The 57671-nt window shown below is 40.6% G+C and carries 48 protein-coding genes (2 of these 48 cut by a window edge); 22 read left to right on the forward strand and 26 right to left on the reverse strand.

Features of this window, described 5'->3' with window-relative positions; translation table 11 throughout:
- The 6 genes from QZT26_RS00200 to QZT26_RS00225 all read right to left on the reverse strand — a co-directional run.
- Positions 1 to 2621, reverse strand: the 5' portion of a protein-coding gene (locus QZT26_RS00200) for a DEAD/DEAH box helicase family protein (RefSeq protein WP_295099929.1). The gene continues 280 nt to the left of window position 1, outside the view; 2621 of the gene's 2901 nt are visible here — the first part of the coding sequence; it begins with the start codon at positions 2619 to 2621; its stop codon lies off the left edge, out of view.
- A complete protein-coding gene (locus QZT26_RS00205) occupies positions 2608 to 4677 on the reverse strand; it encodes a hypothetical protein (RefSeq protein WP_295099931.1) in 2070 nt (689 codons plus the stop codon). Before QZT26_RS00205 ends, QZT26_RS00200 begins: the two co-directional genes overlap by 14 nt.
- Complete coding sequence (locus tag QZT26_RS00210) at positions 4674 to 5876, reverse strand: hypothetical protein (RefSeq protein ID WP_295099933.1); 1203 nt, start codon at positions 5874 to 5876, stop codon at positions 4674 to 4676. The genes QZT26_RS00205 and QZT26_RS00210 overlap by 4 nt, the downstream gene beginning before the upstream one ends.
- A gap of 396 nt (positions 5877 to 6272) precedes the next feature.
- Positions 6273 to 6425 carry a hypothetical protein gene (locus QZT26_RS00215; RefSeq protein ID WP_295099934.1) on the reverse strand — a complete coding sequence of 51 codons (153 nt, stop codon included), beginning with the start codon at positions 6423 to 6425 and terminating at the stop codon, positions 6273 to 6275.
- Positions 6426 to 6613: 188 nt separating this feature from the next.
- Positions 6614 to 7132, reverse strand: a complete 519-nt coding sequence (locus QZT26_RS00220; protein WP_295099935.1) for a HEAT repeat domain-containing protein — start codon at positions 7130 to 7132, stop codon at positions 6614 to 6616.
- Between the two features lie 203 nt (positions 7133 to 7335).
- Positions 7336 to 7776 carry a hypothetical protein gene (locus QZT26_RS00225; protein WP_295099937.1) on the reverse strand — a complete coding sequence of 147 codons (441 nt, stop codon included), beginning with the start codon at positions 7774 to 7776 and terminating at the stop codon, positions 7336 to 7338.
- Positions 7777 to 7804: 28 nt separating this feature from the next.
- Here QZT26_RS00225 and QZT26_RS00230 point away from each other — a divergent pair, with 28 nt between their 5' ends.
- From QZT26_RS00230 to QZT26_RS00295, 14 genes are all read left to right on the forward strand, one after another.
- Positions 7805 to 8677, forward strand: a complete 873-nt coding sequence (locus QZT26_RS00230; protein ID WP_295099939.1) for a cytochrome c3 family protein — start codon at positions 7805 to 7807, stop codon at positions 8675 to 8677.
- A 164-nt stretch (positions 8678 to 8841) separates the two neighbouring features.
- Entirely contained in the window at positions 8842 to 10098 is a 1257-nt protein-coding gene (locus tag QZT26_RS00235) for a cytochrome c3 family protein (protein WP_169703531.1), read from the forward strand.
- Positions 10095 to 10808: a hypothetical protein gene (locus QZT26_RS00240; protein WP_295099942.1), complete on the forward strand. Its 714-nt coding sequence runs from the start codon at positions 10095 to 10097 to the stop codon at positions 10806 to 10808. Before QZT26_RS00235 ends, QZT26_RS00240 begins: the two co-directional genes overlap by 4 nt.
- Positions 10805 to 11494 carry an alpha/beta hydrolase gene (locus QZT26_RS00245; RefSeq protein ID WP_295099944.1) on the forward strand — a complete coding sequence of 230 codons (690 nt, stop codon included), beginning with the start codon at positions 10805 to 10807 and terminating at the stop codon, positions 11492 to 11494. Before QZT26_RS00240 ends, QZT26_RS00245 begins: the two co-directional genes overlap by 4 nt.
- Positions 11495 to 11913: 419 nt before the next feature.
- On the forward strand, positions 11914 to 12156 hold the full coding sequence (locus tag QZT26_RS00250; RefSeq protein ID WP_164994285.1) for a hypothetical protein: 243 nt from the start codon (positions 11914 to 11916) through the stop codon (positions 12154 to 12156).
- 5 nt (positions 12157 to 12161) lie between these two features.
- The gene (locus tag QZT26_RS00255; protein ID WP_164994286.1) at positions 12162 to 12953 is read left to right on the forward strand and encodes a Fic family protein; all 792 of its coding nucleotides are present in this window, start codon (positions 12162 to 12164) and stop codon (positions 12951 to 12953) included.
- Between the two features lie 118 nt (positions 12954 to 13071).
- A complete protein-coding gene (locus tag QZT26_RS00260; protein WP_164994287.1) occupies positions 13072 to 16461 on the forward strand; it encodes a helicase-related protein in 3390 nt (1129 codons plus the stop codon).
- Between the two features lie 12 nt (positions 16462 to 16473).
- A complete protein-coding gene (locus QZT26_RS00265; protein WP_164994288.1) occupies positions 16474 to 20754 on the forward strand; it encodes an Eco57I restriction-modification methylase domain-containing protein in 4281 nt (1426 codons plus the stop codon).
- A gap of 101 nt (positions 20755 to 20855) precedes the next feature.
- A complete protein-coding gene (locus QZT26_RS00270; protein ID WP_295099947.1) occupies positions 20856 to 21146 on the forward strand; it encodes a hypothetical protein in 291 nt (96 codons plus the stop codon).
- 37 nt (positions 21147 to 21183) lie between these two features.
- Positions 21184 to 22239: a DNA cytosine methyltransferase gene (locus QZT26_RS00275; RefSeq protein WP_164994290.1), complete on the forward strand. Its 1056-nt coding sequence runs from the start codon at positions 21184 to 21186 to the stop codon at positions 22237 to 22239.
- 1 nt (position 22240) lies between these two features.
- Positions 22241 to 23872, forward strand: a complete 1632-nt coding sequence (locus QZT26_RS00280; RefSeq protein WP_164994291.1) for an ATP-binding protein — start codon at positions 22241 to 22243, stop codon at positions 23870 to 23872.
- A gap of 44 nt (positions 23873 to 23916) precedes the next feature.
- Positions 23917 to 25662, forward strand: a complete 1746-nt coding sequence (locus QZT26_RS00285; RefSeq protein WP_164994292.1) for an ATP-binding protein — start codon at positions 23917 to 23919, stop codon at positions 25660 to 25662.
- Entirely contained in the window at positions 25663 to 26082 is a 420-nt protein-coding gene (gene vsr / locus QZT26_RS00290; protein ID WP_164994293.1) for a DNA mismatch endonuclease Vsr, read from the forward strand.
- Between the two features lie 256 nt (positions 26083 to 26338).
- Positions 26339 to 27808, forward strand: a complete 1470-nt coding sequence (locus tag QZT26_RS00295) for an IS1182 family transposase (protein ID WP_164994294.1) — start codon at positions 26339 to 26341, stop codon at positions 27806 to 27808.
- Positions 27809 to 28041: 233 nt separating this feature from the next.
- Here QZT26_RS00295 and QZT26_RS00300 read toward each other — a convergent pair whose 3' ends face one another.
- The 3 genes from QZT26_RS00300 to QZT26_RS00310 all read right to left on the reverse strand — a co-directional run bounded on the left by QZT26_RS00300 (position 28042) and on the right by QZT26_RS00310 (position 30329).
- Complete coding sequence (locus QZT26_RS00300) at positions 28042 to 28230, reverse strand: addiction module protein (RefSeq protein ID WP_164994295.1); 189 nt, start codon at positions 28228 to 28230, stop codon at positions 28042 to 28044.
- A gap of 462 nt (positions 28231 to 28692) precedes the next feature.
- Positions 28693 to 28827: a hypothetical protein gene (locus QZT26_RS00305; RefSeq protein WP_261341062.1), complete on the reverse strand. Its 135-nt coding sequence runs from the start codon at positions 28825 to 28827 to the stop codon at positions 28693 to 28695.
- 209 nt (positions 28828 to 29036) lie between these two features.
- Positions 29037 to 30329 carry an MFS transporter gene (locus QZT26_RS00310; protein WP_099325287.1) on the reverse strand — a complete coding sequence of 431 codons (1293 nt, stop codon included), beginning with the start codon at positions 30327 to 30329 and terminating at the stop codon, positions 29037 to 29039.
- Between the two features lie 506 nt (positions 30330 to 30835).
- Here QZT26_RS00310 and QZT26_RS00315 point away from each other — a divergent pair.
- The gene (locus QZT26_RS00315) at positions 30836 to 31093 is read left to right on the forward strand and encodes a glutaredoxin domain-containing protein (RefSeq protein WP_157820523.1); all 258 of its coding nucleotides are present in this window, start codon (positions 30836 to 30838) and stop codon (positions 31091 to 31093) included.
- A 77-nt stretch (positions 31094 to 31170) separates the two neighbouring features.
- On the opposite strand, the gene ftcD is transcribed toward QZT26_RS00315, so the two are convergent.
- From ftcD to QZT26_RS00330, 3 genes are all read right to left on the reverse strand, one after another.
- Complete coding sequence (gene ftcD, locus QZT26_RS00320) at positions 31171 to 32178, reverse strand: glutamate formimidoyltransferase (RefSeq protein ID WP_295099953.1); 1008 nt, start codon at positions 32176 to 32178, stop codon at positions 31171 to 31173.
- Positions 32179 to 32261: 83 nt separating this feature from the next.
- Entirely contained in the window at positions 32262 to 34019 is a 1758-nt protein-coding gene (locus QZT26_RS00325; RefSeq protein ID WP_295099954.1) for a DUF1349 domain-containing protein, read from the reverse strand.
- Between the two features lie 1045 nt (positions 34020 to 35064).
- Positions 35065 to 36735 carry an SHOCT domain-containing protein gene (locus tag QZT26_RS00330; RefSeq protein ID WP_295099956.1) on the reverse strand — a complete coding sequence of 557 codons (1671 nt, stop codon included), beginning with the start codon at positions 36733 to 36735 and terminating at the stop codon, positions 35065 to 35067.
- Between the two features lie 232 nt (positions 36736 to 36967).
- Here QZT26_RS00330 and QZT26_RS00335 point away from each other — a divergent pair, with 232 nt between their 5' ends.
- From QZT26_RS00335 to QZT26_RS00355, 5 genes are all read left to right on the forward strand, one after another.
- Positions 36968 to 37840 carry a DUF362 domain-containing protein gene (locus tag QZT26_RS00335; protein ID WP_099325281.1) on the forward strand — a complete coding sequence of 291 codons (873 nt, stop codon included), beginning with the start codon at positions 36968 to 36970 and terminating at the stop codon, positions 37838 to 37840.
- 292 nt (positions 37841 to 38132) lie between these two features.
- The gene (gene moeB / locus QZT26_RS00340) at positions 38133 to 38942 is read left to right on the forward strand and encodes a molybdopterin-synthase adenylyltransferase MoeB (protein ID WP_099325280.1); all 810 of its coding nucleotides are present in this window, start codon (positions 38133 to 38135) and stop codon (positions 38940 to 38942) included.
- 1 nt (position 38943) lies between these two features.
- Positions 38944 to 39513, forward strand: coding sequence for a pyruvate kinase alpha/beta domain-containing protein (locus QZT26_RS00345; protein ID WP_099325279.1), 570 nt, complete (start codon positions 38944 to 38946; stop codon positions 39511 to 39513).
- A 104-nt stretch (positions 39514 to 39617) separates the two neighbouring features.
- A complete protein-coding gene (locus QZT26_RS00350; RefSeq protein ID WP_099325278.1) occupies positions 39618 to 40757 on the forward strand; it encodes an ATP-binding protein in 1140 nt (379 codons plus the stop codon).
- Between the two features lie 157 nt (positions 40758 to 40914).
- Entirely contained in the window at positions 40915 to 42246 is a 1332-nt protein-coding gene (locus QZT26_RS00355) for a sigma-54 dependent transcriptional regulator (RefSeq protein ID WP_230405713.1), read from the forward strand.
- Between the two features lie 70 nt (positions 42247 to 42316).
- On the opposite strand, the gene QZT26_RS00360 is transcribed toward QZT26_RS00355, so the two are convergent.
- The 5 genes from QZT26_RS00360 to QZT26_RS00380 form a co-directional block, all read right to left on the reverse strand.
- Complete coding sequence (locus QZT26_RS00360; RefSeq protein ID WP_099325276.1) at positions 42317 to 42910, reverse strand: penicillin-binding protein activator LpoB; 594 nt, start codon at positions 42908 to 42910, stop codon at positions 42317 to 42319.
- A gap of 18 nt (positions 42911 to 42928) precedes the next feature.
- A complete protein-coding gene (locus QZT26_RS00365) occupies positions 42929 to 43357 on the reverse strand; it encodes a YcfL family protein (RefSeq protein WP_099325275.1) in 429 nt (142 codons plus the stop codon).
- Positions 43358 to 43501: 144 nt separating this feature from the next.
- The gene (locus QZT26_RS00370) at positions 43502 to 45067 is read right to left on the reverse strand and encodes a hypothetical protein (RefSeq protein ID WP_157820522.1); all 1566 of its coding nucleotides are present in this window, start codon (positions 45065 to 45067) and stop codon (positions 43502 to 43504) included.
- Between the two features lie 170 nt (positions 45068 to 45237).
- Positions 45238 to 46140 (reverse strand): CsgG/HfaB family protein, encoded by a 903-nt coding sequence (locus QZT26_RS00375; protein WP_157820521.1) that lies wholly within the window; start codon positions 46138 to 46140, stop codon positions 45238 to 45240.
- A 175-nt stretch (positions 46141 to 46315) separates the two neighbouring features.
- Positions 46316 to 47449: a PEGA domain-containing protein gene (locus QZT26_RS00380; RefSeq protein WP_099325272.1), complete on the reverse strand. Its 1134-nt coding sequence runs from the start codon at positions 47447 to 47449 to the stop codon at positions 46316 to 46318.
- A gap of 572 nt (positions 47450 to 48021) precedes the next feature.
- Here QZT26_RS00380 and QZT26_RS00385 point away from each other — a divergent pair.
- Positions 48022 to 49104, forward strand: coding sequence for a hypothetical protein (locus QZT26_RS00385; protein ID WP_099325271.1), 1083 nt, complete (start codon positions 48022 to 48024; stop codon positions 49102 to 49104).
- A gap of 2 nt (positions 49105 to 49106) precedes the next feature.
- On the forward strand, positions 49107 to 49940 hold the full coding sequence (locus QZT26_RS00390) for a hypothetical protein (protein ID WP_295099962.1): 834 nt from the start codon (positions 49107 to 49109) through the stop codon (positions 49938 to 49940).
- Positions 49941 to 50483: 543 nt separating this feature from the next.
- Here QZT26_RS00390 and QZT26_RS00395 read toward each other — a convergent pair.
- The 9 genes from QZT26_RS00395 to QZT26_RS00435 all read right to left on the reverse strand — a co-directional run.
- Positions 50484 to 51098, reverse strand: a complete 615-nt coding sequence (locus QZT26_RS00395) for a DinB family protein (protein ID WP_099325269.1) — start codon at positions 51096 to 51098, stop codon at positions 50484 to 50486.
- Between the two features lie 196 nt (positions 51099 to 51294).
- Entirely contained in the window at positions 51295 to 51885 is a 591-nt protein-coding gene (locus QZT26_RS00400) for a TetR/AcrR family transcriptional regulator (protein WP_295099964.1), read from the reverse strand.
- A gap of 112 nt (positions 51886 to 51997) precedes the next feature.
- Positions 51998 to 52543 (reverse strand): 2-oxoacid:acceptor oxidoreductase family protein, encoded by a 546-nt coding sequence (locus QZT26_RS00405; protein ID WP_099325267.1) that lies wholly within the window; start codon positions 52541 to 52543, stop codon positions 51998 to 52000.
- Between the two features lie 9 nt (positions 52544 to 52552).
- On the reverse strand, positions 52553 to 53290 hold the full coding sequence (locus tag QZT26_RS00410) for a thiamine pyrophosphate-dependent enzyme (protein WP_099325266.1): 738 nt from the start codon (positions 53288 to 53290) through the stop codon (positions 52553 to 52555).
- Position 53291: 1 nt separating this feature from the next.
- Positions 53292 to 54383, reverse strand: coding sequence for a 3-methyl-2-oxobutanoate dehydrogenase subunit VorB (locus QZT26_RS00415; RefSeq protein WP_205713348.1), 1092 nt, complete (start codon positions 54381 to 54383; stop codon positions 53292 to 53294).
- Between the two features lie 39 nt (positions 54384 to 54422).
- The gene (locus QZT26_RS00420) at positions 54423 to 54626 is read right to left on the reverse strand and encodes a 4Fe-4S dicluster domain-containing protein (RefSeq protein ID WP_099325264.1); all 204 of its coding nucleotides are present in this window, start codon (positions 54624 to 54626) and stop codon (positions 54423 to 54425) included.
- Positions 54613 to 55452, reverse strand: a complete 840-nt coding sequence (locus QZT26_RS00425; RefSeq protein ID WP_099325263.1) for an NAD(+)/NADH kinase — start codon at positions 55450 to 55452, stop codon at positions 54613 to 54615. The genes QZT26_RS00420 and QZT26_RS00425 overlap by 14 nt, the downstream gene beginning before the upstream one ends.
- 103 nt (positions 55453 to 55555) lie before the next feature.
- Positions 55556 to 57490 carry a 1-deoxy-D-xylulose-5-phosphate synthase gene (dxs, locus tag QZT26_RS00430; protein ID WP_295099968.1) on the reverse strand — a complete coding sequence of 645 codons (1935 nt, stop codon included), beginning with the start codon at positions 57488 to 57490 and terminating at the stop codon, positions 55556 to 55558.
- Positions 57491 to 57543: 53 nt separating this feature from the next.
- Positions 57544 to 57671, reverse strand: partial view of an exodeoxyribonuclease VII small subunit gene (locus tag QZT26_RS00435; protein ID WP_295099970.1) — the 3' portion only. Its footprint extends 124 nt past the window's final position; only the last 128 of its 252 coding nucleotides appear in the window; its start codon lies beyond the right edge, outside the window — the gene reads right to left on this strand; the stop codon is at positions 57544 to 57546.

Raw genomic sequence — 57671 nt, forward strand, 5'->3', positions numbered from 1 at the left:
ATCTGTTGTTCAATTATGCCAGGATTCCATTCTGAATGAAACTGGACGACTATACGACAGGCTTTATGCAAGTTCAATCCTTCGCGTCCAACTTGACTTTGAGCGATAATGACCTTAGGGAAAGAGTTTTTATCATTAAACTGTGCCTGGAGTACACGCCTGGTTTCCATTTTTACATTGCCATAAAGCATACGGGCAAACATACCGAAGCGGCCTGACAAATGATCAAGTTCATCTTTGAGAAGTTTCTTTAGCGCCTCTTCGCTAACATTATCAGCAAAATTATCTAATTGGATTAACTCTTTTATTTTTTCCTCGTCGCCAGTGAAATAATCGTGCTTGGCCCATGTCGATTTTGGCTGACCTTTACGATCCGGTTCGCGCTCGTCATCCCTTTTATCAAAAAAACTTTTTAAATACTCACACCAGATGTCCAGCGCTTTCATCTTTATATTTTTTTTTTGGTATTGTTCAAATTCCGTGTCGTTATAAATTATGTCATTGACCAGGCGTGCCCGTAGAAGTTTTACCACATCATCTTCAGCATTTTCAATATTTTTAATTGCCACATCGCCCGGCAGTGTTGCTACAAATTTTTTATCAATATGGGTCGTCAATTTGTCTCGTAGATCTTCGTAGCTCTTGCCGCCTTTCTCAATTGCAGATTTCAATTCATCTTCCGATGAATATTTTCTTGAAGGACGCGGCTCCATTCGCCGGTACTCTGCCCAAATACCCGCAAGATTATCTATACACATTGTTGCGCCTGGAATTGGAGGCTCATGCTCATCGTTAGACTTCTTGCGGTCGAGGAGGCGCAAAACAGTCCTACGATTCAGAACATCCCAAAGCGATTTTAATGGCTCAAGAAACGTGCCAAAGACCAGCACTTTTTCCTGCTTCAGTTGACCATTATCCCAGAGATATTTCTCAATTTCATCCGCAGTTTTTCTGATTCGTGGATGCCCTGCAAGGTCGGCATTGTTTGATTTCAGAATACGATTCCAATACTGAATACGTCGAAGTTTTCCTTGAATGTAACTTTGGCGGTTATATTCATTATTATCGTCTCTCTTATCAAGCCTATTGTTTTCAAAATATTTGTTAATAGCCTCATCGAGTTTTTGTTGATCGTTACTTTCATCTTTTCCATTCCCGTCCGTCTCTTTGTTCGTTGAATCTGCGCCCGATGTGCTAATCTTTCCCGCTGCGTAACGACTGTCCGCGATTTTCAACCGGCCTAGTTGTTTATTCAGGTCTTTATCATCAGTGATGCATCCCTTTGCAGCCTTACCAATTGCTTCCAAGGCAAAAACTGAGGGTTTCCATTCGTCTTCAATCTCGCAATAATCAATATTTATCTTTTTTTCGTAATCACGGTGAGGGTGAGCTTTTTCTTTGCACAGTTCTTCCCCAATCAACTCACGCATCTCCTTCTGTTCTGTTCGCATGCGGCGGGTGACATAAGGTTTTAGTTTTTTGACAAAATCATTACTAGCTGCGATCAGCCTCTCTATTATAGCAACATTGTCGGGGTGCTTGTTTGCCTCTGTGTGTGCCTTTGCAAAATTATCAACAGAATCTTTTGGATATTTGGCGCCTATCCGTTTGAATACTTCCTCCCACTGGCAAGCATTTAATTCCATGGGTGTTGCGGTCAGGGCAATCCTTTTGGAGTTATCAGCCTCTATTATATCCCTAAGTATAGTGCCCAGCCTTTTAGGGTCATCTTCAACATCACGATTTTTGTGGGCTTCGTCAATGATAAGAAGGTCAATAGAACCAAGTAATTTCTTAATCATTTTTAGCCCGCGCTTTTCGTCGTTAAAGTATTTTTTAAAATCTTCTTTTGCTTTTGCAGATTCTAGACTACGAAATGGCAAATCATCAGTAGCAAAATCATCAAATAGAGATTTTTTATTTTCCACCAATTCCATCAAATAGTTAGCAGCCTTATTTATTTGAGGTAACTCATTACAGTCAACATTTTCAATTTTAACAGGACAGTCAGTAGCTTTGTTTTCTTTATTATTAGACGGACAATATGCGCCACCTATACATTCTTCATTGCCCTTATATAGCTTTTTGACAAGCTGCCAGTAACTATTACTCTTATGTTTTCCGTTATTTACATCTATTAGCGCCTTTACAAGAACAGGCAACATATATCGCCGAGGTCTGGCATCATTTCTAAGCAGTGGCGGTCCAAACTGATGCGAAATCAACAGCCATCGCCCGGCATTTTGAGTCAAAGGAAATTGAAGGTTGTTATCCTCGAAAAGCGAGTAATACGAACGAAGCATGATCGGTTCATTACTGCTTTTTGTATCTTGTTCTTTATTGCCTATGCTTTTAAGAAATTCTTCCCATTCTTTCTTCCACTGGTAAATCAAACCTGGCGGAACCACTACAGCTACTGAACCACCGGCCTCCAGCACTGACCGTATAGCGACCATAGCAACACGGGTTTTACCCATCCCAACCTCATCAGCAATCAAGATACCGGTTTGTTCTCCAAGTCGATTAGACATCCATCTGATAGTATCATCTTGTCCAAACTTCCACTTGCTTGCCTGTCCTGCCAATTCGTTCATTCTTTGTATTGTGTTATTCCAATCCATTACTTACTCCTTTTTCCACAAGCAACTTTGCGTTTTTAAAACCCCATTTATCAATGACTTCTTCAATAAAATTTTTATATTCTTCAGTTGGTTCAACAGGGGCAAATCCAGGCTTTTCTTTGAGCAACTCCAAAAAGTTGGTACCAAGCGACTGTAATTCATTAATAGTCTCTTTTTTCATTCCTTCAATAAGCGTTTGTCGAAGATGAGCAATCCAGTCCCTCATTTGTCCCAATCTAATTTGCTGGTTTTGCACTGCTATAGTTTCAACAAGTGCAGTAGCCGAATGAAGCGGTGAATCTTTGTATTGATTACGCAATTCACAGAAATCCTCGATGATACGATTTGGTACATTGCCCGTCTGGCTATCTTCCGTAGCGTCTTCAATAGTGCCATCTTCCTCTTCGTCTTCGTCTTCATAGACTGCGGGAAAACTACGAATCATATCAAGAATTTCCGGCATAGATTTTGGCCGCATAGGCGGTGAATAAAAATCACCTTTTTCGTTGAATACAGGAATGTCCCATTTCCATTCGTAAGGCTTACCCTCCTGTTTTGCCTTCAACCTGATATTAAAACAATTCACATCTATCTGCATTTCTTCTTGGCCATTATGAATAGCTTCGCCATTTATTGTAATTGTTTCCCATCTGGCATTTGGGTTGTTCTGATTTTGATCCCATTCCAATTTCAACAGGCATGTTTCACTATTCCACACACATGATGTTATCGGAGGGGATGGATGAATTTCTGATTTCTGTTCTGATTCTTCACCGTCAGGGTTCTCCTCAATTGAATCCGGATCAAGCCAGTAATCAGGATCAATACCGAGTTTTTTACAAAGATCTTTGTCTTTTATGGAGTCATTTACTGCAAAAAATACCCCTGCCTCAATATTGCCGTTGGTCCCAGGACCTAGCGCAAAACCCTGCTTGCTTAGGTTGCCGGACCCAATATAGAGAAGACCATTTGAGTAACTATCGTTCCGTTTATTCGCGGTAAAAATATATTTTGCATGAAAAGACGCATCCTCTTTATCTGGATGCTTTGGCGGACATAAAGACCATGTGAGATCGCTATCCGGAGTATTCTTTATCCATTCTCCCACAGCGCCTGATGTTGCAGGATTAATTACAAGCCATTTACTTATTCTGTTTCCGTCTTCATCTACATAATCGACGTTCTTTGCCAACCGGTCTTTCCCTTTTAAAACATCCACAATTCCCTTAACAACTTCTGGTTCTTCAGGTTCTTTTGGCAAGTCCTTCTTATCCGCCTGTTCAAAAAAACCTGAACCGCAGCATATAAAATTATGACGCGTTCCATTTTCAACAACAAATTTGATAAACTGCGCTCCCATTGAATTATCAACGAAAATTTCGTTTCCTTTTGCCTTGACATCAAGTAAATTAGAAACAAATCGGGGTGGATAGCCTCTTTTAGGAGGGTTGGCTTTTTCTGAAATTTCATTCAAAAATTTCGTTATGCGGTTTCTAAGATTCAGATTCTTTGCTATGCTGTAATAGCCTCCACTCCCGTCTTTTCCCAGCAGTACCCTCCAAAATTCAACAGCTTCACAGATATCAGACGCCTCTTGTTTTTGGTTTTCACTGCTTGAGGTACAGTCGTAATCACAATACCACACCAGATTGATGCTACTGTTGACAGCTTCGCTGGTCCAGTTGCCGGTAAAAACGATTAGTCGATAATAATCCGGTTGACCTTTGGCTGGTTCGCCAAAACCTAACAGCGCAACCTTTGCGTGCTGAAGCTTAGTTTTTCCCTCCCACTTACGCTCTTCAGGATATGCCTGGTAAAGGCCTGGTAAACTAGGAATTGGGCCGTTATGGGGGTCTAAAAAAAGAGCCATGTAACAATGTCCCAAATGCATGCGCTGAGTTTTTCCTTGCCACCCAGAAAACCGCTCTAAAATACCTTCCGCAAACTTTTCATCTGCTGAGAGCGCGCATAGCAGTCCAAAAACGCCTATGCGCTTTTCGTCAGGAGAACAGAACAAATCTAATAACGATTGTCTTTCATTATTTTCGGCACTCATTGACAGTTTCTCCATAGTTCAAATAGTTGACGGACTTTGTATTCAGTTGAGGATTCTTCCATTCCTGCAAATTCCTCTTGTTTTTCATTTCCCGCGCCTTCATCCATTTCTTTGCGTCTTGAAAAAAGAGGGCCTTTTTCAATTTTGTTTCCTTCGGCGGCAGATTTCAAAATAACACCGTCTCGTGTAATCACTTTTCGAAGTAATTCCTCGTCATTATCAAGATCAATTGAGAGAATCTCATTCGTAAAATTAGCCGCATCCTGGTGTTGCTTCTTCGACTTATTCGCACATTCATGGAATATGTTTGCTGCAGAGCGCAATTTTTTCAGCATTTTATCTAGTTTGTCGGCTAATTTTCCGATAATCCGGATGTTGTCTTTATCGATTATTTCAGCGCATTCATAAATCAAATCACGGCCCGTTTTAAGAAGTGCATCAAACGCTTGCGCCGTTTTAATTTCAATTACCTGATCGGGCTGAAGATGCTTTTTTACACTATCTAAATCCGGTACGTCTTCTTTTTTGTAATTACCAAATGCTTTAATCAAGCATGCCCTGCGCTCGCTCTTCGCCAAAGAATCGTTTGTATTTGTCATAAGACGATCCAACGTAATCTGTTTTTCCTCACTTGTAGCATCTCTCCATAAACCATCAACAATATTTCTTATTTCATCGCCACCAATCCAGTCTGTAATAGCCTTTCGGATGCTTTTGCCTCTTTTCTGGCTTAAAAAGGCTTCGGCCAGGCATGATCCGTTCTTAGTCAATTCCATTGAATTAAACCGACTTCCCTCAGTTAATCCAAGACTGGAAAGAGCGCGAACAGTTGAGGAACGAAACGGGATACGTACGTAAAACTTGGGTTGCGAAAGCTCCTTAAAACTCCATGCATCAGAATATCTATTAAAGGCTCTTTTACCGCGAAGACCTTCTTGATTCCGATCCTGCCGCCATGCCAGCTTACATGCCATAGCCTCAATCGCATTGGCAATTTTTACCGGTCTAAAGTTATGTATCTCTTCTGCAAGTTTAATTCCGGCAGCCGCCCACGATAGCTGGCGGACAAACCATACTCCGCCAATACCCGGCACTATCAATTCGCGGTAATAACGAATGGCTTTATTCAGGTTCAGATTTAAAAGGGCCCGCTGCGTTTCAAACTCTTCCATTTCAGGAATAAACCAGTCAGTCATCATTAAAATCCTTTCTATTGGTACAAATTAACGGGTCTACACTTATTACATAAATTCTTTTCTACGGGTAAGCTTAATAAATGTATTTCTTTTGCCATATCTCTGCTCTCCTTTTTATCGTTTACGACGTGATGTAACAAACCTCATATCAAAGCCATTATGCATTATACCAAGCACAGACAGCATGTCAAACAGCGCACGAAAGCCATCTCATTGCACGCAACACCCCCTTACTCTTGCTTCGCAGATGGAGATTGAACCAGCGAAAAGTTTTCGGATTACTAACCCGAACGCCATCATTAATGAATCGCGTAGTACCATAAAGAACATATTATTGTTGAAACGATAATGAATACTTATAGGCATTTATAATCTCTTCCGGCCCGTTTGGGTTAGGATTTAATCATTTCCGACGACCACCCTGCCCACTACCGCCCCCTCCTTGCTATACACGGTTATATGCCCATCTCTGACAACTGCGCGGTTCTTTATCTTGCCACTGCTGTCGTACACGGTTATTTTATTATTTTTGATAACGATGCGTTCCTGCAACTTGCCTTCTTTGCTGTACCACGTTCAACCGACGCCGTACCTTCCTGGTGGCAGTGGGGACACGTTACCTCCAAAATTTCAACCCTTTTTATTTCCTCCGCCCCAGGGCACTGAAAGACGTTCGGTTTTTTGAATTCTTTTGCGGAGTAACACTTTAGTCCTTTGAAAAACTAAAAACGCGTAACACTTTAGTTTTTTGAAAAATTCCAATAATAGCGCTGCTTGCCATAAGCGTAGGGGCGGAGTATATAAACGGTTGCTGCTCGTTCCTCGCTTGAAATATCTAAGTAGAGACAGGTTTGAAACCTGTCTCTACCATGTAGTGCGACGAGGTTCGTCGCACCAAAAAACAGTTGTGCGATAAGGAATAGGGTCTGCTTAAATTGTGCGACGAACCTCGTCGCACTACAAATGACAATTTCCAGTTTCAAAAGACTAAAGTGAAGGAACTCTTTTACTTTTGCAATAGTTTGAACCGCCAAAACGCGGAGAGGCATTCGCCGCTCTCCCTTTAAAAATTCCTGAAGCATCTTTATGGCCTCGCGATTCCCCCTTCCGGATCTGCCGATTTCTTCAAGGGCTTGACGCACCACTTCGCTTTCATTATGCTGCAATCTTTGCATAAGCAATTTCATGGGTGAATGATCTTCGTTCATGCGGCTACTATGGCATATTTCCCACTGATGGGGAAGTAAAAAACCTGACACAAAAGCCCACCAGGCAGGTAATTTTTACATTGCTATTTTGTAAATATTACACATAGGCGCAAAAATCTCTGTAAAAATCGTTTGCGTTATTTATTTTAACCATTGCCATGTTGTTGTTTAACTCAAAACAGGCGCATTAAAAATGCGTGGCATATATATTGCTCAGTAATTATAATTCATCAACGCAATGACTTGTGCAATGGTTATCTGCGTCTTTTCCGAAGACAAAAGGTATTAACTAAATAATGAAAGATTACACGAAAAACAAACGTCCGGATATGCTGGAACCCTTTTTCCCGAACGAAATGTTCCGGTACATTATCGTTGGTTGCTTCCTTGTGGTGCTTGACCTCCTTGCCGTTTTGTTTTTCCCGCTCCCGTTTAACCCTGTAAACAAACCGGAACATATTCCGTGGTTTTTCATGCCCGTGTATTTGCTCAAAAAATGTATCCACAGCGAGTTTGTCTTTATTCTTATGCTTGTGGCAAGCGCCTTGTTCTTTATCTTCCTTCCATTCATTTTCAGAGGAAAACGAAGGCATGATACGAAGCAATCCTGAAAATGCATCCATGGGCAGACGTCTGTTCCTCTTTTTCATGGTTATCTTTTTCTTTCCGATGGCCTTCATTATCAGCGGCTGCATTATTTACCCTGAGCTGGTGGAAACAGGCATGAAATCGCCTGAAGCGGAAAAATGCGGCGATTGCCATATTGATATTTACCATGAATGGAAAGATTCGCCCCATGCCGGCAGTTATACCAGCAATGCCTTTAGGGAACAAACATTTGATTATTCATTCACTTTTTGCCTTGGATGCCACGCACCGGAAACCATTTTTACCGATGCAAGCATCGACCCTCGGAATATAAATGTAGAAGAGGGGGTCAATTGCAATGCCTGCCATTTAAATGACTGCACACTCGCCGGGCCAACCCCTGCCCGCGCCCCGCATCCGGTTACCGGGATGAATATGTTTTACAAGGCCAGTGAACTTTGCGGAAAATGCCACGTCGGCACGTATAACGTCTGGAAAGAAATAAAAGACGCCGAAGATAAAAAGACCTGCCAGGACTGCCATATGCCGGAAATAGTCCGAAAACTTATTCAGGATGAACCCTGGCAAAAGATATATCCAAAGCGGGAAGGCAAGCAGCATCTTTTTTCTTTTCAGGAGTTAATTCCCGTTGACGAGCATATGTTGTCCCTTTGCTTTACTAAAATAGTTCAAACAGAAGATGCTATTGAAGGCGCACTTGAAATAACCAATACCGGCATCCCGCATAGTGTACCAACGGGTGACTACGGATACCGGGAAGTGCTCGTGACAATAGAGTTGTTAAATAAAACGGGGCATGTTGCAGGCTACAGAGAGACAAGCCTGTTTGTAGAATTGAAAACAGCGCTGCACTATAAGGAGAAGCGAATGATACCATTCCACTTTACGCTGAAAGATAATGTCTGTACCCTCAGGGCAAGAATGATAAGAACGTCATTAAACCGTGACATATCCATCGTTTTGGCGGAAAAAATATATTCGCATTGATTTTGATTCCAGTAGTTGCGGCTCGTTCCTCACTTGAGATATCTAAGTAGAGACAGGTTTGAAACCTGTCTCTACCATGTAGTGCGACGAACCTCGTCGCACTACAAATGACAATTTCCAGTTTCAAAAGACTAAAGTGTTACGTTGTAAGTGAAGAATAAATCATGTTTGAAGAAGTAAAAAATTTAAATAAAAGACACGCCGTCCGGCTGGCAATCTCTGCACTCATAGCCATTGCAATTGCTGTGGCAGCGCTGTTTTTTACCGTGACGAAGGTGAAGTATACACAATATTGCGGCAAGTGCCATTCGGACGTCACATTCAACAATAAATGCTACAATGTCTTGTCAGGGAACATTGCCTGTATCGACTGCCATGCACCCGAAAACAGAAGCATGAAGGTAATGGCGGTCGAAATGGCGGATGAACGTTGTACATCAGAACTGTGTCATCCTTTACAAAAACTCTCAGAAACGGCAACCCGATTCAAAAAAACAAGAGATTTCCGGCATGCAACACATACAAAGCATTTTCCAGGCAATCTTACGTTGCGCTGTGTCTCCTGCCACTCGCATGGTAATGGCAGAAGACATTTTGAGACAGAGGCCGATACCTGCAATGTATGTCATTTTGCCGGCATGCAACAGGCGCTTCTCACAAGGGAGAAACAACCCATTTCCGAATGTACCTTGTGTCATGCTCCCGTAGAAAAAAACATTCAAATTTACGGCAACACATTTAACCACATTGCTTATGAAGAAAGGAAGAACGTGGGTTGTTCCGATTGTCATTTCGCTGTTGTACAGGGAAACGGCGCCGTTGTCAGGGAGAATTGTTATGTATGCCATCAAACTATTCAGGAAAAGTATACTGCACCGGACATGCATGATATCCATATAATGAATCACAAAACATCATGTGTTGCATGCCACAGTGCCATTATACATACCGCTATGAAGAAAAATGGAGTTGTGCTTTCAAATATTCCGAACCGCACATTTGACCTCTCTCTCTACAAAACGCAATGGATGGTTATGGCGGGAACGGGCGGCGCAGGCATTGCGGACGAACCCGATCCCATGTTTATCGCAACGCTCAATTGCTCTGCATGCCACAAGGACGTATTATTATCAAAAGTAGCGCCGGAGGTATGCAACAATTGCCACGACCGTGGATTTGACAAAATAGTATCCGAGCAAATATCTTTCGTCTCGAAAAGAATGCGATTGCTAAAGCTTCTTTTGAAAAGGGCAAAAAAACTACCTCTTCAGAATGCAGGGCATGTTATTACTGAAGCGGAGTCGAATTATTATTTTATTAAGGAAGACGGGAGTAACGGCGCCCATAACATTAAATATGTAAAGGACCTTCTGGAATACAGCATCACGAAACTCAATCAGGTCTTGCAGGAAAGCACATGAAACGATTAATAATCATCGCCTGTTTTCTTATGGCTTCGTTCAATCCACCCACATCAGGGGAAGAAAACCTGTTGATGCGGCAAACCCCGTTCGTGTATCCTTCAGGCTCATGCACGGACAGGTGCCACGTAAATTATTTGCATTACCGTACAAAATATAAGGAAGGCGTTTTTTTGCACAACCGCCATTCACCCATACAGAACATTGAATGCTGTGAATGCCATAATAACGATCCGGCAAACACGAAAACACACGGCGGTTTAATAATTGAAGAAAACGACTGCAAAAAATGTCATCACAATGAAGCAACAAATGACGATTGTTTGAAATGCCATTCCGCGGTAAACGACTACCGAAACGGTTCGTTCCGCTATGCGGGCATTCATTCTCCCGTCACCGGAACCCCTGATTGGATGTATAAGGCGGTGTTGTGTACCGATTGCCACAAACAGGAAGAAAACAATTTTCTCTTCCGTGATACCCGCAGTATCTGTATAGAGTGTCATAATGATGATTACGGATTACTCTATGATAAATGGAAAGAGTTTTTGAGAGAAGAAACGCAGCCGGTTATCCGGGAAAACAATAATAGCGCGAAAATGCAAAAGTATGTAAAGCAAATACAACAATATGGCATACACAATATCCAATTATCACGAATACTTTTGAAAGGCATTCAAAAAGAAAGGGACGTCTCTGCACAACCATGAACATAACAGAAGAACACGTTCATTTCCCTTCTGATAATTTATCCCTCGAGGGAGTATTGGCATACGATGAAAACACAATGCCTTCCAGGGCAATTCTTTTATGCCCCCCCCATCCTACCCTCGGCGGCGATATGGAAAACAATATAATAACGAGCCTTGCGCGTGTTTCGGCAAAAGCCGGCTTTCTCTCGCTCCGTTTCAATTACCGCGGCGTTGGTAACAGCGAATGCGGGGTGAAAGATATTGCAGAAATATTTCACTACTGGGAAAAAACAATGAGCAGTGAAAATTATGCCGATGCCCTAACGGACGTTCATTCAGCTCTAAATTTCCTGGTAAAGCAGTCCGGCAGGGACGCTAAGATATTTATTGCGGGGTATTCATTTGGCTGTATTGTTGGCATGAGAGTAGCGACGGCAAGCGATGCCGTATCGGCATTCGCTTCAATTTCCACGCCATTTGGCAAATATAACCTCAGTTTTTTAAGGGAATGTAAAAAACCAAAATTATTCATATATAATCAAAATGATTTTGCCACAACAGTGGAAGACACACTGCAAGGTTTAGAAAAAATACCCTTGCCCGTGACAAGTGAGTTAATAGAAGACAGCGACCATTTCTACCGGGGAAAAGAAGACATTGTTTCCCGGAAGGTGTGTCATTTCTTTGATGGTATCCCGTATTGACAACGACACTCAACCGGCTCGCCATTTGTGATATATACCCAAAAAACTCACAAAATGTGAATCTTATAAGGGTGGCACGGACAAGCCCTGTTTGGAACTATTAGAGTTGCTGGTGTTTTAAGATTTCAAATGAAGGTAACAATTGAAAACTTCCAAAAATCTTCACACAAAGTAGCCATTATATACAGCTAAATTTGAAGCATCTGTACAATGCAAGTTTAACTATATCCCATGATTTTCTTGACTTTATAATTGCAAAGATATAGTTTAACCACGAGCCTTGATATCGAGAGTTACTATAGCAAAAGGAAACGGGTGCAATCCCGATTTTTTGTAACTATCTGCACAATGTAACACAAGCATCCTTCTTGTGATATTTAATACACAAGCTGCCTGCCTATACGGGTGGCACAGGCATTTTGCCTGTGCGGAATACAGGCAGGAATGCCTGTACCACCCTTGCAATAAATTTTATTATTCATCTTCCGAAAACCTTATTTTTTGACTATATTTACAAAAAATCGGGAATGCACCCACCTTGTGTGAAAATAGAAATCAATTATGATTTCAATATTCTGGCAACGCTCAAAGACAAGCAACTGCAAGTAGGCAAAAGATTGTTGCAGGTAAATATTATTCACACAGACATTTTTAATCAGTAAACAGTATGGAAAAGTTGCTTAAAAACGATTTACTGTCACCGTATGTATCCATGCTGGATATAGACCTGAATGATACCTTTTCTTCAATTAAACAAAAAGAATGGACTGCGGATAACTTTAAATTTGCCACTGCAGTATCGGTAATGTCTTCATCCCGTATAGAAGGCGAAACCTTAGAGGTTGACAGCTATGTAAAACACAAAGTGCTCAACATAGAATATCTGCCCAACCTGACCGAAAAGCCCAATGATTTGTACGCAGCCTATGAATTTGCAAGGGACAACAGGCTTAGCCTATCCAATTTTTATAAAGCCCACAGCATAGCTACCCGTCAGTTATTGCCGGAGGCACAACGAGGCGTGATAAGGACAGGTAACATGCTGATTATGGAGCAGCAGTCTCAACGCATACAATACGAAGCTGCGCCTGCATCCATTGTAAAAAAGGAATTTGAACGCTTTTGGGATGAACTGGAGACATTGCTTGCCGGTTCGCCCAGCACCGAAGAGATTTTCTATTATGCATCTTACATTCATTTAATATTTGTAAAAATTCATCCATTCAATGACGGTAATGGCAGAGCTGCCAGGCTGCTGGAAAAATGGTTTTTAAGTAGCCATTTAGGTCAAAATGCGTGGTATATAGCAATCGAGTATTACTATTATCACAACCTGCAAGCCTACTACAATAATTTAGCCCGCATAGGATTGTTCTATGAAGATTTAAAGTATGAAAAAGCATTGCCTTTTCTGCTAATGCTTCCAAAGGCATTGGAAATACAGTATAAAAGCAGTTAAGTCAAAATTATGGAATTAAAATTTTGTTAAGACACATGTGCGAAGAAAAGAATGAAGAAGAAAAACTTGCCCGTCTTGAATGCCCAACGTCCATGTTGGGCAGGGAGAAAGAAAGAGAATGATTTTAGACAACAAAAATGAAAACAAAAAGGTTTACCAGTGGCTGAAGGAATATACAGAATCTGGCAAAATTGATATTGTTACGGGCTATTTCACAGTTGGTGCGCTGTCCTATCTTTCACACCAGATAAATGAAAAAATACAAGCATTTAGAATGGTACTTGGCGATATCGTCAACATAGATATGATGCAGGATCGCACTATAGATTTACTGAGTGAAAACATCGCGATTGAAGCAGCACTTAAACTGAGTTCGGTAGCCAAGGAAGCTGTTGAGTTCCTGAAACAAGAAAAGGTTGAAGCGAAGACCCTTGAACCAAATTTCTGCCATGCCAAAGTATATCTCTTTAATCCGGAAAAAGATGATAGGCATAAATACTTCATATCAGGTAGCTCCAACCTTACAGAAGCCGGTATAGGTCTTAAGGAAACAAACAATATTGAACTGAACATTGCAGAAACTGGAAATAACAATCAGTACCTTGAATTGGTAAAGTGGTTTGATGAACTATGGAAAAGTAAAGAAGCACATAAATCTAAAACCATTGTTGATGAGAGTGGGAAGAAACATACCACACCATTTAAAGAGTATTTAATAGAAGCAATCGAAAGAATCTTTATAAAATACACCCCAAAACAACTGTATTACAAAGTCCTTTTTGAACTCTTTGGCAATCAGTTATTAACAGAACAAGACAATCCCGAATTTAACCGACAAGTCGGTAGATTGGAAAATACGGTCATATACAATACACTCTATGATTTTCAGCAAAAAGGTGTTCTAAGTATTATAAGAATGATTCAAAAATATGATGGTGCAATCCTTGCCGATGCTGTTGGATTAGGAAAGACCTGGAGTGCCCTTGCCATCATGAAATTCTTTCAAATGCAAGGCCGTGAAATTATTTTGGTTTGTCCAAAAAAACTTCAGCATAACTGGCATAGATATAGAAGACATCAAAATTCAAAATTTGAAAAAGACCAGTTAGAATATTTTATACGCTATCACACAGACATGCACACAGAAAGAATGGAACGATATACCGACATAGCAGATAAGTTTTTTGTTAGCGAGAAACCTAAGCTATTTGTAATTGATGAGAGCCATAATTTACGGAATGGCAAATCACAACGATATAATTTCCTTGTAAATGAAATCCTGAAGAAAAATGATGATGCAAAAGTTCTAATGCTTACTGCAACCCCTATTAACAACACCCTGATTGACATCAGAAATCAATTCAAACTGGTTAAACAGGGTAATACGGATGGTTTTTACGAATCTCATTCGATAAGAAATGTAGACCATCTTTTTAATCGTGCGCAGCACGCTTTTTTTAAATGGCGCGAAGGCGAAAATCTCAAGATAGCAGATTTCATTAAAATACTTCCCAGTGATTTTTTCCGGCTAACAGATTCTTTAACTGTTGCACGCACCCGGCCTATGATTGAGAAGCAAAATACAGGCTTATTCTTTCCTAAGAAACGAAAACCTGAAAATATCTTTGTTACCCCAAAGCAAATAGGCAACTTTGACAGCTTTGAAGAATTGTTCGACCATTTCCCTCCGCTCTTATCTGGTTACCAGCCGACTTTTTACATAGAACAATCTGAATATGTAGAAAAAATACACGATGAGCGACAGCGGGACAGATTCCTCGTTAAGATGCTGTATATCTTACTCGTAAAAAGACTGGAATCGTCCTGGTTCTCATTCCATTCTACAGTGGGTAAAATTCTTGCTCACCACCAAAACGCACTCGACAAAATAAATCAATATGAACAAGGCAAAAAGAATGTTGAAATTGAAGATGCTTTTGAACAGGACATTTTCGATGAGGATGAGCAGGAAGATTTAGCAGACGATTTATCCCTCGGCAAAAAACGTCCAATAAGCCTTGCCGAAATTGACAGCGCAGGGAACCTTGGCAATTTAAAAAAAGATTTGAAAAAGGATATAGACGCACTAGACCTGCTTAATAGAAATTTGCTGAGATTTAGGGATGATTTGACTGCCGAGACAAAAAAACCACGTAATTACAAAAGTAAAGATGAGAAACTGCAATCACTCATTGAAAAAATTAATGAAAAACGCGATGCAGGTAAAAACGAAAACAACCCCAAGGTTGTCATTTTCACTGTTTATAAAGACACCGCATTTTACCTATTTGATCAGTTAATAAAGCGGGGGTTTAAAGACCTTGCAGTAATTAGTGGTGATGTATCAAAAACTGATTCTTCCGCACATGAAACCAAGCTCTTTGAGCCAATTTTAGAGCGGTTTGCACCATTCACAAAACTATTCAATGAAAAAGAGTGGAGTTTTATACCAAGTTCGCCAAATCTCACAAAAGATAAGCAATATACAGAGTGGCTTGAATGGTTGTCTGAAAATGATAAAAAAACTTACGAGCAGATAAAGAACCCTATAGATATTCTTATCTCAACAGATGTTTTGAGTGAAGGCCAGAACCTGCAAGACTGTGATATGGTTATCAACTATGATATACACTGGAATCCTGTACGGGTAATTCAACGAATGGGGCGTATCGACAGGCTTGGATCACCGAATAAAGAAATTTTCGGAATAAATTATTGGCCTTCGGATAATATCAATACTTATTTGAACCTTAAAGGACGAATAGAAGAACGAATGGCAATGATGAAGTTGGCTGGTTCGGAAGTTAATCTTGAATTCTCTGATTCATTTAAGGAGATGGCTACCGACGCAGATTTTGAACATAAAATGAATGAAAAAATGCTCAAGCAGATGCAGACATCATGGGATGATATTGAAGGGCACGAATCAGGCCTGGGATTTGACAATCTCTCTCTTGAAGATTTTCGACAGGATTTGCTCGCAGAGCTTCAGAAAGATGAAAACTTCTATAAAAGAATGCCCAAAGGGGTATATACCGGCTTTAAAGCAGACAAATCTATTTGCCCCGAAAATGGGATTATTGCATTACTCGGCTTTCCGGCAAAGCCACCAAAAGCACTCAGCTATGAATACCAAACTTATGATTTGATATACATCGACAAAGAGGGAAAGCAGGTGCTGTTAAATCAAAAAGAAGTTTTAGATGCTCTTTCCCTACATAAAGAAGAATCCCGTTTCGTTCCGGAGGCAATAGAAAAAGGTGAAGAGGAGGCCATAGGTGGACTTGTAAACACCTTAAAAAAATGGCTTGAAGCACAATCAACAGAAGAAGAAATACTTGAGGACGGGACTGTTAAGAAACGAGCTGGATCAGAAACAAAAGATATCTTGTCAAAACTAAAGACCGGCGATAGCCTTACACTTACACGCGTAAAGCAGAATATAAGTGTGAGCGAAAAATACCAACTCCAAAATTTTGACTTAATCACATGGTTCCTTGTGAACTAAGAGGTAGAAAATATGAACTTGAATGCACTGGAAAAGAAGGCTGATTTCTTTAACGGCCTAAAAACATTGTTTGCATCGCTGAATGTGCCGGTGAACTACATAGACGAAAAATCAATCGCTCCCAAAGAAATACTATCTAAAACTTTTAAAGAAAATATTGAAGCATACCAGCTTATGGATGATGTTTTCATCCTGGGTATGGTTGATAATGCAGCTTTTGAAGGGAAAAAAAGCGAAACAATAGTTGGTATCGAAAAGGGAAAGAAAGACTATGATGGTATTCTTCTTTTCGGTGTTACTCTAAAAAACCGGGATAAAGGATTACTACCGACCCGGAGTCAGCTATCTGAAATAACACGAGCCTTTAATCGGGAATTTCACTATACGCCTGTTGTTGTGGTGTTCAAATATGAGCATTACATCTCAATTGCTAATGCTGAGCGAATTACCTACAAACAGGAATGGCGGGAAGGCGAAAAAACAGGTAAGGTCTCAATCTTAAGAGATATTAATGTAAATAAACCACATACCGGCCACTTAAAAATATTACAGGAACTAACCATCAGCCGAACCGGTAAGGGGGCTGTGAATACATTCGCAGCTCTTTATACCTACTGGCAGTCTGTTTTTAATGTTTCTATTCTAAACAAACAGTTTTACAAGGAGCTTTCTGACTGGTACTTCTGGGCGCTGCAGGAAGTCGCTTTCCCGGCGACAAACTATGCCTCGGATAAGAACAGCCCGCTCAAAGAAGAGGAGCGGGTTAAAGAGCACAACGCGAAAAATCTTATCCGGATGCTTACCCGGCTTTTATTCGTCTGGTTTGTGAAGGAAAAAAACCTTATCCCCGAAGAGCTTTTTGATGAAACTTATATCAGGGATAATCTGATAAATGGCTTTGAACCGCGCAAGAAAAAGGGCTTTGACCATAAGGCTCAGGGTGGTAAATATTATCGGGCTATTCTGCAAAACCTGTTCTTTGCCACACTCAACCAAACTGTCGGCAAGAGGGAATTCCGCAAAGACGGACAGCAGATGAATGTTACGAACCTGATGCGGTATGAAAGCTATTTTAAAACACCCAAGGCGTTTATCAAACTGGTAGAAGATGTGGTGCCGTTTATGAACGGAGGCCTTTTTGAATGCCTGGACAGCCCGGACCCCCTGCTGAAAGGCAAAAGGGGCGGCGATGTCATTATTTATGAAGACGGATTTTCCGACCGGAAAGATAACTCACTTTGCGTTCCCGATTATATCTTCTTCGGCACGGATGAACACGCCGACCTGTCCGGTGAGCTGGGCGATAAAAAACAAAAAGATGTTACCGTCAATGGGCTTATCAATATTCTGAAAAGCTATAAGTTTACCGTTACCGAAAATACGCCGATTGAAGAAGATATCGCGCTCGACCCTGAACTTCTCGGCAGAGTTTTTGAAAACCTGCTTGCCAGTTACAACCCGGAAACAAAAACCACCGCCCGAAAACAGACCGGAAGTTTCTATACCCCGCGAGAAATCGTCAATTATATGGTGGACGAATCGCTCAAGGCATATCTGAAACAGAAATTAGAACCTGTGGGACAGGCATTCCTGCCTGTCCATGAAACTATCTATGAAACTGTCTATGAAACAAATAATATAAAAAAAACAAAAAGACATTTACCGCATTGGCATTTGAACGGTTCCTATTATTTTATAACCTTTAGAAAAAAAGTTACCCCTCCTTGCTTAACAGAAACAGAAAGGAAAATAGTAATCGATCATATTATTAAGGGGAATGGCACATTTTATGAGCTTGTTTGCACTGTAGTAATGCCGGATCATGTTCATATTATTTTAAAACCCGAGAGAAATTATGATTTGAGCGGGATTATGAAAGGAATTAAGGGTATTTCTGCGAATTTGATAAATAAAGTGAATAAAACAACTGGCACAGTTTGGCAGGATGAATCATTTGATAGAATAATCCGCAACGAGAAGGAATTTTTTGAAAAGATTAATTACATGTATAATAATCCAATTAAAAAGGGCATGATAGAAAAAACAGAAGACTATACCGGATGGTTTTTAAAGACTTTCCTGTCCGATAATTATAAAGAAGGACAGACAGGAATGTCTGTCCTACCGTTATCTATTGAAAATCGTTTAAATGACCTTTTTTCGTATGCGGATAATCCTAATCCATTTACCGATGAAGAAACCCGTATTTTAATCAACGCCATCGATAACTGCAAAATCATCGACCCAGCCTGCGGCTCCGGCGCTTTCCCTATGGGTATCCTGCACAAGCTAGTGCATGTACTACATAAACTTGATGCAAACAACGTGCTATGGAAAGAGGTTCAAAGGAAAAAAGCAATCAAGGAAACAGAAGAAGCTTTTCAAATCGGCAATAAAGAAGAAAGAGAAAACCGCCTCAAAGAAATAAGTGACGTCTTTGAACATAATTCAGATGACTACGGACGCAAACTTTATCTGATTGAAAACTGTATTTACGGTGTGGATATTCAACCCATAGCCACGCAGATAAGTAAGCTTCGGTTTTTCATCTCTCTGATCGTTGACCAGAAAACGGATAAAACCAAGAATAATTTCGGTATTCGTCCGCTTCCGAATTTGGAGACCAAGTTTGTCGCTGCGAATACGCTTATTGGAATTGAGAAGCCGCGGGGCTTCCTAAGAAATATTGAATTAGATAAACTCGAAGAGAGCTTGAAAGCCGTGCGTCATCGCCTGTTTTCAGCAAAAACACCTGCTAAAAAGAGAAAACTAAGGGATGAAGACCAACGATTACGCGAAGAGTTGGGCAAATTTCTTGAAAATGCAGGCTGGCGCAATGAAAGTGCGAAACAAGTTGCATCATGGGATCCATACAATCAAAATGTAAGTAGCCAGTTCTTCGACCCTGAATGGATGTTTGGGGCTACAGATGGGTTTGATGTGGTGATTGGAAATCCGCCGTATATTAGTGCTTTAGATTTTTCAAAAATTTATGGTAAAAATTTAAGAGAGAAGCTTAATAGTAACTTTCAATCGGCTACTGGTACTTATGATTACTTTGTGCTTTTCATAGAACAAGGGCTAAGATTATGTAAAAAATCAGCCTTGCTTTGTTTTATAACACCCAATAAATATCTTTCCGCTAAATATGCCGAAGGATTACGTAGTTGGGTTTTAGGGAATGCAACAGTATTGAAAATTCTTGATGTATCAAAAATTTCTGTGTTTGAAGAAGCTTCGGTATATCCAATCGTTTCAATATTCAGAAAAGATAATATTCAGTTAAGAAATGTTAAAGCAATATTACCGGAAACTTTAAGATCTGATGTATTTAAAATTGAGGATTATAAAACATATTTGATTCCGTATGAGCTACTTAAAATATTACCGCAAAATATTTGGGGTTTTATTTTGTCAAAAAATGTTCTTTTATTGAATTCAGTACTTAAAAACACACAATCTTTATCAAATTTAGGTGCAGTTAATGCAACATCAACAGCAGCAGAAGCAGATGAGTACGGTAAGCATTTGAGTAATGTTAAATCTGTTGATGCAAAAAAAGTAATAAACACGGGTACTATTGAGCCATATATTGCGCTATGGGGAAATGCTGAAATGACCCATGCTGGGCAAAAATTTATGACACCTTTCTTACCTTTGAAAAAAGCTAAAGTAAACCAACGGCGGATTGAAATGTACAATTCATCTAAAGTAGTCTTTGCTAAAATGGCAAAATCGTGTGAAGCTGTAATTGATTTAAATGCTGAATTCGCTTCATTAAATACAAATTGCTTTTATAATCCCAAGAATGATATTTCTATTGAATATATTGGAGCAATCAGCAATTCAAAACTATTTATGTTCGTATATGACCTGTTTTTTGGTGCATTAAGAATGAGTGGTGGATATTACCAATTCCAAGCACCGCAGTTACGCGTTATCCCAATTGCTGATTGTGATTTTTCACAATGTGAAATATTCAATAAAGTAGTACATATTGTAATATTTAGTCTAAATGGCAATATGAAAAATATAAAAGGAGCTTTCAATAAACTCATTGACTCAATGGTCTACGAACTCTACTTCCCCAACGAAATCAAAGCTGCCGATGCCGAGGTGCTTAAGCATTTGACAGGTCTGCCAGAACTCAAAGACGACTGGAGCGATGAGAAGAAAATGAAGACCATCGAAAAAGTGTATCAGGAGCTTTCCGATCCGAAGCATCCGGTTGCTATCGCGATGGAGCGGCAGAAGACGGTGAAGGAAGTGAGGATTATCGAGGGGGTTGGATAAATGAATCAGCTTACGCCGTCAGCAGTGGTGAGCTTGTCGAACCATGGCTCCAACTGAAGAAGACGGGCAAGTTTTTTAGGAGAAGGAAGATAAAAACGCACATGTGTAAAGAAATGGTTGAATTTGAAAGCCGCCTCCCAAGCACATATACAACAATCGGCCATACAAAATGCCTGCCGCAGGTGCAACACAGGCAATTCACAGAGACGCAAAACGTTGGCAGCAACCCTAAAACAACAGGACAGCGTAACATTTTACGGACAGACACGGACAACAAAGATTTCGGCAAGGCCGTTTGGCTATCGCTTCGCAAAATGCAAAAGAGCCACACGTTTTTTATTTTTAAATTAAGGTGTGTGGCACATTTGCCATTTGCCCGACCGCACAACTAATTCGTTTGACGGGAAAGTATTATTTTAGCTGAGTAATATGGAAAAGAAAAAAAACAAATTCAAAGCGATTGATTTCTTCTGCGGTGCGGGCGGAATGACTACTGGATTTCGCAAAGCCGGAATTAATGTTATTGCTGGAATTGACATTGATAAAGAATGCAAAGAAACTTATGAAAGAAATAATAAGGGTTCAAAATTTATTTGCACTGATATCAAAAATATTTCCTTTAAAGAATTTGAAAAACAAACTGGAGTAACAAAAAATGATAATGAATTAATTTTTATCGGCTGCAGTCCGTGTCAATATTTCAGCAAAGTAAAAACCGATAAAAAGAAATCGGAAAAATCAAAAAATCTTTTGACTGATTTCAAAAAGTTTGTTGATGAATATAATCCCGGTTTTATTGTTATTGAGAATGTTCCGGGAATACTCACAAAGGAGGTAAGTCCTTTGAATGATTTTTTAGTTTTTTTAAAAAGCAAAAACTATCATCACGATAAAGCAATTATCAATGCTTATAAATACGGTGTTCCGCAGATAAGGAGGCGATTTTTACTTATTGCTTCAAGGGTAACTGATAAAGTTGCTTTACCGATTGCCAATACAAAAACAAAATTACTTACTGTAAGAAAGTTTATCGGGGATAAGAACACGTTTAAACCTATTCCGGCAAGACATAAGGACACTACACATTTTTTACATACAACTGCGGGACTTTCCGACAGCAATCTCAAGCGAATATTGATAACTCCTCATAACGGAGGAACTAGAGCAGCATGGAAAGATACCGATTTACAAATACCTGCATACATCGGTAAAGACAATTCCTTTCAAGATATTTACGGCAGAATGCACTGGGACAAACCTGCACCAACCATTACAACAAAATTTTTAAGCATATCAAACGGACGCTTTGCTCATCCGGAACAAGACCGTGCAATTTCTTTGAGAGAAGGAGCAACGCTGCAAACTTTCAATAAAGGATATAAATTTTATGGCAACAGCATTGGTTCTATTGCGAGACAAATAGGCAATGCCGTTCCGCCGGTGCTGTCAAAAAAAATTGCATTGTCAATAATAAATACGAAATAAGATGAGCGAAGAAAAATTAATAATGACATTTGAAGCAAACACCATAAAGCATTTGGGTGTTAAAATGTACGCTAATATGCCACCTGCATTGGCGGAGTTAATTGCTAATGCCTATGATGCATGTGCAACAGAAGTTCATGTTCGTTTGTATGATGCTGATGAAAAGAAAGTAATTGTTGAAGACAATGGTGTAGGAATGTCGTTTGATGAAGTTAACGGATACTTTTTAAGAATTGGAAGAAACAGAAGAGAAGAAAACCAAGAACCACCTTGTAAAAGAGTTCCAACCGGAAAAAAAGGTTTAGGGAAATTAGCTTTATTCGGTATAGGGGACACAATCAATATAACTACTTATAAAGAAGACAAAGAAGGTGTAAGTTTTAATCTTGACTGGAAAGAAATTCAAAAGTGGAAGGGAGCGGATTACGAACCTAAATATGAAATTTTACCAAAAGAGAAAAAACTTATAGGAACAAAAATTACATTAACCAATTTAAAGAGGAAAACCGGTTTTCCTGTTGAGGAATACGCAGAGAGCATTGCGATGCTGTTTAACTTTCAAGATAAGTTTGTTGTGTATTTAACTCTGAATGACAGCAAGCCGATAAAGATTGATAGCAAATTAAAGTATGAGAATATTACTCCCGAATTTGAATGGGACATTCAAAAAATTGTTGATGTAAACGAGAAGGACTACGCTGATAAAAAAGAAATTCAGGGAACAATTATTACAACCGAGAAACCTTTAAAAGCTGACTCAACAGGTATTGCATTGTTTGCGAATGGCAGAATGGTCAACCGCCCTGAATTTTTCGGATTGTCTGAATCAAGCAACTTTTATTCATATGCTACTGGTTGGCTCAATATTAATTTCATTGACAATTGGAAAGAGGATGTAATTTCCACAAACCGTCAATCTATTGATTGGGAAAATGTAAAAACTGCTGAATTGAAAAAATATCTTATGTCTTGCGTTTCAATCATTCAAAGACAATGGAGGGAATTAAGGAAGGAAAAGAAGCAGGAAAATATTTCTAAAAAGGCAAAAATCAATGTAAAGGACTGGTTGAATAAACTGCCTGAAAAAGTTCAAGAGCAGGTTGAAACCATAGTAAATCTCTTGGATGATACCGCAGAATTATCAGAGCATACACAACAAAAGGCAATTAAACTTCTTCATGAAATCGCACCTGAATATGCCAATCTTCATTGGCGGAATTTGGAAAACGAAATTAAAGATGTCTCGGAAAAATATTATCAGAATGGAGATTATTACACAGCTTTTATTGAGGGGCTGAAGAGGTATGCTAATGAAGTAAGACAAAAATCAGGAATGAATATTTCAAAAGAAAGAGTATTAATGCAAACAGTTTGGGGGGGAAAAAAATTAAGCGTTACTAAAATATTTAAAAGAACAGATGGAAGTGATTTTCTACCGGATACAATTAATAATATAGAAGTTGGACAACATTTATTATCGGATGGAATTGTTGCGGGTGGCAGACACCCATTACAACATGAAGAACATCTTGAACTGAGTAAGACGGGTTTATTTTCGGAGAAGGATTGTTTGGATTTTCTTAGCTTACTATCTCATTTATTCAAACGCCTTAACGATTCCGAAAAACCATGACCAGCATAGTGAACTTACCAACTCTTATACGTGAAATTTCAAGAATGAAAGCAAGAAATGCTTTCAGAAATTACATTGAGTATATTCAATTCCCTTATTTCAGAAACCTTGATAAAAACACACGAATTACTTTTAATTTTCCATTAACCGTTTTCGTTGGACAAAACGGTTCGGGAAAAAGCTCAACGCTTCATGCTCTTTACGGAGCACCGAAAAAGAATACTCCTTATGAATATTGGTTTTCAACGGCAGTTGACCCCATACAAGAAGTGTCGGCAGGTGGTGACAGACACAGTTTCTTTTATGTTTATAAAGATAATCGTGGAAGACCTTTGGAAGTTCTTAAGCAAAGAATATTCAAACGAAATAATCCCGACTATTGGGAAACTGCAAGACCAAATTTGAGCTATGGTATGGCAAGGATTACAGCAGGGAAAAGAAATCAGCCCATTGAAAAAGATGTAGTGTATATTGACTTTCGTTCCGAACTAAGTGCTTTTGACAAATACTTCTATTTCAAAAAACCGAGAAAAAGCAAAACCATAAATAACAAACAGGACTTTCTAAGAAAACATTCTGTTTTCTTGAGACGAATTGTTGATGGACATAATGTTGTTATAAACCGATACGGAGAAAACAAAAACGAACTTCTTAAAACATTTTCAGCAGCGGAACTTCAACATATTTCATTCATACTCGGAAAGAAATATGTTTCGGGAAAATTTGTCGAGCATAAATTGTTTGAAGAGTGGGGATACTCTGTAATATTTGAAACGAGCAGTTATTCTTATTCAGAAGCATTTGCCGGAAGCGGTGAAATAGCTGTTGTCAGATTGGTTCTTGAAGTTTTAGGAGCAAAACAATATTCGCTTGTCCTTTTAGACGAACCGGAAGTATCTCTTCACCCTGGAGCACAAAAACGACTAAAACATTTTCTTCTTGAAGAAACAAGAAAGAAACAACTGCAAGTAGTTATCTCTACGCATTCTCCAAGTATCATTGAAGATTTGCCATCAAACGCAATTAAGGTTTTCTCGCAACTTCCTTCCGGAAAATTTAATGTTAGAAACGGAATAACGCCTGGTGAAGCATTTTACCATTTAGAACAAACCAATCTTGCAAGGAAAACACTAATCGTAGAGGATTTACTTTCAAAAGAAATTATCAATGGGGTGTTGAAAGAAATGGGAGATGCGACGGCATCATTATTTCAAATTAATTTCTATACCGGAGGTGCTTCAGTTATTAAAAATCATTTTATTAATGTTTATAGTCATGCCAATGAAACAAATAAGTTCATAGTTTTTGATGGCGACCAGAAATTAGTCCCACAACATTTTAATCCTGACCTAATAATTGAAGCGGAACAGACAAACGAAAGATTCAGACAAGAAATACAGAGACAAACAGGAATCGATATCCCTTTTTATCCTGACGGCAACCAAGACCAAGGAGCAAGAGCAGACCAAGAAAAAGAATTGAGGGAAAATTATTTGAAATTTTATTTGCGTAATGTGTTCTATTTACCGTTGACAATTCCAGAAGAAATAATTTGGAATCAAGAGTACGCTGAAAAAATTTTAACTGTAAGTGGTAAAGCAGTGTTCATTGAAAAAATTAATGCAACAGGCGATTTTAAAGAAAAATTTTTGTCGGTTGCCGAAGCACTGACAGGTGACAGAAAAGATATTGCTTCTGCGGAAAGAATATTTTTAGAAAAGTGGCTGAATGATAAGAATGCAATCTATGACCAAGTAGTAACAATTATCTCATCTATCCGAGATTTATAAATGGCTGACATCTTCACTAAAAAGAAACGAAGCCAAATCATGGCTTCTGTTTCCAGAAAAGAAACAAAACCGGAAATCTTAGTCAGAAAATTTTTATTCAATCAAGGTTATCGTTATCGCAAAAATGTTAAGACACTTCCCGGCAAGCCGGACATTGTTTTACCGAAATACAAAACCGTTATTTTCGTTCACGGTTGCTTTTGGCACGGACATAAGAATTGCAAAGCAGCCAAACTACCGGAGACACGAAAAGAATTTTGGGCAAACAAAATCAAGGCAAATATTTTAAGAGACAAAAGGGTGAAAAAGAAAATTCTATCGGAGGACTATAATGTAATCACAGTTTGGCAATGTCAACTCAAAAATAAAGCAAGACAACAAAAGGCATTGACAAATATTGTGAACAAATTACAACAATAATCAAGAAAGTCAATGGGGTCAAACCTAGCCAGGCTGTCCGAGAATGCAAGTTTTCACAAATTTGCTTATAATTATTAGGGTAACAGGGTTGCAATGGCGAAAATGGACGATATAATTATAAGTAAAAATGAGAACAACAAATCCAAACTACATCAAGCAACGCAATCTATTCACTGAGTCGTCTGTATTATCTGGCAAACCTGGCGTACCACTACTTACCTTACCAGAAGATACAAAATCGGGGAGAATAAATCATATGTCCAAATTCAAGCCGTTCCATGAATTTCAGAAGCCCCTGATGGGATTTACCCCAGAGACATTTTTAGACTACATAGAGACAGTAATACCCAAAGACCATCTGTGCAGATTAGTCAAAGAGGTAGTATTCTCATTAGATACAGAAGCGATAGAGGCGAACTATTCTTTTTTAGGCCAGCGAACGTATCATCCGAAGTTGCTCTTGAGTGTGCTCTTTTATGGGTATGCAACTGGAATGCGGAGTAGCAGGAAGTTAGCAGAGAGGTGTCTGAGCGATCACTTTTATATTTATCTGATGCAGTGCTACACACCAGATCATCGAACCATCAGTGATTTTCGCAAGAATAATCTCAAAGCAATAGAGAAGTATTTTGTGGATATCGTGAGGATATTCAGTACGTTGGGGTATACCAGCGTAGGAAAGATATACCTGGATGGGACAAAGATCAAAGGCAATGCCTCAGCGAAGCGGACGAAAGACCGGGAGGGGTTTGAGAAATGGCTTGCAGAGATAGAGGCGGAGATAGCCACCGTATTAAAGGAAGCAGAAACGATCGACAAACAAGAGGACGACACCTGCAAAGGAGACCCTGAGCAAGCGGCATTACAAAAGAAGCTTTCAGACCGTACCTACCTGAAGGCGAAGATTGAAGAGGCGTTAGAGATCATGAAGGAAGAGAGCCGGGAAAAGATCAATCTCACCGACAGGGACGCCAATCACATGAAACCGGGCGGGAGTAAAGACATTCGACCTGGATACAATTGTCAGGCGGTGGTGACCGAATCAGGGATTATCGTAGCAGGGGAAGCAGTAACAGAGGCGAATGACCGGAATCAGTTGAAACCAATGATAGAGCAGACAGAGGTAAACATGCAAGAAAAAGTCAAAGAAGTAGCGGCAGATTGTGGGTACGGGAGCTATGCAAACTATGAGTATCTGGAGCAAAGAGAAATAGATGGATATGTGCCTGACAGTAATTTTCAACAATACAAGTCGGGAGAATACGAAAAAGAGGAGAACCGGTATCACTACAGTAATTTTAAATATGATTCGACAACCGATAGTTATTTATGTCCGGAAGGGAAGCGGTTAACCTACTGGAAGACCAGAACAAACAAGACTGAGAGCCGCCAGTGGAATCATAAAGTTTACAAGGGGAGGGAGTGTGGGGCGTGTCAGAAGCGATCATTATGTACGAAGGCAAAGGCAAGAGAACTACTCATAGATATTCGTGAACCTCTTTTACAAAAGATGAGGGAAAAGTTAGTATCTGATACTGGGAAACGAAAATATTTTATGCGTCAGTATATCATCGAACCCGTCTTTGGGCATCTGAAATTTAATGTAGGGTATCGAAACTTTCTCTTACGAGGTCTGGAAAAAGTACGTGCGGAGTTTAAGTTGATGTGTATTGGTTGGAATTTAAAAAAGATGCTGAAATTGGGAATTAAGCCCGTCAAGATATAAGGGGATACAAAGAAAACAAGCTCTAATTGGACAGTTTCATGTACTTTTTAATACGAAGATACAAAATTATGATTTAGATGGAAAAATTTTAACCTTTTCCTGATTTGTTTATAGATTGCTTTTAATTTACACACAATTTTCTTTGCGTTTTATTTTCATTGCTGATCACATTCTCGGACAGCCTGTAGCCTATTGACACTGTCCCCCTTTGCCTCCAAAGCATCCATTTGAAATTAAGAAAATGCCTCTAATTTGCCTGCCTTGTATGCCCGCCAGCGATTCCTTGCTTCTTCCGTCCAGATACGGTCGATTTCCGGGTCTGGCCTGTCGAGCTGCGTTAGGATTGAATCGACAGGTTTAAGCTTCCCGGTATCCGACAAAGACCGTATTTTCACCTCAAGCTCTTTGTAAATCGTTGCCATAGTCTTTCTCCTTTTATTCTTATAACGCTTCGCTTCGGCCGCAGCTATTTTTGCGGTAGGCTGTGTTTGCGGGTTATGCTTTTAATGTTGGTTTCCCGATTAAGCTTTCTAAAGGAATATGAAGATTAAAATGAAGCTTTTTAATCATATTTAAAGTAAGACTTCTTTGATGATTAAAATTTCTGACACTCGACCACGTTTTCCTATAAATGGTTCTAAATCCTTTCTGGATAACTCCATTTGTTCCATTCTGAATCTTAATGCTTCTACCGGATCAGGTGGATCAACTGGATAGTGTTTTTCTTCATATGCTTCCACCAAAACTAAAAGAATATCTAGTATAGCGTTTCATTAAAATATCTACATTGATACCGTCATTGCGAGCGACAGCGAAGCAATCTCTTGTTCCCAAAGGACTTAAGATTGCTTCGCTGTCGCTCCACTCCTCGCAATGACATTTTTTTACGTACACACTTTAACGAAACGATGTACTGGTTTATCTCCTTTTTTTGTATTTTCTTTTGAACCCCAGAGATTTTCAATTTCGGAAAGTGCTTTTTTGTAATCTACTTCTGTTTTTATTGGATAAATGTCCATTATATAACCTCCGCATTGATTTTATTATATTGTTGATAAAGGCGCAAAAGGGGTAACATATTGATCATTGATTTCAAAAATGGGTTTAATCACACATCAAGATATGATCCCATCCCCTCGTGCTCAATCCTCAATCCTCAGGCCACAATCTGCAATTTGCAATTTGTCGATTGCCGATTGTCGATTGCTGACTGCTAACTTCCGACTGCCTACTGTCCGTTTTCACGTAAAGAAAGATATTTTGTTTGCTCAGCACCTTTCTTTTCATCCACAAAAAAAAGCAGTACCCCTCCGGTTATAAAGAGAATCACGATTGACGCGATGCCCATTCGCGAACTCTCAAAAAATATCCCTGTAATGCCGATTAAAACAGGGCCTAGGATAACGGCAAACTTGCCTACCATATTGTAAAATCCGTAAAACTCAGCCAATTGATCATGGGGAATAAGGCGTGAATAAAAAGACCGACTCATTGCCTGAATGCCGCCCTGGACAAGCCCTATAAGGATAGCAAGCCCATAAAACTCATAGGTTGCCTTCATCCTCATTGCCCACATTACTGCAAAGATATAGACTCCGATAGCAATAAAAATCGCATGTTTCGCCCCTATTCTTTCACCCAGCTTTCCAAATACTATGGCGCAGGGAAAACTTACGAATTGGGTGATAAGCAATGCCAGCAGCAAGTCCCTGTATTCGAAACCTATTGACAATCCATAATCAACCCCCATTCTTACTATAGTATCCACGCCATCAATATAAAGCCAATAGGCGGTTAAAAAAAGAACTATCGTTTTCATGTGTTGCATCTTATGTAAGGTATGGGTTAATTGTTTCAATCCGCTTCGGAAAGCAAATTTAGGCGAAATGCGGGGTTCTTTCCCGGGTTCCTTTACAAAAAAAATAATGGGTAATGTAAATATTCCCCACCAGGCGGCAACGGTTAAAAAGGAAATACGTATTGCGTGGTTTGCATCTTTCAGTCCAAAAAATGCCGGGTGTAATATCATCCAAATATTGAATGCAAAGAGTATTCCTCCGCCAAGATAACCCATCGCATAGCCCAGCGCAGATACATAATCAATCCTTTTTTTATTTGTTATTAAAGGAAGGATGGAATCATAAAAGATGACACTGCCTGAAAATCCAACCGTGCCAATTGTGTAGGCAACTGCCGCAAACAGCCAATTACCCCTCTGCACCATAAAAAGCGCTGTTGTTGACAGGACTCCAAGATATGCAAAAAAAATAAGAAACCTTTTTTTATACGACCCGCTATCCGCAATCGCACCAATTATTGGGGCAATCGCTGCCACTAAAAACCCCGACAAAGAATTTGCCATTCCCAAAATCGCAGTACTTTTTGTCACTTCCATACCCTGACACCAGTAATTTTTAAAAAAAACCGGGAAGAATCCTGCCATGACGGTTGTGGCGAATGCCGAATTCGCCCAATCATAAAAACACCACCCCAATTCCTGCCTGTTTTTAAACTTCAGCATATGTTCTTATCCTCAATGTAGGGACTTCACATGAAAATGAAATAAACAACCCTGACAGAGTTCCAAACCCTGTCAGGGTTAATATACCATGCCTGCAAAGACCATGTTGTTTCACTTGGCGTTTCAAACGTGTAGGGTGGATTAAGGTGCGGCTTTTTCGCACCGAATCCACCAATAATAATGGAACGGTGGATTCGCTGTCGCTTAATCCACCCTACTGTCTAAAGGATTTTACTGCACCTTATGGGAGAAAACTTATCATATTTTTGTGCAGGACGTAAGAATAAAATGTCGCTGTAGTGCTACTTTCTTTGCCATTACCTATCTCTTTCATGGCAGTATAATTTGTTCATAAACAATTGAGGCGAATAGGGTTTTTTCGTTGACGGATAACCTTGTTTATGCTTGAATTTTAACTTGACTTGTAAAAGCATCCTGTACGAAAACGCAGACCGTTATAGGGTGTAACAAATAGAATGTCCTTTTACGAAGAAAGAGAGAAAAACATGGCTAAAAATAAATTTAAAGTATTTTGCACCCCGTTTTGCCCGAAATGTAATCAATTGCTTGCATACTTAAACAAGAGAAATGCAGATTACATTTCCTACGATATAGACAAGGATGAAGACGCAAGGAAAGATGCGATAAGAATTGTTGGCACTGATGACATAGAATCTCTCGACAAACTTCCCATTGTCGTTGTTAATGAAGATAAGATATTGTATGGTTTCAATAAAGAAGAAATCGACGCATATCTTGTCTGATAATTCCAGGCTCTTTGCCGAAAGAGGCCTGCCCATCCCTATTTTTGTGCAGGCGAAATCCATCGGTGTATCAATTATCAATTCAGTCCAAGCATATACTCAACAACTTTTTTATCCGGTACAAATTTATTGAGCTGGCTTAATCCCAGTTTTTCGACTGCAACGTTGACAAGGTTTTGTTCGTTTTCTTCCGAAGAATAAAAACGCCCTGCCGCAATGAGGGCACCTTTTGGTATAAGGCCGATAACCTCGCTGCCACGGACGTTTACGCCATAAACGTTTGCAAGTTTCTTTATCTCTTCAAAAACAACATGCGGCGGGGTTACTTTGTGATTAAGGATGTTGGTGGATACCTGAGCGATTCTGTATTCCTTTAAATCCACACCCATTGCCTGAACGAATTTCAGCATACCGGCAACACGCTCATTTCCTTTTGCATTCAATTTCATTCTCCCCGAAGACCGGATCATCCCTGAAATAGTATTGGCAACGGAAATATCGTCAGTATCCAGATTCACATTATAAGCGATTAAAAATTCCCGCGCGCCAATTACCGTGGCGCCTGTTTTTTTCACACGGTCGTTAAATGCTGAAGGGCCGTAATCAGGCCGCCATTCCGCATCGCTCATTTTTTTTGAAAGGCCTTCATATTCGCCTTTCCGTATATCCGGGAGCAAATAACGTTGAGGTACATTTGCCGCTTCCGCGTAAAGATACACGGGAATACCAATCCTTTCTCCAACATCCTTGCCTAATAAATGTGCGATTTTAACGCATTCAGCCATGGTAATATTTGCAACTGGAACAAAAGGGCAAACATCTGTTGCGCCAATACGCGGATGTTCCCCTTTTTGCAGTGTCATATCAATAACGTTCGCTGCCGTTTCTATTGCAGAAAATGCAGCGTCCCTTATCGCTTCCGGCTCTCCCGCAAAGGTAATTACCGTGCGGTTATAGTCCGGATCAGATTCAACATTCAGCAATTTTACCCCCTTAACCCTTTGAATCGCATCCGCAATTTTTGCTACTTTCCGGGGATCTTTTCCTTCGCTAAAATTAGGCACACATTCAATTATCTTATTCATATATTTTCCTTAAAAATAAAAGACCTCCTGCGTTTTATTAAACACAGGAGGTCTATGTAAATATATCTTCTCCGGCAACACTCTTAGTGGGCTTCCACTACAAATTCTTCTTCATCATTGTAAGAATCTCTTCTGTGGCCAAACAGAGAAACCACCGTCCCGCTTGCAAGCCCGGTAATAATGGCCACGACAAAGGTTATAACAACCCCCTTTATCTGCAATCCCGGCACTGCGCTGCCTGCCATAAAAATTGCTGCCAGACCACCCAATATACCAGGCATACCATGAAGGTTATGAACGCCGCAGGTATCAATGCCCTTAATCATTTTCTGAAGCCGTGGTTGTATGAGTGCAAAGCCAATGACACTCAAAATACCGGCTATGAAACCTAACATCAGCGCTGCCCTTGGCGTTGTATGAGCACAAGAAGAACCGATAGCTACACCTCCGGCAAGTGCGGCATTTGCCATATCTTCAATAACGATTTTCTTTCGAATCAACGTTGTCGCCAGATAAGTAGAAATTGTTGCGGCACATAAGGAAAGAATAGTGTTTATCGCCGCAGTAACCATTTGTGACGCCTCGGCGGCTGCCGCACAAAACGATGGCCAGAATATCCACAGTACCATACTTCCAAGCATCGAATATTGATTGCTTATTTTATCGGATTCAATACTTTTCGAGAAGTCTTCCTTTGTGGTCATCCTCATTATCACGCCTAATCCGAAATATGCCCCAAACTGATGGATAACTATCGACCCGCCCGTATCAATGAGCTTTCCCTTTGGTATCAAACCCATTCCATCGTCTAACATAATCCATTCGTTAAGTATATAGGAAGGAACAAACAACAATGCCGCGATAATATACTGAGACATTTTTAATCTTCCCAAATATGCCCCCATTGCAATAAGCATGGACGCCGCACAGAATTCCGCAAGGATTAAACGGTCTATTTGAAATTCCGCCGCCTCTCCGAATAGCCCCTTTGATTTTAAGTACATGTAGTAAGGAATAACAAAACTCACGGCAATATAGGTGGCGGTAACAGACCCCCAGCCATATCTTTTTACGTAGACCATTAAAAATCCGAAACCTACCATCAACATTGCCATAACGTGAATGGATTTGTTGTATTTATTTACTTCGAGCAATTCCTCCACTGCAGAAGCAACCCCTCCGCCTATTGCACTTATCTTAAAAAAATCAAAGTCCGCATTGGCTGTGGTTTTTTGTTGAGCGTTAAAACCTACCAAACCGACCTGCGGATGTTTAAAATGTAAGCCGGAAATGTGATCTACGGTCGTCCAGGTTTCTCCATTCGTGCTGAAAGCGCCGGAAATACTTTCTCCGGACTTTGTTAATTTTAAATACAACGTTGTCAATGATGTGGCGGCAGATTTCGCCCCTTCCGTTTTAGAAATAGACCTGCTCATTACGACGTGCTGTGCGTCATCTTTTTGGCGGGTGAGCATTACATAGTTTTCCTCATCCTCGTATAGGATTATTCCTGCCTGCTGAAACTTTTCTTTGGGATCATACGTTAACCTGGTGACTATTTCAAAATCGCCATGTGGCCCACGGCGAAGGAGTTTAATCTTGTTGTTAACATTTATTTGCCACAAGTCTTCAGCCTTGGAAATAATCCTTAAATGCCCCGGGCTTTCGGTAAGACTAATATCACTTTGATTTTCACGTAATATAATCCATGAATTTTCCAGAGATTTCCCATCAAATTCATCCTCAAACAGTGCACTTGCATGAACCTTTGTTCCCTCTATAAACAGAAAACTTATGAGGCCAATAAAAAAAATATACAATACTAATGTCAGTTTTTTCATCACTTGCTTGTCCCCCTTTCTTAAATATACAATATTGGTTTCTGCTCTTGATTACAAATTCCCCAAATACAATGATATTTCTTCACAATTATCACTGTTACTGCAAATTCCAGAAAAATCAAGTGTGCCGCGCATTCAACATTTTCCCTTGCCATTTTACCGCATAAGCTGAATAAAGAAGCATGTTATAACAAATACGCCATGCTATTCACCTTATGCTTACACCGTTACATTGTTTTAAAGATCGAATACAAATCTCTCATAAAAAAATACAAACTCTCCTTTCAAAAAATAAAATGCACATGAAGCGAACGTAAGATTTCAGCCAGTTTCCTAAATGATTTCCACCAATTATTACGCTATATGCACCAATGACGCCTTCAATGTATTGGTCTGTAACTTACCGCTTTTTCGTACGGCCAAAAACAAAGAAGAATCGCTTCACATTGATATTTTTCGGGATATATATATTTTATTCGCAATAAAATATCAAACGCAAAAGTATTGGCAGGATAGGTAACTCAATTTAAACAGACGTCAGGTGTGATAAATGAGCGAAATGTATGCCAGAAAGATGTACGCCGGAAACAGGTTTCCTAATTAGGAGTTACAACGTTTTAGCGGGAAATACTTATTGATGGGTTCTGTCGGGTTGTAACGCTTTAGTTTTTTGAAAAACCAGGGGCGAAGCATTTGCCCGTTTGGGTATGAATGTATTTATGACAATTTACAGCAAATGCTTCGCCCCTACATTATGCGGCAAACATCGCTATTATTGGAATTTTTCAAAAGACTAAATTGTTACCTTTTTTTTCGTAAGTTTTTCTTTGTGCCCTTTGCGTTCTGTATTCTTTGTGCCCTGTGTGGTTAAATCCTTTTTGGTTGCGGCTTTGCTGCGATATGTATTTAATGACAAAATCCCCCTGCCAGCAGGCAGGAACAATATAAAACGTGGGGTTCAAGTTGCAAACTTGAACCCGCCAGGAGTGGGAACACTCATTGGTGCGTTTGCGGGATAAGAGGCGCGTCGATGGGTAAAATATGGTCAATTGCTTGTCAATTGGGCTTTTTTGGCTTCATAGTCTTCTTTGGTAATGATTCCTTGTTCCATCAATTCACGAAGTTCTGATAATTTTTCATTGTTAACATCTTTATCAATAATATCAGAGGTAAAAACATCCCTACCTGTTATTTCCTTGTATTTGAACCGGTAATCTTCTTCTGTAATAAGCCTGTCATTATATAACCCTTCCAGCTCGCTTACTTTTTCATTATAGGGGTTCTCATCAAAGGCAAAAGACCCTGATTCCTCTTTCACGCTTAATTCATTATACTTATGCCGGTAATCTTCCTCCGTTATCAACCCCTCTTTATATAATTCTTTAAGGGCGCTAAGCTTTTCTTCTCTGTCAGCGCCTGGTGGAGGAGGAATCGGAAAGGTCTTTTCTTCTGTTTTAAGTACCAACTCCCTCTTTTTTATTTCAAAATCTTCTGCTGAAATCAGGCCTTCCGATAGCATTTCATGCAATAGCCTTAACTTATGATCCGTTGGCAATGTCTCAATCGCTGAAGTTCCCTCATAACCCTCCCCTCCCTGTCGTTGTTCCCCTCCCGGTTGCGTATACGGCTCTTCCTTATAATAGGTCTCTTCAATATCGGTATGCTTATCTAATGGTGCATTGGGTAAACGGTATGTATCTTCCGGTAGTTGTGCATATTCATCAACCTTTTTTAAGAGCGCAGCGTCTTTTTGGGGCAAGTCTCTTTTCGGCAAATTCTCTGGTTCTGCAAAGGTATATTTCTCTCCACCCATGATCAGTGCATCTTTCTTTTTTTCATATTCATCGGCGGAGATAATCCCTTCTTCTTTTAACTTCAAAAGGCGGGTAAGTTTTTCATGCAAACTTACGATGTCCACTTCTGGAGGCTCAACAGACTCTGCATTTTTTGCCTTTTTTTTACCCCTCTCTTTTAACGTTAGATAATCGTATGAAGCAGTACCTTCTTTTTTTGTTTGAAAATCCCGAACATCGGACAAGGGCAAAGCAGCTTTTTCTTTCATACCTTCCTCTGCTGTCGCAACTTTCTCCGTTTCTTCGATAATTTCTTTCTCTGTGCCTTCCTCTGATGAGACTTCAACTTCTTCCTTTATTTTCTTTGCAGTAACACCTGCAAGCCGTTTTTCTTCTTTTGCCCCCCGGTCTGTCTTTTTCTCTTTTTGTGTAAATTTCTGATCCCTACCATCAAAAGGCGGAGAAAAAATTGAAATAGCCATAAATGCTTCATCGCCGGTATTCACAAATTTGTGTACCGTTTTGCTGGGAATCTGCAAAATGGACCCCGATTTTACCATGTATCTCGTACCGTCAAGTATCGCAATAGCGTTGCCCTTTTTCACATAAATAACTTCATCATGGCGTTTGTGGTAATGTGAGGAATATTCGGTATTTTCACGCAATTGAAGCACATGCATGCTGGAATTTCTATTCTCACCAACATCGGTAATTTTTACATCTTCACCTTCCAGAAGAGGGTTCTTTTCCACGACATCCTCAATATTTTGCACACTAAAATCGAAAATATCCGGGAATTTAGTGGGATGCTTCAGTGATTCTACAAAGTTTGACGGATAATACTTAACGGTCGTGCAGCCAATGCCGACGAATAAGAGGACGAGAAGTGAAAGGGAAAAGGGGGTTCTTTTTATGTATGCCATTATCGCTATGTTTAGTACAATATTTAGTATAGGGGCGAAGCATTTGCTATAAATTGTCATAAGTATGAATATTACCTGAAAATTATTTAAGGGAAAGTAAAATGTCTGTAAAAAGCATTGAAAGAAGATTATTTCTTAAAAAAGCATTGCTAATGGAAGGAGGTTTTGCGCCACTTCAATCCTGGCAAAATACCTGAAACATTGTTCAGCACACTTTGCCCATGGAAATGATATGCAACCTGCAGTTCTTCCCGATGTAGTTATCGGGCGGGATGATGCCGTTGTTGCTGACAATGGAAACGTAAAAGAATCAAAAATAACAAATCTCCTGCATACAGCAGTTATGCAGCTGGCAGGCTCTGCCTCAAAAGAGCATGCATGGCAGAGGCTTTTTCGTCCATACGATATTGTAGGCATCAAACTAAACTGTCCTTTCGGCCGTATTATGTCGTCGCATGTAGCAATAGTAGATGCCATTTTCCATAGACTCAAATTTGCCGGAGTGAAGGATGTAAACATCATTGTATTTGAACGGTATAACAGGGAACTTGAAGCGGCAGGGTTTCGGGTGAGGCGTGCAACCAAAGGCGTGCAATGTTTTGGTACTGACGAATTACCGCAGGGCGGTTACGACTCCGAACCCCAGATAGCCGGAAGAGTGGGAACATGTTTCAACAAAATAGTCTCTAAAATGTGTACCGCCATCATTAACGTTCTCGTCCTGAAAGACCATGCCCTGGCAGGCATTAGCGTTGCCATGAAGAATTTTTTTGGAGCAATGCACAATCCGAACAAATACCACACCAACAATTGCAATCCCTATATTGCAGAACTGAACAGCCATCCCTATATCGTAAACAAGGTCAGGTTTATTGTTTGTGACGTCATACTGGCGCAATACAACGGAGGCCCCCGGTTACAAGCCTCAATGGACATGGAATTACAACGGCATTATTGTAGGAAGGGACCCTGTCGCTTTCGACAGGATATGCCATACTATTATCGAAGCTCAGAGAAAAAAGATGAAACTTCCCTCTTTACAGCAAGCTCGCAGGGAGCCAAAATATATCTCCACTGCTGCCATGCCCGGATTGGGAACAGATGATCTCTCAAAAATAAACGTTGTCTCTATTTAATGGCTTTCGCTTGCCAGCAGTTGGCAGTTGGCAGATTGTGGATTGTGGAAATTATTATAAAAACCTCAATTTATTGAGATGTTACGCAAAATGCACGTTCTCTAAAATGTATTGATTTGCTCAATAGCATTTGTTATCATTTTTTCTCAAAAGATATTTAAGCCTTGTAAAGCTCAGTGGATACAAAGCGGGCCATGTTATGGTACATGGCCTTTTTTCTACAGATAATTAACAACTTGGCAAATAGGTTAGGAAAAAAGCATGTCATTATCATTTACTGAAGAACAAATAGAACGATATTCCCGTCACATTATTCTCCCCGAAGTCGGAGGCAAAGGCCAGCAGAAGTTATTGAATGCCAGGGTGTTTCTGGTAGGTGCGGGCGGCCTTGGCTCTCCTGCCGCATTTTATCTTGCCGCCGCCGGCGTTGGAAAAATCGGAATTGCCGATGGTGATTGTGTTGATTATTCAAACCTGCAACGCCAGATATTACATTCTGCAAAAGACGTCGGGCGCTCCAAGGCTATTTCGGCGAAAGAGACCCTTGAGGCATTAAATCCCGATGTAGAAGTCATTCCTTATACCGAACGGTTAACTTCCGGCAATATCCTTGATATTATTAAAGATTATGACGTAATACTTGACGGCGCCGATAACTTTCCCACCAGATATCTCGTGAACGATGCCTGCGTTTTTCTCAGAAAACCGCTTTCGCACGGCTCCATTTTCCGCTTTGAAGGACAAGTAACCACCATTCTGCCATTTGACGGGCCTTGTTACCGCTGTCTTTATGAAGAGCCACCGCCTCCGGGCTTAGTGCCTTCTTGCAAAGAAGCTGGAGTATTGGGGATATTGGCAGGCGTCATTGGCACCCTCCAGGCGACAGAAGCAATCAAACTCATTCTGGGAAAAGGACAGTTATTAAAAGGCAAGCTACTAATATATGATTCCTTAAACATGGAATTCAAAAAGGTGAATGTCCGGAAAAATCCCAATTGCCCGGTATGCAGCGATAAAGCTACGATCAAGGAACTTATCGATTATGAAGAATTCTGCCAAATAAACACTTAACATGTTGAAAAAGAACATCTTCTATTTTGAAAAACCGGGAAGAGAAAATACAGAGGAATGCATAGAAATAGCCGCATCATCTGTCTCTGAAGGATATAAACACGTTGTTGTTGCCACTTCCGTCGGTGAGACTGGCGTTGCAATGGCAAAGAAACTGCACGGTAAAGAGGTAAACCTTGTAGTTGTAACTCATTCAGCCGGTTTTCAGGAACCCAATCATCAGGAATTGCTTCCTGAAAACCGGGATCAAATCGTAGCCCTGGGAGGCAAAATCTACACAGGCACCATCCTTACACACTCAATAGAAACCGCTTTTTCGCAAAAATTTAACGGACTTTATCCGGCGATGATCGTTGCACAATCGTTACGAAGACTGGGCGAAGGATTAAAGGTTTGCTGCGAAATTGTTATGGAGGCATGCGATGCGGGACTCATCCCCGAACGGGAAGAAGTGGTTGCGGTTGCCGGCACAATAAGGGGCGCAGATACCGTATGTATAATAAAATCTGCCGCCTCAAAGAGGTTCCTCGATGTAAAAGTACTTGAAATCCTGGCGAAGCCACGTTGTTAATCCACCCCGGCGCCCTTTTTCCATACCAAAATGTAGAGACGCACGACCGTGCTTCTCTACCTTAACTCCGATGCGAACCTTTCTAATGTCTGGAGGAAATAAAGTTGGAAGTATCCGGGAATTTTCTACAAGCAGCCATTGATGGTATTCGCGCATATATCAATATAATCGACAAAGAGTACAATATATTGTTTGTCAACGACGCGGTAACAAAGAAACTCCGGAAAACACGCCAATCCATTGTCGGGAAAAAATGTTATGAACAATTATGGAACAAAAATGCACTCTGTGAGAATTGCGTAACTCCAAAAGTCTTTGAAGACGGCAAACCCCACCAAAGGATAAACTGGGAGAACAACGCTGCCGGAAAAAATCGCTGCATTGAACATTTTGTATTCCCAATACCAAACAAACATGGCCAGGTTGAATTTGCGGTAGAAATCTTTATGGATATCACCGAAAAAAAAATGCTGGAAAAAGAACGGGAAGAACAGCGTTTGGAATTGGGCAAAAGAATACGCGAACTTCGTCATGCGTACGAAGAACTCAAATCTCTGCAAAACCAGCTTTTGCAGGCGGAAAAAATGGCTTCAATAGGACTCCTCGCCTCCAGCCTAGCTCATGAACTAGATACACCCCTTGCTACCATCTCCGGGTATTGTGAGTTGTTATTGGAGGAAGTTCATGATGAAAAAGCTCTCGGCAAAATCAAAACCATCTCCGACCAAATCGCCAGGTGCCAGAAGGCAACACGAAATCTATTAATTTTTTCCAGAAAGTCCGATAGTGAGAAAAAGGAATATCATATAAATACGTTAATAACTACTATCCTGGCGCTGGTGGAACATCGTTTAAAAATCCATAAAATAAACATCCGCAGGGCATTTGACAAACAGTTGCCCCCTTTATTGGTAGAAGGAAATCAAATCCAACAGGTTATTTTAAACCTTGTAAATAATTCAGTGGACGCCTTACCCAATGGCGGAGACCTGTTTATCAAAACGAGGATGAACAATGCAGAAAAATCCGTGGAAATTGTATTTGAAGATAATGGTACAGGCATCCCCGAAAAATATCATAAACGTATTTTCGAACCATTTTTCACCACAAAAGAACAGGGAAAAGGCACCGGTCTTGGTTTGTCAATTTGTAAGGACATAATTTCCGCACATAACGGCACGATACGCCTTGATAACAATACAGACAAGGGGACAAAATTTATTATCTCACTCCCCTGCAAATAGTAGCTTAAAAGTTGTTTTTTACATTTTTTGGCAAAAGATTTAATTGTCCCTTCTGCCGTCGGCAATCTACAGTCGGCAGTCGGCGGTTGACCAATGACTAATAACTAATAACTGTAGTAGGTTTTTATAAGGGAGTCATACTCTGAAAAAAATATTAGTGGTAGATGATGACCCGGCATTGGGAGAAATGTGTACGGAACTCCTGAAAAGCAAAGGATATGCAGCGGACGCCGTTACAAATGGCGCTGATGCCATAGAAAGGATTTCAAAAGATCCGGAGTATGCCATTGTCCTCACGGATTTTGTTATGCCGGAAATGGACGGCATACAACTGCTCTCAAAAATCAAACAGATCAATTCCGCTATTGATGTGATTGTAATGACCAGTTACGGCACCGTCTCAAGCGCCGTAGAAGCAATGAAGCACGGGGCGTCTGATTACATAACAAAACCTTTTAAACGCGATGAACTTGTTCTGGTGATAGAAAAAATACTGCAAATGCAACGCCTCGAAGGAGAGGTAGACCGATTACGGTCTGAACTTGGAGAAAAATACACCTTTGGCAATATCATCGGAGAAAGCCCTAAAATTAAAAAAATATACGATATTATCTCCCATGTCTCAGGCACGGAAGCAAACATACTCATCCAGGGCGAAACGGGCACCGGAAAAGAACTGGTGGCAAAGGCAATACATTATAACAGCGCCAGAAATAACCACCGCTTCGTCAAGGTAGATTGTTCCTCTTTAACGGAAACCTTGCTGGAAAGCGAACTTTTCGGACACGAAAAAGGCGCTTTTACCGGTGCGACGAAAGACCGGGTTGGGCGTTTCAGAAAAGCAGACCATGGCACTATCTTCCTTGATGAAATAGGTAATATCTCCCTTGCCGTTCAGGCAAAGCTGCTGAGAGTCCTGCAGGATAGTGAATTTGAAGCGGTAGGTAGCGATGAATCCATAAAAGTTGATGTGCGCATCATTGCCGCTACGAATGCCGATCTTGAGGGTTGCGTTGAAAAGGGACTTTTCCGCAGCGATCTGTTTTACCGGCTTAATGTAATACGGATATTTCTACCGCCATTAAGAGAACGAACAGAAGATATCCCTCTGCTTGCCGCCCATTTTCTAGCTATACACAACAAGAAAAACCGGAAAACCGTGGAAGGGTTTTCCCGCGATACACTAAATATACTCACGTCATATGCGTGGCCCGGAAACATCCGCGAACTTGAAAATGTAATTGAACGCGCGGTAATTCTCTGCAAAAAGAACAGAATCACCCCCGAAGACGTTCCCTTATATCAGGAAAAAATGGGGACGCGCCCCGGCCTGTCCGGAAAACCGCTTCAGGAATTATTGGAACAGACCGAACGCCAGATAATCATAAATACATTAGAAGCCAATGACGCCGATAAGGAAAAAACCGCAAAAATACTAAAAATCTCCCGTGCAAGTCTCTACAATAAACTCAACAAATACAAGATATAAGCATAGGGGACACATCCCATCCACATCCCACAAGGATAGTCATATTTATGCACAATTCCGGCAGGCAAAACTACCATCCAATAACGCCTTTTTTGCTTTGTTTTGAGAGTTCCTTTTCATCTTCCCATACGGCAAGGCCTGCGTTATTCGTGAGGGAAAGTTGAAAGGTATAAGTTACTTGTCTTATGTCATTTTGCCGTTCACGTTTTTCAATGATCTTGCCTGAAAGCGAGAAATCCGGCATGCGCTGCGGCTCTGTTTTGTCGCTATAAAATTCTTTCTCCTGTTGTATGCCTTGCGCCAGAGGGTCTTCGGCTATGCCACCCAATCCGATTGTAGTAGTTGTCAGCGCCTTTCCACTTATATTCAGCGCAACCCTGATCTTTTTTATTAACAGGTCAGTATCAATCTGTTGAGTAGTATTGTTTGTAATGCGGCTTATCGCAAGCATTGCCGGCTGGATTGGTGCAGTATCCAACGCACCCGACGCCAGAAGCGAATTAATCATTTCCTCCGCCGCATACGAAAAGTCCTGAATGTTTATATCAGTAGTGACGATGGTACGCGGGCCTCCGGTCTCAACATATCTTGTATGGGTAGAACAACCGGCAAAAAATAAAGATGCTACTGCAGGCAACACAACTACGGTTAACGGTAATTTCATCTTGTATCCTTTCTTCTCTTAATTATCCCTGACGTTTTCCATAAATTTCACACGAAAATCACGCGCAGTCTGTTTCGGCGCTGTCGCAGTAATAGAAAGTGTCTCTTGCCCCTCTATTTGTCTTGGAACCCATACAGATGCAGGTGTATCCACACGCATACCATTCTCATCGAACCATTCTATTTTGTAAGTAAATTCCTGCATGGAATTTTTTCTGTTAAGTATTTCTATCTGCAGTTGAAGAAATCCACCCGGCGTTACGGCTTCGTTCAATCCAACGATGCTGACCTTTTTATTAAGCGTAGCATCGGTAATAACACGTTTGTCAGTAACCACCTGCTTTGTTCCTACAGGCTCTTCACGCTCCACGGTGTTAACTGTGGTGCATGAAGAAAAAAAGGTTATGCCAATAAACATCCCTGCTAATAATAGTGTAATATTTTTCATGCTGCCTCCTTTATAAATTGTTTAATTGCTGGTCATTCAATCTTGTTCCCTTGTAGGGGCGAAGCATTTGCCGGTTTGGGTATTAACGCCTTCATGACTATTTACAACAAATACTTCGCCCCTACTTTTTCAAAATCCAAAGTGTTACGGCATTTCATGTTTTGTCTCTGTATTTTTCTCTTTTTGAACATCTTGTTCTGCGGAAAAGGCCTTAGCATCTGTAGCCGCAACTACCGGTTCTGGGCGCCTTACCGGCAGGTTTATCCCTTCCGGACTATCTTTTAGCCTGAATTGGGCAACCGTAAAAGGACTATTCCTGCTTATGGATTTAACCCATACCACATTCATTATACCATCATCTATTGTTACCGGTAATTTGAAACCCGAATACGGTTGTTCCAGTTCAATTTTCCGGTCAACCGGTGTAGGAAAGCGGCAAAAATGAAATTCCTTAGGCAGGGTCTGCCATGTCCTTATATCAGCCTGATTCATTGCCGCCTGATATACGAATGCCGCAAACATCACGACAAGCCCTGCCGTTGTATTTTTTTGGTTGCCGCCCGTTACGCCTGTGTATGCGCCATATGCTGCACCAGCCTTTATTGCAGAAGCAATAAGTGTTTTAGTAACTATGAGAGATAATTCATTTTTAAAATCCTGCGCAATAACGGCATCCATGCTTGACAACAACATTGCCGGCTCTGTCAGACCGTCATGTGAAATGTTCAGAGAGGAGATAAAATCATTATTATATACAAGTTTAGGAATCGCCGCACCAAAGTAAGGAAGGCCAGGCATTATGAAAAAAAGCGGCAAATCAATACGAATGCTATCCCTTGCCGGCGCTTGCCCTGTTTCAAAGATAACATAGGTGGTAGCCTGCAGTGGTTGCCCGATCATTCTTTGTCTCACCATTTCAATATCCTGATTGATATATGCATTTTCTCCAATCATGCTACGCACCCGTTCAAATGATTTCAGTGATCGCTCCAGGTCTGAACTGCTTGTTGCCTGCGCCATAAAATAGAGGGCATCGAGATAAACAGTAAGAGGGTTGACATAAAGCTCAAGGGCTTTAAACCGCTCAAGGTCTGAAAAATTATTTTCATATTGTTGCTTAAATTTACTGTCACTATTAATTTGGGCAAGATTAATATTGTAGTTTTGCTTTTTCCCTTCTTCCTGCGCTTTTTCAATTCGGGCTGAATTTATATAGACAGCATCTTCCTGTCGTTGATGTGCGCGGTAAAGTTCGACACGCGCCTTTTCATACTCTGCCAGTTGAAGATAATTAAGCGCTTTGTAGGTATTCATCATAATTTTGTCATACGCAAAACCTTCATAAGGCAGCATTGCAAGGTTAGTGACAGTTGCTAACGTCTCGCGGGCAACTTTTACCTTTGCCTTATCCTCATACTTATCAATAAGCTCTTCCGCCAGATCAAATGCCTTGTTGCTTTCTTCGTATTTCCCTGCAGTTCGCAGGACTGCCCCCTGCTCCAATCTCCACACAACAGCGTCCTTTGATTCACCTTTTTTTTCTGCCTGTTCTGATATTAACGCTGCCGCCTCATGGAAATTGCCGGATTTCCACTTTTGGTTTATCCTCTGTGTTTGCATATTGTAACTGGCGCATCCGGCACATAACAACATCGATACCGTCATACTCAATAAAATGTGATGCCATATAGTTTCTCTCTTGTGTCTCATACCAGCAAATTTGTCATAAAATTATGTTAAGGCAATTCACCCAATTTAATGTTTAGGCATTTTCAATATTTTTGTAGAGACGCATGCAATGCGTCTCTACCTTAACATCAACCCGCATGGAAATCTGCAATCCGCAATTTGCCGATTGCAGACTGCCTACTGCCTAAATTTTACTGCGCTTTTCTCACTATTGCCCCTTTATCAATCCCGTGATCTTCTATAATCTCAGCCGTCGATACCTTCGGGAGTATATTAACAATTTTCACCTTGCCAACCAGGATTTCTTCCCTGCCGAGGGATTCGTTTGTATCGGGATCAATCAATTCATCCCCCACTGCAAAGATGTCCCATATCTGACCTGAAGCAATATCAGTTTCATCTCCCCGGTTAATAGTAATCCGGTTATCTCTTTTACTTAGTACTTTTGGAGGGAAAATCACATCTGTCATCCTTTGAGCAATTTTATCCGCCATTTTGCGTGCAATTCCCACTAACAGCGCTTCATTGAGATCGCCATCCCTTGTCGAATAGGTTTTATTTTCAGAAATGTCCTTATTGCTTATCTGAAAATTGGCAGATTCCAGCAATTTGCCGGTAGTGGTGTCATATATTTTGCCGATACATGAAAGCCTGATAACCCGTTTCGTAGCGGTTCTTCCTGTTTTCTTAAATGTTGCAAGCTCGTTATAATCCTGAAAATCATCAATTGTTGCAACGAGTAAATACTTTATCCCTGAAATCTTAAATTGTTTCGCAGCGGTGCTGTCATCCGCGGAAACATTTCCGGAATGTGCAAACTCCTGTTCTTTAACAATATCGTCAAGATCATTACGGGCAACTATCTGAAATTTTCTGGTTGCGTTAATGCGGTCTGCCAATTGCCCGTTCATAGATTGCATCACGCGGTCTAAAGAAAGCCTACTTCCACTCCTGTTAGCGCCAGCTATTATAGCTTGTGTCGGTCTAACGGATGCAATACCCATTGTTTCTCTTTCTGCAAACGCCCTTGTTTGCATCAAAAACGCCAGCGCACATCCTAAAAAAAGTATTTTCATCATGGTCGGTTTTTTCATACACACCTGCCTTTCTTGTAAAGTAGGGCGAAGCATTTGCCCGTTCGGGTATGAACGCATTTATTGCAATTTACGGTAAACGCTTCGCCCCTACACTATGCGGCAAACACCGCTATTATTGAGATTTTTCAAAATACCAAAGTGTTACAAAAGTGTTTCTTCCTGGTTTTCCGTGCTACCAGAACAATTCGAAGATGGAGTTTATTTCCTTGGCTACATCTGCCTTTACGTCAATCTTGAATCCGCTTTGCCGTAACATCTGCGCACCTCCCTTTATTAATTCAACATTGGCATCCGTTAATTTTTCGCCGTTTTTCAAATGCTGAAGAAAAGCGGTATTATCCTTCCACCTTGCATAGCCAGCTTCATTCATCTGCAATGCCACCTTCAACCTTTGTACGTTATAAACATTAATTGTTCTTTCCCAGTCCCTGAATCCCTCACGGGTAAGCCGGATCTTGTTTAACCCGGGTGGCGCTTTAAAAACGCCAGGTGCAGCGCCAATAACAACGCCGTTGAGTTCTACGGTTACATCCAATACCTGCACTTCAAGGTTGCTGTTTTGCACTACAACCATAGTCTTGTCTTCCTTTACCAGGACGTCAGGCACACTTACCGGAAGTTGCACAAGGTCTTGCATGCCGCAGGCAATGGTGATTTCCACAAAATCAGGCTTTGGCGGAGGCGGGGCAATATGCTTGCTCCCCAAACTTTCTGCAATCCTGTATGCCGACTCATCCAGCAGCATATTCATCATGTCATCATCTTCAACCGTACTCCTTTCGGTAAACCGCTCAGATTTGCTTGCCATAATTGTATCCGCAACCAGGGTGCTACCTTGTAAACCTTCCAGTATTTTGTAGCTGGCACGCAGATTGGTGACTAAATTAACTGTTTCGACGCCATATCCTTTAAACTTTTTCTTTTCTGTTCCAAAGGAACTTATCGATGCGGCAATAAGATAGTCGGCATTCATCATTTGTGCCAGCCTTAGTGCGGATGTATTGTTACTGAGAAGTGTATCCAGTCTGTTTTCTTTTGCCGCACCTGGGGAGTAGGTTTTCAAACTGTCTGTTACCACTTCACGGCTAATGACGTTAAACCCCTTTTCAGCAACACGGCTGGTAATAAAATCCTCAAATACTGCAATCTTATTATCAAACTGGCGTCCTGCCCTGTTTTCCACAAAAATTGCCGCTTTGTGCACCTGTTTATCATCTTGCTGCGCGAAAAGATATGCATTTAAGGAAATAAAATACAAAAGCATAAAGCCTGTAACAAAAGACATGCGTTTTAAAAAAAGCGACATAATTCACCTCCTTTTGGTATATTTCTGATTTCATAAACCTTATTTGTTCGATCATATTACACATTTAATCATTATATTAACTCATATTTTATAAAATATAGCTCAATAAATCACGATTTAGTTTGTTTGAATCGCATATCCTTGAGGATTGTAAGAAATCATTTGTATTGTAACGCTTTAGTTTTTTGAAAAATTCCGGGAAAAAAGGAGAACCCCGAAGGGATAATTATGATTATAGAAAAACTTGGGGGTTTCAATCCTCATCCAGCCCGAAGCTTAGTCGCTCCACTCCCCGCAATGACAAATGTTTTGAACATTCAAAGCATTTGAATTTAGGATTTGTTTCGTATTTCGATATTCAATATTAGAATTTGTTCTCAATATTTTTTTTCAGTAATGCGTCTTCACACTGTCAGCGTTGAATTCACACATTATGAGCCTGTTGAGTATATCTTCGGAGGTATGATTGTTCCTCGATTGTGGAAATTAATTGAAATACCAAAATATATTGACTAACATTATGGTATTATGTTGATTTATATTTCAGGCTTGTTTTATTTAGGAAAGATGCAATGAAAATTACCATGTTAGGATACTCAGGGTCCGGTAAAACCACTCTCATGCACGGAATGGCCTCCACCCTGGCGCCGGGAAACGCAGACCATGATTATGCTTTGATCCCAAGGCTAAAAAATGATGATGAATTGGCGTCTTTTAATGAAGAAGTTGATGTACTGGTTGATTTTATGGAAAATACCGTAGAGCATGCAGGTTACTGGCCTCTCGGAACGAATAAAACCACCGTATATCCATTTGCAATCGAATACCTAACAAACCATAAAATTACAAATATAGAATGGGTGGACTTCAGAGGAGGGCTTTTATCACATATTTTTAAACCTGCACATAGAGATGAAAAAGAACTGGAAGCGCTGTTTTTTCACTTAATCGAAAGCAATGTGGTGGTGATTGTTGCAGATGCTTATCATCTTACTCATTTTACCAGAATTGATGAAATCAGACATTTTTCCGGTGCTAAGATTATTAATCTGATAATGAACAGGTTTGACAGAATATACCCCAACAGAAAATTGAACATCTTAATTGTTCTTACCAAGGCCGATTCTGTTGATTCCTGCTGGAAGGAAGAAGATTATAAACAACTCCTTGATAAGGGAATGGAAGTATTTGACCCGGTGGTGAAACTTTGCCGGAATAACAGCAACTGGAATGGCGGTATCCTGCCGGTTTCTGTTATTGGTGAAGAAAATGTAGAAAGAAAAATTACCCCGAAAACCGATTCGGATAGCCCTATGGATATCCCTTTTTTAGCGGAAGACAAAATTATAGGACTGCCCCAACCGTTTAACACGGAATATGTTCTTTATTTTTGTCTTGGCTTTTCCTTGTTGCAAATGAAAAATGCGGCAAAGGAATCTATATCTGATTATCAAAAAACCATAGAGCAGGTGCTTCAGGATGCCGGGACATTAAACTCAATCTGGTCATTTTTACGCGGCAGGCCAAGCGCTGCTGAAATCGCCCGCAAGTCCTCGGAAAAGAAAAAGAGAGACGAAGAATCCTTGCTTAAGTTTGAAAGCCATATAGATACACTTATGGATTATACCAGGAAAAGGGTAAGGCTTTTTGCGTGAATGTGGAACGATTCATATATTCGAGGACTTTGACTGCTGACTACCGGTGGATTGTTACGTCTCCTTTACTTTCTTCTAAAGAGACACACCTGCTTGAACGCTTTATTGATTTTTTTAAAAAATATCGTTTCGCATACGCAAAAGCCCCGCTTAAACCGCTTTTTTGCATAAATTTTCCGGAAACTACTGTGCTTTTTACCCTTCAAAGCAGTATGTTCAAAGATGAATTCGGCAGGGACATTTATTCCCTGGAGGGCATTTGCACAGGTCGTATTCACAGGAAAATTTTATGGAAAAAAATGCCAGAGATAGTAGACAATTACACAGGGGTGCTTAATCCCTGGACCGATATAAATTTCCGGAAAGCAGATAATCTGGTAAATAACCCATCTGCGTCCTACACTCTGGAAAGTCTGATTCCTGATAGAGTCCCGCCCCAGCCTCAAACCGAAAGCATGGAAGTTCTGCCGGAATCGCAAACTCCCTCCGGCACAATCATTATTCCTTTTGTTGAAGAAGGATTAAGAAAACTGAAAAAAACAGTTAATTCGTCTTCTTTTTCACCATCAAATTTTGCATTTGGATGCACCACCGACATGCTGAAAGCAGAGCAATTTCGCATAATAGCTTACGTAGATGACAAGAACAGAAAAGAATCCATTGGAAAACCTGCAGAAAGGAAAAAAAACAAATCACCCATTTCCGGCGCCTCTGATGCTACTGTGAAAATTACAACAGAAAATATGCAAAAAATTAAAGAAAAAAGACGTTTCTTCACAGACGAAAAATGGAAGAAAATAGTTGATAGAATACGGCTCGTATTCCTTAAAAAATAATTGCAATATGTTTTATAACGATTTGTATTCCCTCAATAATTCTCTGAACTTGCCAAAGGCTGCTTCATATCAATTTACTCTGCAAGATCAACCTCGGCACTATTTTTAGCAAGGACACCGGAGGTCAAATCTTTCAAAATGACATGGCCTCGCTAAACTCCAAAGACGCTTAATATTCTACCTGCTTTTCTCCCTAGCTTCATAATAAACTCTTCCCTGTGTATTTTCCCATTTTCTTTCTACAGCAGCATATTAAAGATGAGCGGTTTGTGCATAGTGGAAATCCGCTCAATCTTCAGAATCCTTAACATTTTGTATCGTGTTTTACTAAAAAACAATTTGCAATGTTTCCCCTTGTAGTCTACGCAGTGTTTAAAGACTATGAAAGAAATTCACTGGCATAATTCAGGGGACACCATACTTAATTTTAGAGATTTTAATTTGTCAAACCGCAAGTATGGAATGTCTGCAAAAGTCCAAAAATCATGTAGCGCAATGTGGTTAAACCATTCTGCTTCCACCCTGCCACGCCATGTTCCTTAATTATTTTGTTTCGGGCCGTTCAGTACATGGTTTGTCACCTGGCCCTGGTAATGGAGCTTTATTATTGCCTCCAGCCGTTTCTCCTTCAATCAAGGCTTCGATACTTGGATATGGATATATTGTTTCCGCCTTGTTTTGCATTAAACCTCCTGTATCTGCAGTTGGGCCATACGTACTGTAAATTTCCCTGCCTATAATTCTGAGCAGCATTGTCATCTGCCCACGATGGTGAGCGGTATGGGCAATTCTCCTTGTGACAATCCAGGCGCGTGAACGCCTGACATTAAAAAAGCTTACTTCTTCCTCCCACCATGCATTATCTTTTTCTCTCAATGCATCCAGGCGTTTCCCGGAATCTTTCGCATAGCATTTAATAAATTCCAGCCGTGTTTCATTTGATGGTAATGGAAGAGCCCCTACATCAATTCCAAGCATATTGCAAAACCACACATTCTCTCCCATGCATTGATGAACCATATGCTCATGTGCATTTCTTCCCCTTTTGTCCTGCGGGTGAGGGCGTCTTTTTAAGTCGTCATCTTTAAACGTACTCCAGGTGGTGAGCGTTTTAATACGTTCAGTTTCATAAGTATCTACAAGGAATTTATATGCCATCTGCAATCTCCTTTCATTAATTCAATATAATTGTATAAATTGGGTGAGTTTCAAAATAGAAACCCCTAACGGTATAATAAAAAGCTTTGTAACATTTTAGTCCTTTTCAAAAAACTATAGTGTCGCAAAAGATTAAACCTCCTAAACATTGAATTACTAAAGGCAGACAAGTCTGTCTTTGAATATCAAAAATTTTTTAGATATCTATATTTAATAATATGCATGCGGCGTCTCTGGCTGCCTTGACAGGCCATGCCTGTCCATAATTTTGACTGGCAACAATTGCTCCTTCTACCAAAACATAAACCATATCCACATCCTTCTTAATATTAATATTATTATAACGCTTATCAGAAGCCTTTAATCGAGATAACATTTGTTTTAAATATAACCTTAAGTCGTCCTTATGTTTTACTACCTCTGTCCTGATCTTGCTGTTAAGAGAAGGTACCTCGGATGCAATATTTAAAAACGCACACCCCCTGAAATTGCATTTTGTCATCCACTCACTTAAAAATCCAAATACCCCTTTGATACGGTCTTCAATAGATGTATGTTTTTCAACACTGCTTCTTAACCAACCCATCCAGACAACATGACGCACCTGCAAATACGAGACGCAAAGATTTTCTTTTGAGGAAAAATGGTGGTAAAACGTTGCCTTTGCAACCTGCGACTCAGCAATTATCTGGTTAATGCCAGTGGCAATATACCCCTGCTCATAAAATAACCGCAATGCGGTTTCTATTATTCTGTCTCTTGGAGAATTCTCAGCTTTATTATCCATAATTCAACATATACCAGACAGACTTGTCTGTCAAGGGTAAAGATGAAATATCCATGAGCTTATGGCACAAAAAATATTAAAGCGGGGGGGATATCACGGGAAAGGTAAAATTCTATACGTTGAGGGAATGTATTGCTTGCATGCCTTTTTCCAAAGCTTGCTGGTTGATAGCCAGTAAATCCTTTTTTCTTCCACACAATGAGATATTTAGCTGGCCTAGAATGCTCTCGGCAGTAAATAATTTTTTTACCTCCAAATAAGCGCCCAGCATAACAATGTTGGCAACTAACACATTTCCCAGTTTACTGGCAATTTCCGTTGCCGGTATGGGATATATTTTCACATCGGGAAATGAATCAAATTTAACCATAGAAGAGTTTAAAAGCAACAAACCGCCGTGCGTTATCAAGTCTTTATATTTTTGATAAGAAGGCTGGTTCATGACGATCAGTGTGTCAGCTTCTTCTATGAGCGGGGAAAATATTTCTTCGCTGGAAATAACGAGGTGATACACCGCGGTGCCGCCTCTTACCTCGGTGCCATAGGAAGGAAAATATGTTACGTAAAGGGAGTCCGCTATTGCAGTCTGTGCAAGCAATTTCCCCAGCAGCATCATGCCTTGTCCGCCAAAACCCGCCAAGATAATCTTTTCCGTCATTCTGCTTCTTTACTCCCAATCCTTTACAATACCGAGGGGAAAGGTACCGGTCATTGTTTCATCAATATGCTTCATAGATTCGTTTGCGCCCATTCTCCAGTATATCGGGCAGGGGGACAATATCTCTATCAAAGAAAAACCTCTCTTTTCCTTTTGTGTTTTAAATCCTTTTTCAATTGCTTTTTTCGTTTTCCGGATGTTTTCAGGAGACGAAAGGCTTACTCTTTCAATATAGCTGCTGCCCTCAAGGACAGACAATAATTCACAGATACGAATAGGATATCCATCGTTCGAAGGATTTCTGCCTTTAGGCGTCGTGGCGCTTTTCTGCCCTATCAAGGTTGTCGGCGCCATCTGGCCGTTTGTCATGCCGTAGATTGCATTGTTGACGAAAATAAACGTAATATGCTCTCCCCTGTTTGCCGCATGAATAATTTCAGCCATACCAATTGCCGCTAAATCACCATCTCCCTGATAGGCAAATACAAAATGATCAGGGTGTACCCTCTTGATACCGGTGGCGACGGCAGGCGGTCTGCCGTGTGCGGCTTCGCACATGTCAATATCAAGATAATTATACGCAAGAACGGCGCACCCAACGGGGGCAAGTCCGATGGTTTTGCCACGAATGCCCCACGCATAAATAATTTCGGCAATAAGTCTTAGCACAATTCCGTGTCCACAGCCGGGACAGAAATGTGTTGGTGTGTCTATGAAAGTTTCCGGTTTTTCGTAAATAGCCTGCATATTATTTCACCCCGGCAAATGGTAAAGGTGTCTTTGCCGCCATGTTTTTCGGCAGTATTTCCACTATTTTATTTATTATTTCCAGAGAAGTAGGTACGCCGCCGCCTGTTCTGCCATAAAAGTGGACAGGACATCTTCCTTCAACCGCAAGCCTAACGTCTTCCACCATCTGGCCGGCGCTCATTTCAACGGTTAACAGGCATTTTACCCGTTCAGATATTTTTCTTATATATTCACCCGGAAAGGGCCACAATGTTATCGGGCGTATTAGTCCGACCCGGAATTCAAACTGGGCACTTTTTCTCATGGCTTCCTTACAAATACGCGCAGAGGTGCCGTAAGCCACTAATACAACGTCCGCCTCGTCAATATTCACGGCTTCATACCGTACCTCATTTTTCTCGATTTCCTTATACTTGTTCTGCAACTTGGCGTTAAATACCTCTAATTCCCCTTTGACGGAATAAAATGATTTTATTATTCTCCTGCTGCGGTTATCAGCGCCGGTCAGCGCCCAATCTTTTAACGGCAGATTTTCCCTGAATTCCTTTTTAAATTCGACCGGCTCCATCAGTTGCCCTATCTGTGCGTCTCCCAGGATCAAAACAGGGTTGCAATACCTATCCGCCAAATCAAATGCATCATAAACAAGGTCTGCCATTTCCTGGACAGAACTAGGCGCAAGCACTATTAACCGATAATCGCCATGTCCGCCGCCTTTGACCGACTGAAAATAGTCCGCCTGCGAAGCGGAGATATCGCCTAAACCAGGCCCTCCGCGCTGAATATTGACGATAACACAGGGGAGCTCGCTTCCCGCAAGGTAGGATATGCCTTCCTGCTTCAGGCTTATTCCGGGGCTGGACGAAGAAGTCATAGCGCGGCCTCCGGCGGCTGCACTGCCATGCACCATACTTATGGCGGCAATTTCACTCTCCGCCTGAATGAATGTGCCTTTTACCTGAGGCATTCTCACGGACATATAATTAATCAGCTCATTTTGAGGCGTAATGGGATACCCATAATAGTATCGGCAGCCTGCATAAACTGCCGACTCTGCGGCAGCTTCATTGCCCGTTAGTAATTGTTTCATAATACGCAGTATCTAAAAAGTTGCATGAATTAAACAGCATCAGTTATAAATTTCTATTGCAACATCAGGACACATTATGGCACATTTTTTACAACCGTCGCATTTTCCCCCTTCTTTAAATCTTACGGGGTACAGTCCCTGATCATTCAGTGTTTCCGAAATAACCAGAGAATTATGATGGCATACGGGAACGCATAAAAGGCATCCCTTGCAATAATTTTCCTTTATCTTAATTACGGCCATAATTCGGAGGTCCTCCCCAGTTTAATTTTTCACGCAAAACACCGTAAAAAGTCCTTTCTCCGGTATCAACCATTTGTATTTCAATATCTGACCGTTCGACCATCACCTTATCTCCACCTTCCAATTCGGTATATATTTGCCCGTCAACGGTCATGCCGATGCTTGGAGATTGCGACAGCGGTTCGATTTCAATCTTCGTATTGCCGGAAACCACCAATGGTCTGTTTGTGAGCGTATGGGGACAAACGGGCACTATAATAAACGCGTTCAAATCCGGTGTTACTAAAGGTCCCCCGGCAGATAAGGAGTGTGCCGTTGATCCTAAAGGCGTTGATATAATCAGTCCATCAGCCCTGTATGTTGCAACGTCTTCGCCATCGATAAGCAATCGTATGGAAATTAATCTCGATAAAGAAGACCGGGAGATGACGACGTCATTTACGCCTATTGACTCACAAATAACCTTGTCCCTCCGTTGAATGCGGCAATGAAGAAGCATTCTTTTGCGTATCGAATACTTTCCGGAAAAGATTTTTTCCATAGACTTGCAAACTTCCCGTTCCGTGATTTCTGCCAGGAAACCGAACCGCCCCATGTGTACGCCAATAATGGGTATCTGATTCCCGGACAGTTTTCTGCAGGTGGACAAAATAGCGCCGTCGCCGCCAAACACCACGGCCATTTCATATATGCCTTCAGGGATTTCGTCCTGAGACAAATCGACAATCGCTGTTTCGACATATTTATTAAGCCATGGCTTTAAGCCCGACACCATATCATGTATTTTTTTCTTTGTAAAATTTCCTAGCACGAGGATTTTTTTCATTATTCACCCTAAGCTGGCACAGCCAGAACCAAACAAGCACGAAAACAGTCCTCAGTCCTCAATCTGCAATCTACCGACTGTAGCTTGTAGACTGCCGAAGCTACTAAACGGCTAAATGCCGCTTACCTGTATTTGCGAATGAGCCTTTTATTTCCGTTAGATCGAGAGATGCAATAAATGTATCTGCAATACCGTCTGCATCCAAGCCAAGACTTTTCAATATAATCTCTCTTGGCCCATGTTCCATAAATCTGTCAGGAATACCCATCCTTACAATTTTGCCCGCATCCTCTTTTTCATCAGAAACCATCTCAAGCACGGCGGAGCCGAAACCTCCCGCAAGCGCATGGTCTTCAACAGTAAGAATCAGTTTGTGTTTTCTTACTAATGACAAAATAAGTTTTTTATCAAGGGGTTTTGCATATCTGGCATTTACTACCGTGGCTTCGACGCCTTTTCCCGACAATTGTTCCGCCGCCTGCAGGCATCTTTGTACCATACAACCATACGCCAGAAGCACGCCGTCTTTGCCTTCTCTTAGAATCTCAGCCTCTCCAATCCCAAACGGCTTGCATTCCAAATCGATTTTTTCATCGGGTATATTTTCTTTTGGATAGCGAATTGCAATTATCTCATCAGAATCGATGGCAATCTTTAGCATTGCCCTTAGTTCGCTTCCGTCTTTAGGGGACATCAATACAATGCCGGGCAAATTGCGGAGATACGCTATATCAAACACGCCGTTATGGGTAGGGCCATCATTGCCAACCACCCCGGATCTGTCCATGACAAAAACTACTGGATTTTTTTGTAAACAAATATCATGGAAGACCTGGTCATATGCCCTCTGCAAAAATGTGGAATATATTGCCACCACAGGCTTCAATTTTTCGGTTGAAAGACCGTTTGCAAGTCCAACGGCATGTTGTTCACAAATACCCACGTCAAAATATCTGTCCGGGAATTTTTCCCCAAAGGAAATCATACCCGTGCCGTCCGGCATAGCCGCAGTAATGCCTACGATAGAAGGATTCGTTTTTGAGAATTCCACCAGCGCATCGCTAAAAACTTTTGTGTAAGAAATTTTCCCTGCATCCTGTACCTCTTTCTCTATTTTGCCTTCAGAAAGCTTAAATTTCCCGGAGCTGTGGAATTGCGTGGGGTTTTGGTATGCAGGTTCAAAACCACGCCCCTTTTCTGTTATCACATGCAGCAACACAGGGCCGTTTAAATGCTTAATATCATTTATTGTTTCTGTTAATACCTTAAAATCGTGCCCGTCAATCGGCCCGAAATAATTGAATCCGAGGTCTTCAAAAATACGCCCCGGAGTAGCACCGATTTTTACCAATTCAACAAGATGTTCCAGTGTTTTCTCCATAGGCTTCCCAAGCACCGGCAATATTTTTATCAAACCGCGTAACTCTTTTCTTATATCCGCATAAATCGGCATTGTTCGTATTTTGTTCAAATATTTCGAAACTGCCCCTACGGTGTTGGAAATAGACATCTCATTATCATTTAAGACAACAAGTAGATTTTTCTTAATATCGCCTGCATGGTTTAATGCTTCCAGAGACATACCAGCCCCTATGCCGCCATCTCCCACCACCACAACAATGGATCGTTTGTATCCGATAATCTCATCTGCACATGACAATCCCAGGGCGGAAGATATCGCATCACCGCTATGGCCGCATGTGAAAGGATCATATAAGCTTTCATTTTTATCCGGAAAGCCGCTGAGTCCTTTATATTGGCGCAGTATGGAGAAATGTGTTTTCCTGCCGGTAAGTATCTTGTGGACATACGCCTGATGGCCAACGTCCCAGACAATTCTGTCTTTCCTGAAATCGAAACAATAATGGAGCGCCATCGTCAATTCCACCACTCCGAGGTTTGAGGAAAGATGTCCGGGATTTTTTGATATGACGTCCACAATAAAGGAACGGATTTCACTTGCCAGTTTGGGCAAATCTTCCGGGTTTAACTTTTTCAGGTCTTCCGGAAATTCAACGGAGTCTAAGATATTATTCATTTGTCTCTTTGGTATTGTTTATTGTTAAAAATCTCTCTACACATATTATTTTTTTACGGTGCGTTATTCGTGTCATTCGTACTGTTATCAATAAAATCTCTGGTGCTGAAAGAGCCATTTTCATCCTTTACCAATATCTGGATTTTTTTTTCTGCCTCGTCCAGCATAGAAACACACTTTT

Origin of the sequence: uncultured Candidatus Kuenenia sp., assembly GCF_900696675.1 — a bacterium.
Classification (GTDB): domain Bacteria; phylum Planctomycetota; class Brocadiia; order Brocadiales; family Brocadiaceae; genus Kuenenia; species Kuenenia stuttgartiensis_A.

What these genes read in the sequence shown, in the direction of transcription:
- QZT26_RS00375 (WP_157820521.1), bottom strand. Translation starts at nt 46,140, where the DNA reads ATGAAAAAACCGACCATGATGAAAATACTTTTTTTAGGATGTGCGCTG.
- QZT26_RS00245 (WP_295099944.1), top strand. Translation starts at nt 10,805, where the DNA reads ATGAACATAACAGAAGAACACGTTCATTTCCCTTCTGATAATTTATCC.
- QZT26_RS00205 (WP_295099931.1), bottom strand. Translation starts at nt 4,677, where the DNA reads ATGAGTGCCGAAAATAATGAAAGACAATCGTTATTAGATTTGTTCTGT.
- QZT26_RS00285 (WP_164994292.1), top strand. Translation starts at nt 23,917, where the DNA reads ATGAAAGCAAGAAATGCTTTCAGAAATTACATTGAGTATATTCAATTC.
- QZT26_RS00295 (WP_164994294.1), top strand. Translation starts at nt 26,339, where the DNA reads ATGTCCAAATTCAAGCCGTTCCATGAATTTCAGAAGCCCCTGATGGGA.
- QZT26_RS00225 (WP_295099937.1), bottom strand. Translation starts at nt 7,776, where the DNA reads ATGCAGCCGCTGATAATGAAGGCCATCGGAAAGAAAAAGATAACCATG.
- QZT26_RS00255 (WP_164994286.1), top strand. Translation starts at nt 12,162, where the DNA reads ATGGAAAAGTTGCTTAAAAACGATTTACTGTCACCGTATGTATCCATG.
- QZT26_RS00235 (WP_169703531.1), top strand. Translation starts at nt 8,842, where the DNA reads ATGTTTGAAGAAGTAAAAAATTTAAATAAAAGACACGCCGTCCGGCTG.
- QZT26_RS00425 (WP_099325263.1), bottom strand. Translation starts at nt 55,452, where the DNA reads ATGAAAAAAATCCTCGTGCTAGGAAATTTTACAAAGAAAAAAATACAT.
- QZT26_RS00210 (WP_295099933.1), bottom strand. Translation starts at nt 5,876, where the DNA reads ATGATGACTGACTGGTTTATTCCTGAAATGGAAGAGTTTGAAACGCAG.
- QZT26_RS00365 (WP_099325275.1), bottom strand. Translation starts at nt 43,357, where the DNA reads ATGAAAAATATTACACTATTATTAGCAGGGATGTTTATTGGCATAACC.
- QZT26_RS00395 (WP_099325269.1), bottom strand. Translation starts at nt 51,098, where the DNA reads ATGGCATATAAATTCCTTGTAGATACTTATGAAACTGAACGTATTAAA.
- QZT26_RS00405 (WP_099325267.1), bottom strand. Translation starts at nt 52,543, where the DNA reads ATGACGGAAAAGATTATCTTGGCGGGTTTTGGCGGACAAGGCATGATG.
- QZT26_RS00415 (WP_205713348.1), bottom strand. Translation starts at nt 54,383, where the DNA reads ATGAAACAATTACTAACGGGCAATGAAGCTGCCGCAGAGTCGGCAGTT.
- QZT26_RS00240 (WP_295099942.1), top strand. Translation starts at nt 10,095, where the DNA reads ATGAAACGATTAATAATCATCGCCTGTTTTCTTATGGCTTCGTTCAAT.
- QZT26_RS00305 (WP_261341062.1), bottom strand. Translation starts at nt 28,827, where the DNA reads ATGGACATTTATCCAATAAAAACAGAAGTAGATTACAAAAAAGCACTT.
- QZT26_RS00335 (WP_099325281.1), top strand. Translation starts at nt 36,968, where the DNA reads ATGCAACCTGCAGTTCTTCCCGATGTAGTTATCGGGCGGGATGATGCC.
- QZT26_RS00230 (WP_295099939.1), top strand. Translation starts at nt 7,805, where the DNA reads ATGAAATCGCCTGAAGCGGAAAAATGCGGCGATTGCCATATTGATATT.
- QZT26_RS00270 (WP_295099947.1), top strand. Translation starts at nt 20,856, where the DNA reads ATGTGTAAAGAAATGGTTGAATTTGAAAGCCGCCTCCCAAGCACATAT.
- ftcD (WP_295099953.1), bottom strand. Translation starts at nt 32,178, where the DNA reads ATGAATAAGATAATTGAATGTGTGCCTAATTTTAGCGAAGGAAAAGAT.
- dxs (WP_295099968.1), bottom strand. Translation starts at nt 57,490, where the DNA reads ATGAATAATATCTTAGACTCCGTTGAATTTCCGGAAGACCTGAAAAAG.
- QZT26_RS00345 (WP_099325279.1), top strand. Translation starts at nt 38,944, where the DNA reads ATGTTGAAAAAGAACATCTTCTATTTTGAAAAACCGGGAAGAGAAAAT.
- QZT26_RS00400 (WP_295099964.1), bottom strand. Translation starts at nt 51,885, where the DNA reads ATGGATAATAAAGCTGAGAATTCTCCAAGAGACAGAATAATAGAAACC.
- QZT26_RS00265 (WP_164994288.1), top strand. Translation starts at nt 16,474, where the DNA reads ATGAACTTGAATGCACTGGAAAAGAAGGCTGATTTCTTTAACGGCCTA.
- moeB (WP_099325280.1), top strand. Translation starts at nt 38,133, where the DNA reads ATGTCATTATCATTTACTGAAGAACAAATAGAACGATATTCCCGTCAC.
- QZT26_RS00300 (WP_164994295.1), bottom strand. Translation starts at nt 28,230, where the DNA reads ATGGCAACGATTTACAAAGAGCTTGAGGTGAAAATACGGTCTTTGTCG.
- QZT26_RS00420 (WP_099325264.1), bottom strand. Translation starts at nt 54,626, where the DNA reads ATGGCCGTAATTAAGATAAAGGAAAATTATTGCAAGGGATGCCTTTTA.
- QZT26_RS00325 (WP_295099954.1), bottom strand. Translation starts at nt 34,019, where the DNA reads ATGAAAAAACTGACATTAGTATTGTATATTTTTTTTATTGGCCTCATA.
- QZT26_RS00315 (WP_157820523.1), top strand. Translation starts at nt 30,836, where the DNA reads ATGGCTAAAAATAAATTTAAAGTATTTTGCACCCCGTTTTGCCCGAAA.
- QZT26_RS00330 (WP_295099956.1), bottom strand. Translation starts at nt 36,735, where the DNA reads ATGGCATACATAAAAAGAACCCCCTTTTCCCTTTCACTTCTCGTCCTC.
- QZT26_RS00370 (WP_157820522.1), bottom strand. Translation starts at nt 45,067, where the DNA reads ATGAGACACAAGAGAGAAACTATATGGCATCACATTTTATTGAGTATG.
- vsr (WP_164994293.1), top strand. Translation starts at nt 25,663, where the DNA reads ATGGCTGACATCTTCACTAAAAAGAAACGAAGCCAAATCATGGCTTCT.
- QZT26_RS00410 (WP_099325266.1), bottom strand. Translation starts at nt 53,290, where the DNA reads ATGCAGGCTATTTACGAAAAACCGGAAACTTTCATAGACACACCAACA.
- QZT26_RS00280 (WP_164994291.1), top strand. Translation starts at nt 22,241, where the DNA reads ATGAGCGAAGAAAAATTAATAATGACATTTGAAGCAAACACCATAAAG.
- QZT26_RS00360 (WP_099325276.1), bottom strand. Translation starts at nt 42,910, where the DNA reads ATGAAATTACCGTTAACCGTAGTTGTGTTGCCTGCAGTAGCATCTTTA.
- QZT26_RS00260 (WP_164994287.1), top strand. Translation starts at nt 13,072, where the DNA reads ATGATTTTAGACAACAAAAATGAAAACAAAAAGGTTTACCAGTGGCTG.
- QZT26_RS00380 (WP_099325272.1), bottom strand. Translation starts at nt 47,449, where the DNA reads ATGTCGCTTTTTTTAAAACGCATGTCTTTTGTTACAGGCTTTATGCTT.
- QZT26_RS00310 (WP_099325287.1), bottom strand. Translation starts at nt 30,329, where the DNA reads ATGCTGAAGTTTAAAAACAGGCAGGAATTGGGGTGGTGTTTTTATGAT.
- QZT26_RS00385 (WP_099325271.1), top strand. Translation starts at nt 48,022, where the DNA reads ATGAAAATTACCATGTTAGGATACTCAGGGTCCGGTAAAACCACTCTC.
- QZT26_RS00275 (WP_164994290.1), top strand. Translation starts at nt 21,184, where the DNA reads ATGGAAAAGAAAAAAAACAAATTCAAAGCGATTGATTTCTTCTGCGGT.